At 69.3% G+C, this 57,492-nt stretch carries 53 protein-coding genes and 4 tRNA genes (1 of these 57 cut by a window edge); 32 read left to right on the top strand and 25 right to left on the bottom strand.

The genetic code is table 11. From position 1 onward, the window contains the following. Window positions 1-408, bottom strand: the beginning of a protein-coding gene (gene tig, locus G528_RS0110325) for a trigger factor (protein ID WP_026918897.1). 948 nt of this gene lie to the left of the window's left edge; 408 of the gene's 1,356 nt are visible here — the first part of the coding sequence; its start codon is at window positions 406-408; its stop codon lies beyond the left edge, outside the window. 41 nt (window positions 409-449) lie between these two features. Continuing rightward, window positions 450-523, bottom strand: a tRNA-Pro gene (locus tag G528_RS0110320). Between the two features lie 130 nt (window positions 524-653). On the opposite strand from G528_RS0110320, the gene G528_RS0110315 reads away from it, so the two are divergent. Both G528_RS0110315 and G528_RS0110310 read left to right on the top strand, forming a co-directional pair. After that, window positions 654-724 (top strand) — tRNA-Gly (locus G528_RS0110315). 229 nt (window positions 725-953) lie between these two features. Then, complete coding sequence (locus tag G528_RS0110310) at window positions 954-1,652, top strand: L,D-transpeptidase (protein WP_026918896.1); 699 nt, start codon at window positions 954-956, stop codon at window positions 1,650-1,652. Between the two features lie 92 nt (window positions 1,653-1,744). On the opposite strand, the gene G528_RS0110305 is transcribed toward G528_RS0110310, so the two are convergent. The 3 genes from G528_RS0110305 to G528_RS0110295 form a co-directional block, all read right to left on the bottom strand. Next, on the bottom strand, window positions 1,745-2,656 hold the full coding sequence (locus tag G528_RS0110305) for a PE-PPE domain-containing protein (RefSeq protein WP_051198655.1): 912 nt from the start codon (window positions 2,654-2,656) through the stop codon (window positions 1,745-1,747). Between the two features lie 96 nt (window positions 2,657-2,752). Next, window positions 2,753-3,586, bottom strand: coding sequence for an Fpg/Nei family DNA glycosylase (locus tag G528_RS0110300; protein ID WP_026918894.1), 834 nt, complete (start codon window positions 3,584-3,586; stop codon window positions 2,753-2,755). 9 nt (window positions 3,587-3,595) lie between these two features. Continuing rightward, the gene (locus G528_RS0110295) at window positions 3,596-4,078 is read right to left on the bottom strand and encodes a ribose-5-phosphate isomerase (protein WP_026918893.1); all 483 of its coding nucleotides are present in this window, start codon (window positions 4,076-4,078) and stop codon (window positions 3,596-3,598) included. A gap of 37 nt (window positions 4,079-4,115) precedes the next feature. Between G528_RS0110295 and G528_RS0110290 the strand changes: the two genes are divergently transcribed. Beyond that, the gene (locus tag G528_RS0110290) at window positions 4,116-5,129 is read left to right on the top strand and encodes a M48 family metallopeptidase (protein ID WP_026918892.1); all 1,014 of its coding nucleotides are present in this window, start codon (window positions 4,116-4,118) and stop codon (window positions 5,127-5,129) included. 42 nt (window positions 5,130-5,171) lie between these two features. On the opposite strand, the gene G528_RS0110285 is transcribed toward G528_RS0110290, so the two are convergent. Further along, the gene (locus G528_RS0110285; protein WP_026918891.1) at window positions 5,172-5,798 is read right to left on the bottom strand and encodes a mycothiol-dependent nitroreductase Rv2466c family protein; all 627 of its coding nucleotides are present in this window, start codon (window positions 5,796-5,798) and stop codon (window positions 5,172-5,174) included. A 51-nt stretch (window positions 5,799-5,849) separates the two neighbouring features. Between G528_RS0110285 and pepN the strand changes: the two genes are divergently transcribed. Continuing rightward, on the top strand, window positions 5,850-8,432 hold the full coding sequence (gene pepN / locus G528_RS0110280) for an aminopeptidase N (RefSeq protein WP_026918890.1): 2,583 nt from the start codon (window positions 5,850-5,852) through the stop codon (window positions 8,430-8,432). Window positions 8,433-8,454: 22 nt separating this feature from the next. Beyond that, window positions 8,455-10,047 carry a fatty-acid--CoA ligase FadD1 gene (fadD1, locus tag G528_RS17155; RefSeq protein ID WP_035719664.1) on the top strand — a complete coding sequence of 531 codons (1,593 nt, stop codon included), beginning with the start codon at window positions 8,455-8,457 and terminating at the stop codon, window positions 10,045-10,047. Window positions 10,048-10,163: 116 nt separating this feature from the next. On the opposite strand, the gene G528_RS0110270 is transcribed toward fadD1, so the two are convergent. Beyond that, window positions 10,164-10,652: a DUF5130 domain-containing protein gene (locus tag G528_RS0110270; RefSeq protein WP_026918889.1), complete on the bottom strand. Its 489-nt coding sequence runs from the start codon at window positions 10,650-10,652 to the stop codon at window positions 10,164-10,166. Next, window positions 10,639-10,887, bottom strand: coding sequence for an aa3-type cytochrome oxidase subunit CtaJ (gene ctaJ / locus G528_RS0110265; RefSeq protein WP_026918888.1), 249 nt, complete (start codon window positions 10,885-10,887; stop codon window positions 10,639-10,641). Before ctaJ ends, G528_RS0110270 begins: the two co-directional genes overlap by 14 nt. Before the next feature lie 249 nt (window positions 10,888-11,136). On the opposite strand from ctaJ, the gene G528_RS0110260 reads away from it, so the two are divergent. Both G528_RS0110260 and G528_RS0110255 read left to right on the top strand, forming a co-directional pair. Further along, window positions 11,137-11,529, top strand: coding sequence for a globin (locus tag G528_RS0110260; RefSeq protein ID WP_026918887.1), 393 nt, complete (start codon window positions 11,137-11,139; stop codon window positions 11,527-11,529). Between the two features lie 44 nt (window positions 11,530-11,573). Continuing rightward, the gene (locus tag G528_RS0110255; RefSeq protein ID WP_026918886.1) at window positions 11,574-13,163 is read left to right on the top strand and encodes a glycoside hydrolase family 13 protein; all 1,590 of its coding nucleotides are present in this window, start codon (window positions 11,574-11,576) and stop codon (window positions 13,161-13,163) included. 116 nt (window positions 13,164-13,279) lie between these two features. Here G528_RS0110255 and G528_RS0110250 read toward each other — a convergent pair whose 3' ends face one another. The 4 genes from G528_RS0110250 to ettA all read right to left on the bottom strand — a co-directional run bounded on the left by G528_RS0110250 (window position 13,280) and on the right by ettA (window position 20,932). Then, window positions 13,280-13,981, bottom strand: a complete 702-nt coding sequence (locus G528_RS0110250) for a DUF8185 domain-containing protein (RefSeq protein ID WP_051198653.1) — start codon at window positions 13,979-13,981, stop codon at window positions 13,280-13,282. Continuing rightward, window positions 13,978-14,421, bottom strand: a complete 444-nt coding sequence (locus tag G528_RS0110245; protein WP_026918884.1) for an acyl-CoA thioesterase — start codon at window positions 14,419-14,421, stop codon at window positions 13,978-13,980. Before G528_RS0110245 ends, G528_RS0110250 begins: the two co-directional genes overlap by 4 nt. Window positions 14,422-14,530: 109 nt before the next feature. Continuing rightward, the gene (locus G528_RS0110240; RefSeq protein WP_245569741.1) at window positions 14,531-19,192 is read right to left on the bottom strand and encodes an NAD-glutamate dehydrogenase; all 4,662 of its coding nucleotides are present in this window, start codon (window positions 19,190-19,192) and stop codon (window positions 14,531-14,533) included. A gap of 63 nt (window positions 19,193-19,255) precedes the next feature. After that, entirely contained in the window at window positions 19,256-20,932 is a 1,677-nt protein-coding gene (gene ettA / locus G528_RS0110235) for an energy-dependent translational throttle protein EttA (RefSeq protein WP_026918882.1), read from the bottom strand. A gap of 236 nt (window positions 20,933-21,168) precedes the next feature. Between ettA and G528_RS17150 the strand changes: the two genes are divergently transcribed. Together G528_RS17150 and G528_RS0110225 are read left to right on the top strand one after the other, a co-directional pair. Further along, window positions 21,169-22,101, top strand: coding sequence for a hypothetical protein (locus G528_RS17150; protein WP_156890417.1), 933 nt, complete (start codon window positions 21,169-21,171; stop codon window positions 22,099-22,101). 128 nt (window positions 22,102-22,229) lie between these two features. Further along, window positions 22,230-22,631 carry a PGPGW domain-containing protein gene (locus G528_RS0110225; RefSeq protein ID WP_026918881.1) on the top strand — a complete coding sequence of 134 codons (402 nt, stop codon included), beginning with the start codon at window positions 22,230-22,232 and terminating at the stop codon, window positions 22,629-22,631. 19 nt (window positions 22,632-22,650) lie between these two features. Here G528_RS0110225 and G528_RS0110220 read toward each other — a convergent pair whose 3' ends face one another. Together G528_RS0110220 and G528_RS17145 are read right to left on the bottom strand one after the other, a co-directional pair. Continuing rightward, window positions 22,651-24,327, bottom strand: a complete 1,677-nt coding sequence (locus G528_RS0110220; protein ID WP_084638145.1) for an amidohydrolase — start codon at window positions 24,325-24,327, stop codon at window positions 22,651-22,653. Window positions 24,328-24,473: 146 nt separating this feature from the next. Next, entirely contained in the window at window positions 24,474-26,543 is a 2,070-nt protein-coding gene (locus tag G528_RS17145; protein ID WP_035719679.1) for a bifunctional copper resistance protein CopD/cytochrome c oxidase assembly protein, read from the bottom strand. 59 nt (window positions 26,544-26,602) lie between these two features. Here G528_RS17145 and G528_RS0110210 point away from each other — a divergent pair. After that, a tRNA-Arg gene (locus tag G528_RS0110210) sits at window positions 26,603-26,676 on the top strand. Between the two features lie 86 nt (window positions 26,677-26,762). Here the strand turns inward: G528_RS0110210 and G528_RS0110205 are convergent. The 3 genes from G528_RS0110205 to G528_RS0110195 form a co-directional block, all read right to left on the bottom strand. Further along, complete coding sequence (locus tag G528_RS0110205) at window positions 26,763-27,947, bottom strand: FAD-dependent oxidoreductase (protein WP_026918879.1); 1,185 nt, start codon at window positions 27,945-27,947, stop codon at window positions 26,763-26,765. A gap of 92 nt (window positions 27,948-28,039) precedes the next feature. Further along, window positions 28,040-29,173: a thiolase family protein gene (locus G528_RS0110200; RefSeq protein ID WP_026918878.1), complete on the bottom strand. Its 1,134-nt coding sequence runs from the start codon at window positions 29,171-29,173 to the stop codon at window positions 28,040-28,042. Window positions 29,174-29,251: 78 nt separating this feature from the next. Further along, the gene (locus G528_RS0110195; RefSeq protein ID WP_026918877.1) at window positions 29,252-30,175 is read right to left on the bottom strand and encodes an SMP-30/gluconolactonase/LRE family protein; all 924 of its coding nucleotides are present in this window, start codon (window positions 30,173-30,175) and stop codon (window positions 29,252-29,254) included. Between the two features lie 125 nt (window positions 30,176-30,300). On the opposite strand from G528_RS0110195, the gene G528_RS0110190 reads away from it, so the two are divergent. The 6 genes from G528_RS0110190 to G528_RS17140 all read left to right on the top strand — a co-directional run bounded on the left by G528_RS0110190 (window position 30,301) and on the right by G528_RS17140 (window position 35,421). Next, window positions 30,301-30,888 carry a PadR family transcriptional regulator gene (locus G528_RS0110190; protein WP_026918876.1) on the top strand — a complete coding sequence of 196 codons (588 nt, stop codon included), beginning with the start codon at window positions 30,301-30,303 and terminating at the stop codon, window positions 30,886-30,888. A gap of 23 nt (window positions 30,889-30,911) precedes the next feature. Continuing rightward, a complete protein-coding gene (locus G528_RS0110185; protein WP_026918875.1) occupies window positions 30,912-32,972 on the top strand; it encodes an NADPH-dependent 2,4-dienoyl-CoA reductase in 2,061 nt (686 codons plus the stop codon). Between the two features lie 25 nt (window positions 32,973-32,997). Further along, window positions 32,998-33,807 (top strand): mycolate reductase, encoded by an 810-nt coding sequence (gene cmrA, locus G528_RS0110180; protein WP_026918874.1) that lies wholly within the window; start codon window positions 32,998-33,000, stop codon window positions 33,805-33,807. A 58-nt stretch (window positions 33,808-33,865) separates the two neighbouring features. Beyond that, window positions 33,866-34,465 (top strand): oligoribonuclease, encoded by a 600-nt coding sequence (gene orn / locus G528_RS0110175; protein WP_026918873.1) that lies wholly within the window; start codon window positions 33,866-33,868, stop codon window positions 34,463-34,465. A gap of 103 nt (window positions 34,466-34,568) precedes the next feature. Next, window positions 34,569-34,641 (top strand) — tRNA-His (locus tag G528_RS0110170). 111 nt (window positions 34,642-34,752) lie between these two features. Next, window positions 34,753-35,421: a histone deacetylase gene (locus tag G528_RS17140; protein ID WP_211220623.1), complete on the top strand. Its 669-nt coding sequence runs from the start codon at window positions 34,753-34,755 to the stop codon at window positions 35,419-35,421. Here the strand turns inward: G528_RS17140 and G528_RS0110160 are convergent. From G528_RS0110160 to G528_RS0110145, 4 genes are read right to left on the bottom strand one after another with little or no spacing between them, the layout of a single operon-like run. Continuing rightward, window positions 35,383-35,976, bottom strand: coding sequence for a DNA-3-methyladenine glycosylase I (locus G528_RS0110160; RefSeq protein WP_026918872.1), 594 nt, complete (start codon window positions 35,974-35,976; stop codon window positions 35,383-35,385). The two genes, G528_RS17140 and G528_RS0110160, sit on opposite strands and share 39 nt — an antisense overlap. A gap of 13 nt (window positions 35,977-35,989) precedes the next feature. Next, window positions 35,990-36,571 carry a methylated-DNA--[protein]-cysteine S-methyltransferase gene (locus G528_RS0110155; RefSeq protein WP_026918871.1) on the bottom strand — a complete coding sequence of 194 codons (582 nt, stop codon included), beginning with the start codon at window positions 36,569-36,571 and terminating at the stop codon, window positions 35,990-35,992. After that, complete coding sequence (locus G528_RS0110150; RefSeq protein WP_035719662.1) at window positions 36,568-37,062, bottom strand: RNA polymerase sigma factor; 495 nt, start codon at window positions 37,060-37,062, stop codon at window positions 36,568-36,570. Before G528_RS0110150 ends, G528_RS0110155 begins: the two co-directional genes overlap by 4 nt. 2 nt (window positions 37,063-37,064) lie before the next feature. Continuing rightward, a complete protein-coding gene (locus G528_RS0110145) occupies window positions 37,065-37,574 on the bottom strand; it encodes a methylated-DNA--[protein]-cysteine S-methyltransferase (RefSeq protein ID WP_026918869.1) in 510 nt (169 codons plus the stop codon). 154 nt (window positions 37,575-37,728) lie between these two features. On the opposite strand from G528_RS0110145, the gene G528_RS17135 reads away from it, so the two are divergent. The 16 genes from G528_RS17135 (at window position 37,729) to nuoN (ending at window position 55,079) form a co-directional block, all read left to right on the top strand. Then, window positions 37,729-38,727: a bifunctional hydroxymethylpyrimidine kinase/phosphomethylpyrimidine kinase gene (locus tag G528_RS17135; RefSeq protein WP_051198648.1), complete on the top strand. Its 999-nt coding sequence runs from the start codon at window positions 37,729-37,731 to the stop codon at window positions 38,725-38,727. A gap of 19 nt (window positions 38,728-38,746) precedes the next feature. After that, a complete protein-coding gene (locus G528_RS0110135; RefSeq protein ID WP_245569740.1) occupies window positions 38,747-39,184 on the top strand; it encodes a DNA-binding transcriptional response regulator in 438 nt (145 codons plus the stop codon). A gap of 147 nt (window positions 39,185-39,331) precedes the next feature. Further along, window positions 39,332-39,694: an NADH-quinone oxidoreductase subunit A gene (locus G528_RS0110130; protein WP_026918867.1), complete on the top strand. Its 363-nt coding sequence runs from the start codon at window positions 39,332-39,334 to the stop codon at window positions 39,692-39,694. 89 nt (window positions 39,695-39,783) lie between these two features. Next, window positions 39,784-40,338 (top strand): NuoB/complex I 20 kDa subunit family protein, encoded by a 555-nt coding sequence (locus G528_RS0110125; protein ID WP_026918866.1) that lies wholly within the window; start codon window positions 39,784-39,786, stop codon window positions 40,336-40,338. After that, the gene (locus G528_RS0110120; RefSeq protein WP_051198646.1) at window positions 40,335-41,030 is read left to right on the top strand and encodes an NADH-quinone oxidoreductase subunit C; all 696 of its coding nucleotides are present in this window, start codon (window positions 40,335-40,337) and stop codon (window positions 41,028-41,030) included. Before G528_RS0110125 ends, G528_RS0110120 begins: the two co-directional genes overlap by 4 nt. Further along, window positions 41,030-42,337: an NADH dehydrogenase (quinone) subunit D gene (nuoD, locus tag G528_RS0110115; protein WP_026918864.1), complete on the top strand. Its 1,308-nt coding sequence runs from the start codon at window positions 41,030-41,032 to the stop codon at window positions 42,335-42,337. The genes G528_RS0110120 and nuoD overlap by 1 nt, the downstream gene beginning before the upstream one ends. After that, window positions 42,334-43,068, top strand: a complete 735-nt coding sequence (gene nuoE / locus G528_RS0110110) for an NADH-quinone oxidoreductase subunit NuoE (protein ID WP_026918863.1) — start codon at window positions 42,334-42,336, stop codon at window positions 43,066-43,068. The genes nuoD and nuoE overlap by 4 nt, the downstream gene beginning before the upstream one ends. Then, the gene (gene nuoF, locus G528_RS0110105; protein ID WP_051198644.1) at window positions 43,065-44,435 is read left to right on the top strand and encodes an NADH-quinone oxidoreductase subunit NuoF; all 1,371 of its coding nucleotides are present in this window, start codon (window positions 43,065-43,067) and stop codon (window positions 44,433-44,435) included. The genes nuoE and nuoF overlap by 4 nt, the downstream gene beginning before the upstream one ends. Then, a complete protein-coding gene (locus tag G528_RS0110100) occupies window positions 44,432-46,849 on the top strand; it encodes an NADH-quinone oxidoreductase subunit G (RefSeq protein WP_026918861.1) in 2,418 nt (805 codons plus the stop codon). The genes nuoF and G528_RS0110100 overlap by 4 nt, the downstream gene beginning before the upstream one ends. Beyond that, window positions 46,846-48,240, top strand: a complete 1,395-nt coding sequence (gene nuoH, locus G528_RS17130; protein ID WP_084638143.1) for an NADH-quinone oxidoreductase subunit NuoH — start codon at window positions 46,846-46,848, stop codon at window positions 48,238-48,240. Before G528_RS0110100 ends, nuoH begins: the two co-directional genes overlap by 4 nt. Before the next feature lie 2 nt (window positions 48,241-48,242). Beyond that, on the top strand, window positions 48,243-48,812 hold the full coding sequence (gene nuoI / locus G528_RS0110090; protein WP_035719651.1) for an NADH-quinone oxidoreductase subunit NuoI: 570 nt from the start codon (window positions 48,243-48,245) through the stop codon (window positions 48,810-48,812). Then, window positions 48,809-49,594: an NADH-quinone oxidoreductase subunit J gene (locus G528_RS0110085; protein ID WP_026918859.1), complete on the top strand. Its 786-nt coding sequence runs from the start codon at window positions 48,809-48,811 to the stop codon at window positions 49,592-49,594. The genes nuoI and G528_RS0110085 overlap by 4 nt, the downstream gene beginning before the upstream one ends. Beyond that, entirely contained in the window at window positions 49,591-49,890 is a 300-nt protein-coding gene (nuoK, locus tag G528_RS0110080; RefSeq protein WP_026918858.1) for an NADH-quinone oxidoreductase subunit NuoK, read from the top strand. Before G528_RS0110085 ends, nuoK begins: the two co-directional genes overlap by 4 nt. Window positions 49,891-49,894: 4 nt before the next feature. Continuing rightward, the gene (gene nuoL / locus G528_RS0110075; protein ID WP_026918857.1) at window positions 49,895-51,796 is read left to right on the top strand and encodes an NADH-quinone oxidoreductase subunit L; all 1,902 of its coding nucleotides are present in this window, start codon (window positions 49,895-49,897) and stop codon (window positions 51,794-51,796) included. Next, window positions 51,793-53,445 carry an NADH-quinone oxidoreductase subunit M gene (locus G528_RS0110070; protein ID WP_026918856.1) on the top strand — a complete coding sequence of 551 codons (1,653 nt, stop codon included), beginning with the start codon at window positions 51,793-51,795 and terminating at the stop codon, window positions 53,443-53,445. Before nuoL ends, G528_RS0110070 begins: the two co-directional genes overlap by 4 nt. Then, window positions 53,442-55,079 carry an NADH-quinone oxidoreductase subunit NuoN gene (gene nuoN / locus G528_RS0110065; protein WP_026918855.1) on the top strand — a complete coding sequence of 546 codons (1,638 nt, stop codon included), beginning with the start codon at window positions 53,442-53,444 and terminating at the stop codon, window positions 55,077-55,079. Before G528_RS0110070 ends, nuoN begins: the two co-directional genes overlap by 4 nt. A gap of 3 nt (window positions 55,080-55,082) precedes the next feature. Here the strand turns inward: nuoN and G528_RS0110060 are convergent, their stop codons facing one another. From G528_RS0110060 to G528_RS0110045, 4 genes are all read right to left on the bottom strand, one after another. Next, entirely contained in the window at window positions 55,083-55,553 is a 471-nt protein-coding gene (locus G528_RS0110060) for an NUDIX domain-containing protein (RefSeq protein ID WP_026918854.1), read from the bottom strand. Next, window positions 55,553-55,879: a 4a-hydroxytetrahydrobiopterin dehydratase gene (locus G528_RS0110055; protein ID WP_026918853.1), complete on the bottom strand. Its 327-nt coding sequence runs from the start codon at window positions 55,877-55,879 to the stop codon at window positions 55,553-55,555. Before G528_RS0110055 ends, G528_RS0110060 begins: the two co-directional genes overlap by 1 nt. A 70-nt stretch (window positions 55,880-55,949) precedes the next feature. Further along, entirely contained in the window at window positions 55,950-56,927 is a 978-nt protein-coding gene (locus tag G528_RS0110050; protein WP_051198642.1) for an esterase/lipase family protein, read from the bottom strand. A gap of 4 nt (window positions 56,928-56,931) precedes the next feature. Beyond that, window positions 56,932-57,450, bottom strand: a complete 519-nt coding sequence (locus G528_RS0110045; protein WP_026918851.1) for a GNAT family N-acetyltransferase — start codon at window positions 57,448-57,450, stop codon at window positions 56,932-56,934. Between the last annotated feature and the right edge of the window lie 42 nt (window positions 57,451-57,492).

The raw sequence follows: 57,492 nt of genomic DNA, 5'->3' as shown, positions 1-57,492 counted from the left end.
GGCGTCGGCAACCTCGATCGGGTCGACCTCCACCGCGATCGTGGAGTATTCGGGGAGGGTGATCTCCGGGCGGACGTCGACCTCCGCCGTGAACCGGACGGGCTCGCCGTACACCAGTTCGGCGACGTCCAGCTCGGGCTGGCTGATGGACTTGATGTCGGCCTCGGCGACGGCCTCCGAGTACTTGTTCGGCAGCGCGTCGTTGACGACCTGCTCCAGGATGGCCTGGCGTCCGACGCGGGCTTCGATCAGCTTGGCCGGCGCCTTGCCGGGACGGAATCCGGGGATGCGGATCTGCTGCGCCAGAGACTGGTAGGCCCGGTCGAAGTCACCGGAGAGTTCCTCGAACGGAACCTCGACATTCAGCTTGACTCGGGTCGGGCTCAGCTGCTCGACGGTGCTCTTCACGGCGTTGGTGCTCCTTAGTTCGTACAGACGTCTCGTGATCGTCGGGATGACAGGATTTGAACCTGCGACCCTCCGCTCCCAAAGCGGATGCGCTACCAAGCTGCGCCACATCCCGGTGGCCGTCGCCCGTGGACGCGGGCCAAACGCACATAGTACGGGTGGGAACCGCTTCGGCACGAACCCGGCACCGGTTTTGATGATCCGCACGGCGCTGCGGTAGAGTTCCGGGCGCACTGCTGGTGCACGCGGGTGTAGCTCAATGGTAGAGCCCTAGTCTTCCAAACTAGCTACGCGGGTTCGATTCCCGTCACCCGCTCCCCACCGGGCCGGAATCTCGCATGAGCGGGGTTCCGGCCCGCGGTGCATCCGACGAGTGACCGACGGCGCATGTGAGCAACGACACGCCTCCCACCAGGCAATTCGGACGCTCGATGCGCGGGTCGGCGGCGATTCGGGCTGGCGTCGATACAACGGTTGTGTAACGATACGTGAGTGCGTCCACGGGGGTGGCGCCATCTTGACCACGAAACGAAGGTAGAGACCACGTGTTTTCGATGAAGTCTTCGGGCCGCCGGCGCAGCCGTGCCGCCCGAGTCATCGCAGTAGCCGTCGGCGCCTCGGCACTGGCCATGGGGGTTCCGGCCGTCGCCACCGCAGCGCCGGTGACCGTCATTCCGGGCCTGCCCCCCGTCGACGTCCCCGAGCTGCCGAACATCCCGGGCGTTCCCGACGCACCGGCACCGAAGTCGACGCCCAAGAAGTCCTCGCCGAAGAGCACGACTCCCTCGAAGCCCAGCATCCCCGCTGAGCCGAAGGTGAAGTCGTCGACCGGCTGGGTCGCACTCGCAGTCGACGGCGACCACCAGATCTACTGGTGGAAGGACCACAAGTTCGTCAAGCAGATGCCGATCTCGATGGGCACCGACAAGCACCCCACTCCGAACGGTGTGTACCACACCAAGGAGAAGTACCGTGACATGTACATGGACAGCTCCACGTACGGTGTGCCGATCGACTCGCCCGAGGGCTACCGCACCTACGTCGAGTACGCCACGCGCATGTCGTGGGACGGCATCTTCATTCACGCCGCTCCCTGGTCGGTCGCCCAGCAGGGCAAGGAGAACGCCAGCCACGGCTGCATCAACCTGAGCACCGAGAACGGCAAGTGGGTGTACGACAACATCGGTCGTGACACGCCGATCGTCGTCCGCGGCACCGTCGGCGGCCAGTTCGCCGGCGACTAGTCCGCCCGGACGCCTCAGACCCCGAGAACCCCGTCGAGCAACACGCTCGACGGGGTTCTCGTCCGTCCGGCCCCTCCGCAGGAGACTCCTGCTCAGTGCAGGATCCGCATCGTCGCCTGGAGTTGCATCCAGTGGGCGAGGGTCTCGCATCCGGTCGTCGTCGGATCGGTGAGCGGCGCATACCGGTACGGTTCCGACGCATACGAGTCGTGCCGTCCGCCGGTCCGGTTGCGGATGACCCGCGTGCCCAGCAGGATCTCGGCCGGCAGATATCCGCGGACCTCGCGGGCCGCGGTCCGCAGCCGAGTGACGTCCCGGCGCCACTGGCGTGGTGAGAATCTCGTCACCTCGGCGTTCTGCATCCGCCTGCTCATCACCTTCGCGGCCGCGTCGGTGGCCCAGCGGCGGAGTCGACGAAGCGACAACGTGTCGGTGAGGTCGGCGACGTCGCGGATCAGCGAGTCGTCACTGGCATTGCAGATCACGTCGCCGGGAGCGCCGATCCAATACACCGGCAGACCGTCGGGGATCGCCGCCCCCGGTCCGGCCACTCCCCAACCGTCGCATCCGGCGATGACGCCGGGCGGCTGATGCGGGTCGGCGACCAGCCCGACCGCCGCGATCCGGTCGACGAGCGCCGAGAACACCGGGTGCGCCAAGAACGTCCGGATCACGGCCGCCCCCTGGGAGTAGCCGACGAGCATCACCGGACCGTGCACCGCGCGGACCGCACGATGCAGCGCGACGACACCGGTCGACACACTGTCGGTGTAACTCATCCCCCCTCGTTCGGCGGCCGGCCCGTATGCGGCCGGATACGGCACCCAGCGCGCGTCGAACCTCTCGTCGAGCCGGTCGGTGACCGCTCGCAGGAGTCCCGACACCTCGGTCCGGGTGTCGGTCGTCGACGATTCCCCGGTCCCGCCGACGGCGAGCACGGTGATGTGCCGCGAGGGTCGCCGGGCGGCGCCGGGGCCACGAACATCTGATCCGGTGGTGGTCATGGTTTCGAGTGTGCCGACCGAACCTGGGCGGCCGGGCATGACGATCCGAAGAGGATCCTGAAAAACACCGACTCTTGAGATGACCGCGTAAAGCCGTCAGTCCGGCTGGCAGGACGGGCACCAGAACAGGTTCCGCCCCTCCATCACCTCACCGACCACCGGGGTGGCGCACAGGCGGCAGGGCTCACCCGCACGGCGGTACACGTACGTGCGGGGCCTGTCCGGCGCATACGCGGGCGCCCCGTGGTCGTCCTCGGGTCGAACCACGTGGATGTGTCCCCGGCGGACGCCGATCGGCATCAACACGAGAAGGTCGGCCCACATCTGGTCGAACTCCCCGCGCGCGACCGCCGTGCCGGCCCGGTGAGGGTTGACCCCGGCCCGGAACAGGATCTCGGCGCGATAGATGTTGCCGATCCCGGCGATGACCCGCTGGTCCATCAGCAGGGACCCGATGGGGCGCCGCGACCGGCGGATCGCGTCCCATGCGTCCTCCGGGTCGGCGTCGTCGCGCAGCGGGTCGGGCCCGAGTCGGGCGAGCAGCGCATCGAAGTCCTCGGGCGTGTAGATCTCGCAGGCGTTCGGACCACGCAGGTCGATTCCGACGTCCTCACCGATCAACCGCAGGCGAACCTGACCGGTCGGTTCCGGCATCGGGAGCGGTTCCTCGCGGAAGGCCCCGTAGATGCCGAGATGGATGTGCACCAGGCGCGCGGTCGCCGCGGCCGCGCGAGTGCCGCCGCGGGGTGCATCGTCGTAGCGGTGGATCAGGTGTTTGCCCCATGCCTCGGCTCGACGAAACACCAGCCCGTCGAGGAGGGCGGCCTCCCGGGCGAAACGTCCCTGTGGACTGGACACCCGTACGCGCCGCCCTCCGAGCAGTCGCTGGTGGCGGCGGGCGAGGCGGTGAAGGGCGTGGCCCTCGGGCACGGCCGTCCGCTAGCCGCGTGGCTGCTCGGGCAGCGCCGGGGCCTCGCCGGTCGTCTCGTAGTCGGCGAGGATGTCGATCCGCCGCTGGTGGCGCGCCTCGTCCGACCACGCGGTCGTCACGAAGGCGTCGACGATCGCCAACGCCTCCTCGACCGAGTGCATCCGGCCCCCGATGCCGATGAGCTGGGCGTTGTTGTGCTGGCGTGCGAGCTGGGCGGTCTCGACGCTCCACGCGAGCGCACACCGCGCACCACGCACCTTGTTCGCGGCGATCTGCTCACCGTTCCCGCTGCCGCCCAGCACGATGCCGAGGGAGCCGGGATCGGCGACGGTCCGCTCCGCCGCTGCGATGCAGAACGCAGGGTAGTCGTCGAGCGCATCGTATTCGTGTGCTCCGCAGTCGACCACGTCGTGGCCGCCGGCCTCGAGATGGTCCGCGATCTGGTTCTTGAGTTCGAAACCGGCATGGTCGGCGCCGAGATAAATCCGCATGGGCAGATTGTAGAGGCTTGCCGTTACATTGAAGGACGTGGATACCCACGGACCGATCCCCTCAGTACCCGGCGTCGACGATCCGCTGATCGCCGCCCCGGCTCCGGACGAGCCCGGCCCCGACGCGGTGTGGCGGCCGCCTGCGCTCTACGCCGGTGCGCCGCGACGGCACCCGTGGGAGATACCCGTCCTCGTGTTCGGGATTCTGCTGGCCTTCGGCGTGTACGCCGTCGTCATCACCCTGGTGGCCCTCCAAGTCGTCACCGACTGGCTGCTGCTGCCGCTCATGGCGCCGCTGATCGTCTTCGTCGCGCGAGGCGTGATGTACGCCGCGAGCCGCGTCAACAGCGTCCAGATCACCCCGACCCAGTTTCCAGACGCCCACCGGATGCTGGTGGACGCCGCGGCGCGGTACGGGATGGAGTTCGTCCCCCACGGATACGTCCAGAACGGCAACGGCGCCGTCAACGCGTTCGCCTCCGGTCACGGGTTCCGGCGGTACGTGGTCCTGTACTCCGACCTGTTCGAGGTCGGCGGGCGCGCCCGCAGTCCCGAGGCGCTGGAGTTCATCATCGGCCACGAGGTGGGGCATATCGCGGCCGGTCACGTGTCGTACTGGCGGCAGTTGGCCAGCAGCATCATCATGCAGGTCCCGTTCCTCGGGGCGCTCCTCTCGCGGTCGCAGGAGTACACCGCCGACAACTACGGCTATTACACGCGGCCCGACGGCGCGCATTCGGCGATGGGCCTGCTGGCCAGCGGCAAGTATCTGCTCGGTGCCGTCGACTTCGATCAGCTCGCCGACCGCGCCACCCACGAGAAGGGGTTCTTCGTGACCCTCGTGAACGCGTTGTCGTCGCACCCGGTGCTGACCTGGCGGAGCGCCGCGGTCCGCGACCGGACGCGCGCCGGTTCGATCCTCCTGCGGCCGCGGACCTTCGTCCGCGGCATCGGCAGCGGACACGTCGCGCCCATTCCACCGCCGCCGGACCCGGGAGCGACCGCGCCCGAGAACCTCCCGAACGGGATCGAGCAGACCGGCACGTACTGACGCCCGGACGCCGTCGGCCGTCTCAGCCGGCGTCTGCGGAGCTCAGTCGAAGACCGGGTCCTCGTCCCGCGTCCGCTTGAGTTCGAAGAAGTGGGGGTACGACGAGAGGGCCAGCGCACCGTCCCACACCCGACCGGCGTCCTCGCCGCGAGGGATCCGCGAGAGCACCGGACCGAAGAAGGCCGTGCCGTTCACGTGGATCGTCGGCGTGCCCACATCGTCGCCGACGGGATCCATGCCCGCATGGTGACTGCGCCGGATCTCCTCGTCGAACTCCGTCGAGTCGACGGCGTCGGCGAGGTCGGCCTCGAGGCCGGCGGCCGCGAGGGCCTCCGGGATCATCGTTGCGAAATCCTGCTCGCCGCGATTGTGGATCCGCGTCCCGAACTCCTCGTAGAGGCGCGGCAGGACCTCCTCGCCGTGGCGAGCCGATGCGGCCGCGAGAACCCGCACGGGGGCCCACGCGGTCGCGAGCATCTCACGGTAGCCCTCGTCGACGTCCTCGCCTTCGTTGAGCACCGCCAGGCTCATGATGTGGAACCGCACGTCGATCTCGCGGACGCGGGCCGCCTCGAGGATCCAGCGCGAGGTGATCCAGCACCAGGGACACAGGGAGTCGAACCAGAAGTCGACGCGATCACGAGTGGAACCGGAAGTCTGCTCAGCCATGCCCCCATTCAATCATCGAGAGGTCCGTCGGCGGTGACTACAGTGGGGCCGGTGAGCGCACCGAACCTGACACGTGACCAGGCTCGCCGCCGGGCAGCACTCCTGTCCGTCGACGAGTACCGCATCGACCTCGACCTCACCGACGGCGCGGGCGGCCCGGGCCGCGAGCGTTTCGGATCGACCACCCTGGTGACCTTCGCCGCCACCGCGGGCGAGTCGACGGTGATCGATCTCGTGGCACCGCGGCTGGTGTCGGCGACACTGAACGGGACCGCACTCGACGTCAGCGGCTTCGACGAGTCCGTCGGGCTCGAACTGCCGGACCTCGCCGACCAGAACACCCTCGAAGTGGTGGCCGAATGCGCCTACTCCAACACCGGCGAGGGCCTGCACCGCTTCGTCGACCCCGCCGACGGCGCCGTCTACCTGTACTCCCAGTTCGAGACCGCCGACGCGAAACGAATGTTCGCGTGCTTCGATCAGCCCGACCTGAAGGCCCGATACACCGTCACCGCGGTCGCCCCGGTCGACTGGCGGGTGGTCTCCAACGGCGCTCCCGTCGGCGACCCCGAGCCCGCCGCCGGGGGCGGTGTGGTGCATCGCTTCGCCACCACCGAACCCCTGAGCACGTATCTCATCGCGATGATCGCCGGACCGTACGCCGTGTGGTCCGACGAGTACGTCGACGAGCACGGGACCATCCCGCTGGGCCTGTACTGCCGGGCGTCGCTCGCCGAGTTCATGGACGCCGACCGGCTGTTCACCGAGACCAAACAGGGCTTCGGCTTCTACCACCGGACCTTCGGGGTCCCCTACGCCTTCGGCAAGTACGACCAGTTGTTCGTTCCCGAGTTCAACGCCGGCGCCATGGAGAACGCCGGCGCCGTCACCTTCCTCGAGGACTACGTGTTCCGTTCGCGGGTCACCCGCTACCTGTACGAGCGTCGAGCCGAGACGATCCTTCACGAGATGGCCCACATGTGGTTCGGCGATCTGGTGACGATGCGGTGGTGGGACGACCTGTGGCTCAACGAGTCGTTCGCCACCTTCGCCTCGGTGCTCTCGCAGGTGGAGGCCACCGAGTACACGAATGCGTGGACCACCTTCGCGAACGTCGAGAAGTCGTGGGCGTACCGGCAGGACCAGCTGCCCTCGACACACCCCATCGCCGCCGACATCCCCGACATCGCCGCCGTGGAGGTCAACTTCGACGGGATCACCTACGCCAAGGGCGCGTCGGTGCTCAAACAGCTCGTCGCCTACGTGGGTCTCGACCCGTTCCTGGCCGGCCTCCGCGAATACTTCGCCGCGCACCGGTTCGGCAACGCCACGTTCGACGACCTGCTCGGCTCGCTGGAACGCTCCTCGGGCCGCGACCTGTCGACGTGGGGCAGGCAATGGCTCACGACCACGGGCATCAACGTCCTGCGCCCCGAGTTCGACGTGGACGCCGACGGCCGTTTCACATCGTTCGCCGTCCTGCAGGACGGTGCCGCACCGGGCGCCGGTGAGACACGTGTGCACCGGATGCGGGTCGGCGTGTACGCCGACCGCGACGGTTCCCTGGTCCGCTCGCACGTCGTCGAACTCGACATCGACGGCGAACGCACCGAGGTACCCGATCTGGTCGGCGTTCCCCGCGGCGAGCTCGTGCTGCTCAACGACGACGATCTGACCTACGCGTCGGTGCGACTCGATCAGCGATCCCTGTCCACGGCGACCTTGCGGATCGCCGACTTCGCCGACCCCATGCCCCGCACCCTCGTGTGGTCTGCCGCGTGGGAGATGACTCGGCAGGCCGAGATGCCCGCCCGCGATTTCCTGGCGCTCGTGCAGTCGGGGATCGGCGCCGAGACCGAGGTCGGCGTGGTGCAGCGCGTCCTGTTGCAGGCGCTGACCGCCCTGGAGTCGTACGCCGACCCGGACTGGGCGGCCCGCACCGGACGGGATGCTCTGGCCGGTTCGCTCCTCGAGCACGCACGGGCCGCCGCGGCCGGCTCCGACCACCAGTTGGCGTTCGTCAACGCAGCGCTGGCCGGCGTGATCCGCGACGATCAACGCGGCATGCTCCGCAGCCTCCTCGACGGCGTCGATCCCGCCGAGCACGGTCTGGCCGGATTGACCGTGGACGCCGAACTCCGCTGGCGTCTGATCAAGGCCCTCGCCGCGGTCGGCGACCTCGACGTGGACGTCATCGACCGCGAGGCCGCGGCCGACAACACGGCCGCCGGTGCCCGTCACGCCGAAGCCGCCCGCGCGGCTCGACCGACGTCGGCCGCCAAACGGGAGGCGTGGACGCGGGCGTTCACCGATGACGCCATCCCGAATGTGACGGTCCGCTCGATCGTGGAGGGCATCACCCGTCCCGGCTCGGGCACCCTCCTCTCGGGCTACACCGGCGAGTACTTCGACCAGGTCGCCGACCTGTGGTCTCGTCGGACCAGCGAGGTCGCCCAGACCGTCGTGATCGGGCTGTACCCGTCGTGGGATGTGAGCGACGAGGCGCTCGCGGCCGCCGACGCGTTCCTCGCCGGCGATGTGCCCCCGGCACTCGCCCGGCTTGTCCTCGAGGGCCGGGACTCTGTCGCCCGAGCCCTGCGCGCCCGCGCCTTCGATACCGCCTCGGCACGCTGACCGCTGTGCGACGATTCGTCGCATGGAGACGCTGCAGTCGCTGATCACGTCCCGAGCCGACGCCCCCGGGGTCGCGGTACGCTTCCGCTCCCCGGGAGGCGGACTCGCCGAATGGAGTTGGCCCGATTACGTCGACCGTGCGCGCGACCATGCGCGGACGGTCGTCGACGCCCTCGACGGCGGCCGCCCGCCGCATGTCGGGATCCTCAGCGACAACTCGCCGGACATGCTGGTGGCTCTGGCCGGAGCGGCCCTCGGCGGTTACGTCCTCGTCGGACTCAACACCACCCGTCGGGGTGCGGGACTGGCCCACGACGCGGTCCGCTCCGATGTGCAGATGATCCTGGTCGACGACGCCAATCGATCGCTCCTGCGCGGCGTCGACCTTCCGGGCGTCACCATGCGTCCGCTGAGCGAGACGATCACCGAGGATCCCGGTCCGGCCGTGAGCCGCGACCTCGTGCCGGTGCGGACCGTCACCCTCGACGACCCGTTCATGATGATCTTCACGTCAGGGACCAGCGGCGACCCGAAGGCCGTTCTCGTCTCGCACCTCAACGTCGCGAATGCGGGCGACAACCTGGCGCGCCGTTTCGGTCTCACCGCCGACGACGTCTTCTACCTGTCGATGCCGATGTTCCACTCCAACTCGGTGGTCGCCGGGTTCTCCCCCGCCCTCCATGCCGGCGGCACGATGGCGCCGGCCCGGTTCTCGGCCTCCCGCTTCGTCGACGACCTCCGGACGCTCGGGATCACCTACCTGAACTACGTCGGCAAGCCGCTCGCCTACGTCCTCGCGACCCCGGAGGGTCCCGACGACGCCGACACTCCCCTGCGGATCACGTTCGGGAACGAGGCCTCCGACCGCGACATCGCCGAGTTCGGCCGCCGATTCGGCACCTATGTGCTCGACGCCTTCGGCTCGACGGAGAACGGCGTCATCATCGAGCGGACCCCGGAGACACCGGCCGGGTCGATCGGGCGCGGACTGCCGGGCGTCGCCGTCTACCACGCAGAGTCGCGCACCGAGTGCGCGGTCGCCCGATTCGACGAGACCGGGGCGCTGGTCAACGCCGACGACGCGGTCGGTGAGCTCGTCAACACCAGCGGACCCGGATTCTTCTCCGGCTACTACAACGACCCGGCCGCCGACGCCGAACGGATGCGAGGAGGGATGTTCTGGTCGGGAGACCTCGCCTACGTGGACGCCGACGGCTGGATCTACCTCGCGGGCCGAACATCCGACTGGATGCGCGTCGACGGCGAGAATCTCGCCGCGGCCCCCGTCGAACGGATCCTCACCCGCCTCGAAGCGGTGAGCCAGGTGGCCGTCTACGGGGTCCCGGACCGCGACGGCGTCGGCGATCAGGCGATGGCCGCCCTCGTCCTCCGTGACGGAGCGACCCTCACCCCCGGCGAGTTCTCCGCATTCCTGGCCGCGCAGGACGACCTGTCGCCGAAGGCGTGGCCGCGATACGTCCGACTGGCCGGACGCCTGCCGACGACCGCGACGAACAAGATCCTCAAACGCACGCTGGTCGCCCAGGCGCTGCAGGCCGACGGCGACGTCCTGTGGCACCGCCCCGACCGCCGCCGCGAGTACACCGTGTGGTGACCCGGCGACGCCTGCGACCTCCCCGACGCCTGCGATCTCCCCGACGCCTGCGATCCGGAAACGGCTGCGGCCTCGGACCGATCGGTCCGAGGCCGCAGCCGTGTTCACGAGTCGAGTCAGGGGCGATCGACGGCGGTCGCCATCACGCGGAGCGCCGAGATCAGCCCGTCGATGAGCTGATTCTGCTTGAACGCGGACAGCGCCGCGGACACTCCCAGCTCGGCGACGCGGTCGTTCACGCGACCCGCCACATCCGAGCCCGAGACGACGGCCACGTCGTGCGCGTTCGGCGACACCGCGATGAGCGCCGCGTGAGCGGGCTCCGGTGCCTGTGCCAGGATCTCCCGCGCACCGGCCACCGCGTCGGCGCCGAGGTCGCCGATGTACACCGAGAAACGGACGTGCGCCACCTCGCTCGCCTGGCTGAGGGCGTCGTCGAGGGCGATCAGCTCGTCGCGGGTGAACGGAGGGGTGCCGAAGCCGTCACCCGGGAACAGGGCCGCCGAGATGCGGCCGCTGGACGTCACCACGGTGCCCAGCGGCAGCGAACCCTGCTGCTGCGGGGCGACGGACGTGTCGTTCTGAGTCAGGTCACCACTTGCCACTTGCCGAACCTCCCTCGACGTCAGCCGGCTCGAACGGCCGACTCAGTGCCATCGGCGAGATCTCCGTGGCGCTGAAGAGCGTGGGACCGTGATCCCAGCTCTGGTCCAGCGTGTACTCGGGATTCTTCGGCCGCTTCATTCCGAATGCGAACGCCATCGAGATGACACAGAGAGCTACCGCGATGATGCACAGCACCACCACTGTCATTCCGACGGGGACAACCAGCTGGTCCACACGCCACCCTTTCGACTCGCGCTCTTTCAGCCAAGCGCAGACCTGCCGTGTGCAAGTCACTGCAACCAATTTAACGCACCACCCCCACCCGTGTCGCCGGTGGGCCTACACAGTGTCGTAGATGCCTCCCGGCGGGGGTCGTAGATGCCTCCCGGCGGGGGTCGCAGCCGCCTCCCGGCGGGCCACGGCGCCGGTCGTCGGCACGCCGCAGCAGCCGGGAGACGGCCCTCCACCACGCGATCATGGACAATAGGGACCGTGAGCACGTTTTACGAGGAGGTCGGCGGACACGAGACGTTCCGCCGACTCACCGCGCGATTCTACGAGGAAGTCGCTCGCGATGAGATCCTGAAGCCGATGTACCCCGAAGAAGACCTCGGACCCGCCGAGCGTCGTCTGCGGATGTTCCTCGAACAGTACTGGGGCGGCCCCCACACCTACAGCGAGGAACGCGGTCACCCCCGATTGCGAATGCGTCACGTCCCGTACACGATCGGCCCGATCGAGCGGGACGCCTGGTTACGGTGCATGCACATCGCGATCGCGTCCATCGAGCCCGCCGTGCTCGACGACGACCATCGCGAAGCGCTGACGAACTACATGAACATGGCTGCCGAGACGCTGGTCAACAGCCCCTACTGATGCAGACGAGGACGGTGCAGAGCCGCATGGACACAGAGCAGAGCATGAGCGCGCCGACCGGAAGCGACGCCGACGCCTGGTGGCGATCAGCAGTCGTCTACCAGATCTACCCGCGGTCGTTCTCCGATCTGTCCGGCGACGGCGTCGGCGATCTCGCCGGGATCATCGACAAGCTCGGCTACCTCGAACTCCTGGGCGTCGACGCCGTCTGGCTCTCCCCGATCATGCGCTCCCCGATGGCCGACCACGGATACGACGTCTCCGACCCGCGCGACATCGACCCGCTGTTCGGCGACCTCGCGACGTTCGACGAACTGGTCCGCAGCGCCCACGACCGCGACATCCGCGTGACGATGGACCTCGTCCCCAACCACACCAGCGACCAGCACCCGTGGTTCACGGACGCCCTGCGCTCCGGCCCCGGCAGCGCGGCACGCGCCCGATACATCTTCGCGGACGGCCGCGGCCCCGACGGCTCCACGCCGCCGAACAACTGGACCAGCGTGTTCGGCGGTTCGGCGTGGTCGCGGATCCGCGAGTCCGACGGGACTCCCGGGCAGTGGTACCTGCACCTGTTCGCACCCGAGCAACCCGACCTCAACTGGGAGAACCCCGAGGTTCTCGCCGACCTGCAGGCCACCATGAGGTTCTGGCTCGACCGCGGCGTCGACGGATTCCGCATCGACGTGGCGCACGGCATGGCGAAACCCGAGGGTCTGCCCGACATGGCCGAATCCGTGGAGATTCTGCGGCACACCGACGACGATCCCCGGTTCAACAACGAGGGCGTCCACGACATCCACCGCAGCATCCGCTCTGTGATGGACGAGTACCCCGGCACCTTCAACGTCGGCGAAGTCTGGGTCTCGTCGCCCGAGGAGTTCGCCAAATACGTCCGCTCCGACGAACTGCACCTGGGATTCAACTTCGCCTTGGCGACCGTCGACTTCGACGCCGCCCAGATCCGCGAGGCTGTCGACACGTCCCTGGCCGCCACCGCATCCGTCGGCGCCGTCCCCACCTGGACGCTCTCGAACCACGACGTCCCGCGTGAGGTCAGCCGCTACGCACCCGACGGCGATCTCGCCACCGGCATCTCCCGGGCACGCGCCATGATCATGTTCGAGCTGGCGCTGCCCGGCACCGCGTTCATCTACAACGGCGCCGAACTCGGTCTACCGGACGTCGACCTGCCCGACGACGCACTCGTCGACCCCGTATGGGAGAACTCCGGCTACACCGACCGCGGTCGCGACGGCTGTCGCGTCCCGCTCCCCTGGGAGGGCGACGAACCGCCCTTCGGGTTCAGCAGCACCGGCGACACGTGGCTGCCGATGCCCGCCGCCTGGCGCCCCCTGACCGTCGAAGCGCAACTCGAGGACATCTATTCGACCCTCTCGCTCTACCGGCAGGCGATCGAACTGCGGTACGCGCGCCTGGAGTTCTCCGGCGACACCGTCCAGTGGTACGGCGCCCCCGACGGCTGCCTCGCCTTCCGTCGACCCGGCGGCCTGATCTGCGCCCTCAACGCCTCCGACCAGCCGGTCCCCCTGCCCCCCGGGCAGATCCTGCTGGTCAGCACGCCCCTGGAGAAGGGGCTGCTGGCTCCGAACGCCGCGGCCTGGCTCGTCTGACGACCGGCGCGAGCCGGTGAGGACTGCAGCCCCACAGGGCTGGCCCCTTCACAACACTGGCCCCTTCACAACACTGGCCCCTTCACAACACTGGCCCCTTCACAACACTGGTCCATTCACAACACTGCGACGCTGAGCACGGACTGCCGCTGATACACCGAACCGAAGCGCGCATCGACCCGGACCCACGCGGGCGACGAGCGCACCCGGATCGGCTCGGCCGGATCGATCGCATCGAGCGGCGACTCGTCGGTGATCTCCTGTCCGCTCGCATCGCGAACGAAACCCATCGAGGTCAGTGCGAACACGGCCCGCATCGTGACGCGCGCCGGGCCCGCATCGACGTCGTCTGATCCGGTCACCGTCAGCACGTCCTGGTCGAGCAGAGAGGATGCGGGGCCCAGAGCACCCGACTCGTCCCGAGCCACCACCGCACCGCGACGCGCCAGATCCACCACATCGCGCGCGGGGACGTCGTCGAGGTGGACGAATCCGTTCTCACCCGGCAGCGCGCCCTGCCACGCGCCCGGCAGGGCGAAACCGATGCCGACCGGGTCGTCACCGGCGGCCAGCGACGCCGCCAGCGCCCCGACGTCGCAGATCGCGTCGGACGGTTCCACCTCCCCGAGGATCGACCGAGTCGCCAGGACGTCGAAACCCGTGCGAACCCACAGACCGATCCGACCGTCCGAGCGAACCGCCGCCCTCATGACCCCCGAGTCGTCGACGCGACGCGCGCGTTGCACGAACGCGTTCAAGTCGGTGCGGTCCGAATCCCGGTGCGGGACGATCCCCCGCGGCGGCAGCGACGGTGTCATGACCGCACGAATCCGGTCAGGTACGCCTTCTCCTCCGGCGTCATGCGCCGCGGTCGCTGCGTATCGATGTCGAACGACACCAGCTGCGTGCTGGCCACGACCGCCGGCGGGGAGTCCGGAGCCGCACCGTGGGGCCGCACCTCGTACCCGACCGTGAAGTCGACGGCCCGCACCCGTTCGACGAACATCGTCACCGAGATCGGCGACTCGTCATGACGGATCTGCCCCCGGTACTTCACGTGCAGATCGGCCACCAGGCATCCCTTCCGCATGAGCGCCGTCGGTTTGTCGTCGTAGAACAGCCACGGGATCCGTGCCTCCTCCAGAAGCGTCACCATTCGAGCGTGGTTGATGTGCGCGAAGACGTCCATGTCCGACCATCGGACCGGCACACGCACCACGTAGCCGAGTTCGGTGGCGTGGCCCTGATCGTCGAACAGCCGCCGGTCCGGATCGCCCCCGCCCGTGTCCCGACCGTCCGCATCCAGATTCTCTTCAGTCACATCGACCTCCTCGCTCCCAGCCTACGCAGCGCCCGGAGCGATCCGATCAGCCGATGATGCTCCGCAGGGCGCGGACCCCCACCGACAGCGTCGCGATGTCCAGCGATCCCGCGGCCGAGAGCTCGTCGAGCGTGGTCGTCGCACGCTGCAGCATCGACACGCGCGCCGACGACCACTCGGCGATCTTCTCCTCGGAACTCTCCTCCGGCTCCGACATCGCCACGATCGACGCCGTCAGCGCGCGCAGCACCGCCACCAGATCATCGTGCAACGCCACACGGGCGAGCAGGGTCCACCGATCCGGGCTCGCGAGGTCGTCGGCCGCCGCGATCAAACGGTCGATGCCGAAATGGTCGAGGACCGCGAACAGCAGATCGCCGACCTCGTCGGGGTCCCGGTCGCTGATCTCGGCGAGATCGTGGACGTCGAAGAGGTGGACGCGGAACGGGCTCTCGGCGACCGTCTGCGCCAGTTCCGGCCGCAGGCCGGCGCTCTCGAAGGCGGCACGCGCAGCGGCGACCGCCTCCGAGCTGCGCGGACGCAGCCACCCGGCCAACTGTCTCGAGAGTGCGGCCACATCCCGGTACCGAGTGGTCTCGGCGGCGATGGCCAACGGCTGCGGTCGATGCGCGAGCAGCCACCGCGACGATGTCGCCGCGAGTCGCCGCAGTCGGCGCGTCGCAGCATCGCCGACGGCGGCGGGCACCCGAGTCCCGGTGCCCACCGCGGACGTCGCCGCACGACGCACCTCCCCGACCGCCTCGTCGAGACCGAAGACGCCCGCGGCCACCACGTACGCGCGAGCCGCCTCCTGGGTGTCGGCACCCGTGGACTCCTCCACGGTGAAGACGTGATCGACGCCCCCGTCGCCGACGATTCGGTTCACCAACGCCGTGGTGACGATCTCCCGACGCAGCCGGTGACCGGTGATCCCCTCGACGAACCGCTCCCGAAGCACCTCGGGGAAGTACTCGGCGGCCAACCGATCGAACAACACGTTGTCGGGCAGCCCCGAAGCCAGCAGCCGATCCTTCGTGAGCAGCTTCACGTGAGCCATGAGCGTCGCCAATTCGGGACTGGTGAGTCCGCGACCGACGTCCCCGGACCGGCGTCGCAGAAGACGCTCCGGGGTCGGGAGGGCCTCGAGTTCCAGATCGACGCCCGCGTCCGCGAGCGCCGCCAGCATCCTGGCGTGCAGATCCACGTCGTCGTCGGCGGTGCTCCGCGCCAACCCCAGCTCCGCGTTCTGAGTCACGTTGTCCGCGAGGACGAGCCGGGCGACGTCGTCGGTCATCGCCTCCAGCACGCCATCGCGTTCGGCCGGATCGAGAGCCCCCGACGCGACCTGGGAGTCGAGAAGAATCTTGATGTTGACCTCGTGATCCGAGCAGTCCACCCCCGCCGAGTTGTCGAGCGCATCGCTGTTGATCCTGACCCCCGACAGGTCGGCCTCGATCCGGCCGCGTTCGGTGACACCGAGGTTGCCGCCCTCGCCGACGACCTTGACCCGCAGGTCGGCACCATCGACTCGGATCGGATCGTTCGCCTTGTCACCGACCTGGGCATCTGACTCGTCCGACGCCTTCACATAGGTCCCGATACCCCCGTTGAACAGGAGGTCGACGGGTGCCAGCAACACGGCTCTGATGAGGGCGGGCGGTTCCAGTTCGACGACCTCGTCGGACAAGCCGAGGGCGCGGCGCATCTGCGGACTGACGGGCACCGACTTCACGTCGCGGGACCACACGCCGCCGCCCGTCGAGATCAACGAATCGTCGTAGTCGGCCCACGATGAGCGTGGCAATCCGAACAGGCGCAGGCGCTCCGCATGCGATCGCTCGGCGTCCGGGTCGGGATCGACGAACACGTGACGGTGGTCGAATGCCGCGATCAGTCTCGTGTGCGTCGACAGCAGCATGCCGTTGCCGAAGACGTCGCCGCTCATGTCGCCGATCCCCACCGCGGTGAAGTCCTGACTCTGAACGTCGACCCCCATCTCCCAGAAGTGACGCTTCACCGACTCCCACGCGCCACGCGCGGTGATGCCCATCGCCTTGTGGTCGTAGCCGACCGATCCGCCCGAGGCGAACGCGTCGCCGAGCCAGAAGTCGTGGTGGGCCGAGACGTCGTTGGCGATGTCGGAGAACGCGGCCGTGCCCTTGTCGGCGGCGACGACGAGGTACGGGTCGTCGGCGTCCCGGCGCACCACCCGATCGGGATGCCGGATCGTTCCGGTCGCGGTGTCGAGATCGTCGGTGACCTGGAGCAGCGACGCGATGAACGCCCGATAGCAGGCGACGCCCTCCGCGCGGGTCGCCTCGCGGTCCGCGCCGACCTCACCGGTCGCCGCCGGCGGGCGTCGGACGACGAAGCCGCCCTTCGCCCCGACGGGAACGATCACCGCGTTCTTCACGGCCTGCGCCTTGACGAGGCCGAGGATCTCGGTGCGGAAGTCCTCGAGCCGGTCCGACCACCGCAGGCCGCCGCGCGCAACGTCACCGAACCGCAGGTGGACGCCCTCGACGAGGGGAGAATGGACGAACACCTCGTAGGCGGGCCTCGGCTGTGGCGCCTGCGGGAGCTCACCGGTGCGGAGCTTCACCGCGATCGTCGGTCGAGTGACGCCGTCCGGCTTCACGTAGAAGGTGGTCCGCAGCGTCGCCCGCACGGCTGCGGCCAGCGCCGAGATCACCCGGTCCGCGTCGAGACCGAGGATCGACGCGATGTGCCCGTCGAGCACGTCGGACGCCGCCGCCCGTCGCCCGGCATCGGCCGTCTCGGGGTCGAAGGAGGCCTCGAACAGCTCGACGAGGGCCCGCGTCGCGTCACGGTGGTCGCCGAGGACGCCGGCGATGTGCCCGAGCGTGTACCCGAACCCACACTGCCCCAGGTAGCGGACATAGGTGCGGATCATCGCCACCCACCGCGATGTGAGCCCCGCGCGCAGCACCAGTTCGGCGAGCCGGTCGACGTCGGCGTCCTGCTGCCACATGTCGACGAACGCGTCGGCGACCCGATCGCGCAGTCCATCGGTCGCGTCGACGCTGACGCCCGGCGCCGGCGACGCGGTGAACTCGTAGACCCCGACGACGGCCCCGTCCGGTCGGGGCAGAGTGAACGGGTGCTCGTCGAGGACCGTGAGGCCGAGGCTCTGCAGCACCGGCAGAACATCGGTGAGCGCGGCCTGGCGGTCGCACAGATAGAGCGTGAACGTCCACGCCGCGGACTCCGGTGTGTGCACCTCGACGTGGAGGTCGCCGGGTCGCAATCGGGTCGCGATCACCAGATCGGCGGCCGCCCCGCTCGGATCACGCTGGTCGCGATAGTCCTCGCCGACGGTCCCGAGCAGCCGCAGCGCCTCCGGTCCGGCGTCGAGCAGTTCGCGGACCCGCTGATCCCAGGTGCGGACGACCTCGGCGAGACGTGCCCGACAGGCGTCGCGGACCGCCGCGGTCGGTGACGTTCCGTCGGGCACGTGCATCACGATCTGCAGGTGCGCCGTCGGTGACTGCGCCAACCTGGTGGTGAACTCGTACTCGGCGCCCTCCCAGGCCGCACGGATCACGTCGATGACCCGTTGCCGCACGTCGCTCGAATACGCCTCACGGGAGATGAACACCAGCACCGAGACCGTGTGCCCGTCGGCCCCGGTTCGGACGAAGAAGGTCGGCGACTGGCCCGAGCCCGCGGCCAGCAGCCGCCGGATCCGGGCCGCCGACTCGTCGGCCGGCGTCGCGAACAGTTCGACGAGCGGGAACGTCTGCAACAGTTCGACCGCCGCCGAGCCGCCGTACGAGTCCTCGGAGTACCCCAGCTCGTCGAGGACGCGCGCCGCGATGCGCCGCACCACCGGGATCTCGCGGACCGACTGATACAGGCCCATCGAGGTGATGGTTCCGAGGAACTGGTGCTCGACACCGGCCACCGGTACGCGCACGATGATCGGGAACCTGCCGCGCAGCACCCCCGTCGGCAGCCAGGTCCGGTCGATCGACACCGCGGTCCCCGACGGGGCGGGGCGCGCGGTGCGCGCATCGCGCCACACTCCCAGCGCGTCGTCATCGCCGCCGCCGGACCGCGCCGCGCGGTACCCCACCCCGACGAAGTTGTCGCGCGCCGCGATCCACTCCAGCAGCGCGATCTCCTCGGCGTCCGCGGACACCGCCTCGAGGTCGCCGACGATCCGCGCCATCCGGTCGCGCATCGCCTCCGTGTCGTCGCGCACGGAGGTCGCCAGCGCCAGCGCCTCCCGGACCGACGACACGAGCGTGTCCAGGTCGATGTCGGGTGATTCCGCCGCCGAGACGGTGATCCACGATTCCTCGACGCCCGCGGCGTCATCGGCGTCGGCGAGCGCGGTGAGCCGTCCGTCGACGGTTCTGCGCACACGGAGCACCGGATGATCGACCCGCAGGACCGTCAGTCCCGCCCGGTCGACGGCCGTGAGGACCGACTCCACCAGCAGCGGCGCATCATCGGCCACCGCCTGCACCTCGATCTGCGCCGCCCCCAGGTCGGCCGAGTCGAGGCGGACGGCCGCCACATGAGACCGGCCCGGCATCCGGACGATTCCCATCGTCAGATGCCGGGCCAGTCGGTCGCGGTGCGAGGTGTGAAAGCCGTCGTCGGCCTCCGCGAAATAGCGTGGTGCCAGAACGGACTCCAGTCCGTCGGCGAACGCTGCCGGGGTGTCGCCCACTGCTCTCACGTCCTCTCCATCGGCTCTAATGGAGAGACTACGGTCGCGCGGCGTGCCGCGGGGAGACTCTGCTCAGTCGCGCGTCAGACGGCGGTGCGTCACGCTGTGCGGCCGCGACGCATCGGGTCCGAGCCGCTCCACCTTGTTCTGCTCGTAGGCCTCGAAGTTGCCCTCGAACCAGAACCACTGGCCCTCGGCGACGTTGCCCTCCCACGCGAGGATGTGGGTACAGGTCCGGTCGAGGAACCAGCGGTCATGCGAGATCACGACGGCACAGCCCGGGAACTGCTCGAGCGCGTTCTCCAGGGAGCTCAGGGTCTCGACGTCGAGGTCGTTGGTCGGCTCGTCGAGGAGGATCAGGTTGCCGCCCTCCTTGAGGGTGAGCGCCAGGTTCAACCGGTTGCGTTCACCGCCCGAGAGCACCTCCGCCGGCTTCTGCTGGTCGGCGCCCTTGAACCCGAAGGCGCTCACGTAGGCGCGCGACGGCATCTCGTTCTGGCCGACCTCGATGAAGTCCAGACCGTCGGACACGACCTCGAAGACCGTCTTCTTGGGGTCGATGTTGGCGCGGTTCTGGTCGACATAGCTGAGTTTGACGGTGTCGCCGACCTTGACCGTCCCCGAATCGGGCTCCTCCAGGCCGACGATCGTCTTGAACAGCGTCGTCTTGCCGACACCGTTCGGACCGATCACGCCGACGATGCCGTTGCGCGGCAGCGTGAACGACAGATCCTTGATGAGGACCCGGCCGTCGAACCCCTTGTCGAGGTTGTTGACGTCGACGACCACGTTGCCCAGCCGCGGCGGCGTCGGGATCTGGATCTCCTCGAAATCGAGTTTGCGATGCTTCTCGGCCTCGGCCGCCATCTCCTCGTAGCGGGCCAGGCGGGCCTTGTTCTTGGTCTGCCGCGCCTTGGCGCCCGAACGGACCCACGCGAGCTCCTCCTTGAGGCGCTTCTGCAGCTTCTGGTCCTTCTTGCCCTGCACCTCGAGACGCTCGGCCTTCTTCTCCAGGTACGTGGAGTAGTTGCCCTCGTACGGATGCAGCTTGCCGCGGTCGACCTCGCAGATCCACTGTGCGACGTGGTCGAGGAAGTACCGGTCGTGCGTCACGGCCAGGACGGCGCCGGGGTAGCTCGCCAGGAACTGCTCGAGCCACAGCACGCTCTCGGCGTCCAGGTGGTTGGTCGGTTCGTCGAGCAGCAGCAGGTCGGGCTTGCTGAGCAGCAGTTTGCACAGTGCCACGCGGCGACGCTCGCCACCGGAGAGGTTGGTGACCGGGGAGTCGCCGGGCGGGCAGCGCAGCGCGTCCATCGCCTGCTCGAGCTGTGAATCCAGGTCCCAGGCGTCGGCGTTGTCGAGTTCCTCCTGGAGTTTGCCCATCTCCTCCATGAGCTCGTCGGAGTAGTCCGTGGCGAGGAGTTCGGCGATCTCGTTGAAGCGATCGAGCTTCACCTTGATGTCGCCCATCCCCTCCTCGACGTTCTCCTTGACCGTCTTCTCCTCGTTGAGGGGCGGCTCCTGCAGGAGGATGCCGACGGTCGCCTCGGGGTCGAGGAAGGCCTCGCCGTTGCTCGGCTGGTCGAGTCCGGCCATGATCTTGAGGATCGACGACTTGCCGGCGCCGTTGGGGCCGACGACGCCAATCTTGGCGCCCGGATAGAAGCTCATGGTGACGTCGTCGAGGATCACCTTGTCGCCGTGCGCCTTACGCACCTTCTTCATGGTGTAGATGAATTCACCGGCCACCGGTTACAGCTCCTGCCTGCAGCTCTCGCTGCGACGCGATTGTCGTGCTCTGATGTGTTCGATTTCCCGCGGGCACGGTCCCGCCGGCCCGCCGACCGCGCTGCGCTCCCGCGGAGTCCGCGTCGGCGCGGTCGTGTTCGGCGACCATCCTATCGGTCCGCGCTCCCGACTGTTCGCCGCCACCGCCCGTCGGCGATACTGGGCGGGCGTGCGGACCAGGCGCGCAGAACTCGGGGGTGAGTCTCATGGTCGACGTGCATCCGGTGGACCCTGCGGTCGGGGCATGGCTCGTGGAGTCCGGCGCCGACGCCTTTGGCCCGGATCTGCGGGCCCTGGCCCCGGCCGGTTACGCGGCGTCCGCGCGGATCCTGCATCCGGGTCAGGTCCGCCACCTGCCGGATCGCGCGATGCCCGCCGTGGACGAGTGGCCCGCCATCGGGTCTGCGGAGTTCGACCGGATCGTGGCCGACATCGTCAACGAACCGATTCGGTGGGATGCGGCGGCCCGAGCCCTGGGCACCGCGCGGACGCCGCTGTCGACGTGGTCGGAGATCGTCGACGATCCCGAGGCGACATACGGTGCCGTGATCGGCGCGGACGGTCGCGAGTATTCGCCGGGCGACGAGGGCTCGATGGCACCCGAACTGCTCGCACTCGTCGCTCGACATCTCGTCGAGCACACGAGCACGCCCGACGCGGGTGTCGCGGCACTGTGGGAGGGATGGGGCGGTCTGGTCGGGGCCGCGGGCGGAGTCGGCTCCGCCGTGTTCACGTCTGCTCGTCCGCCCGGTCGTCTCCGGTCGTGGCTCTCGCTGCGGTTCTCGCCGCCGTTCCTGCCCCGGCGGCGGCGGTGGCACGACGGCATCCTGTCTCGCGAGGTCTCCGAGGGGCCGCGGCTGCGCCTTCCGGGCCGCGACTACATCACCTTCGCCGCTCCGCCGCGGATCTTCACCGACCCGACCTGGACGCACGACGTCCCGTGGCGCGATCCGGCCCTCGAGGGCCGCGGATGGACTCCAGCGGTGCACCCGTCTCTGGTGTGGCCGCACGACCGGTCCTGGGTGCTGGTCAGTGAGATCGATCTGGATTCGACCGTCGTGGCCGGCTCCCGAGCGCTCGTCGACGAGCTGTGCGCCGATCCCGACATCGAGGCCCTGGACATCTCGTGAAGTGAACCGCGACACGGATCGACTCCGCCCCTGCCATCAGGCAGTGCGGTGTGTCACACTGGGAACCGCCGGTCGGGCCCGCTCGTTACCGGTGAGTACGGCGCACTGACGAGAGGACCCCTGCGACGATGCGACTGCGGATCAAGGTCTGGCACAGGCAGCGGCGTTACGCCATCCGCCAACGCCCGGTGCTCAATCGCCTCTACCGCGTCGGCGTCGGCATCATCGGGACCCTCCTGGTACTCGCCGGCATGGCGATGATTCCCCTGCCGATCCCCGGCCCGGGCTGGGTGACCTTCTTCCTCGGCCTCGCCGCCCTGTCGACCGAGTTCGCGTGGGCGCACAGCGTCACGTCCTTCATGCACCGTCAACTGCGTCGCGCCGGCGCCCTCACGGCAGCCGCCGTCCACCAGTGGCGCACGTGGAGCCGCGGATACCTCGACCGCCACTCCGGAATCGCCTACCTGCAGAGCTGGCTCGATCACCAGCGCAGCTACCAGTTCTCCTACGCGTTCGCCCTGGCTCACTGAACCGACGTGGCGCGACCCGTCACGGGCGGTCTACGCGCGCTCCTTCGAAGTAGGTCGCAGCCACCTTCACTTCGCCGATGTCCGTCGGCGGAAGGTCGAAGAGGTTCTTTTCCAAGACGGTCAGGTCCGCGTACTTGCCGACTGCGATCGATCCGCGCTCTCTTTCGGTGAACATGAGTTTCGCACCGTTGATCGTGTACGACGCCAACAACTGCTCGAGTGTCCCCCGCTCCGGCGGGTTCATCGGCGTCTCGCCGGGACGGCCCCTCTCCGGGTCGACCCGGGTGACTCCGACTTCGAGCCCGGTCGGCACATACATGCTCCGCTCGACGAATTCCGCCGATGGAAAATCACTGGAACCGACCACGCTCAAGCCCCCATCCACGAGAGATCGATACCGCATCGAGTTCGCGAACTCCGGACTCGCCACGTACTTGTCGTACCAGCCCATCGCAAACCACGGAGGCTGCGGAACCATGAAGACTCCCAGTCGCCGAGCGCGTTGGACATCCGCAGCAGTCAGCCAATCGGCGTGGGTGATCGCATGCCGCTTCGTCGCGAACCGTGGGTCCGTCCTCGACGCGAACTCGTATGCGTCGAGGATCGCGGAAGTCGGATAGAATCCGGCATCACCGATGGCGTGGGTGAAGATCCGAAAACCCCGTTTGTCGAGTGCTGCGACCGTCTCCTCGAGCTTCGCCTGCTTCCAGACGAGCTTGTGCTCACCGACGCCGTCGGCGAAGACCTTGACCGAGTCGAGAGCAAAATGACGTCCTCTGTACCGGTCTCGCATCTTTACCAGGCGCTCGATTTGCGAAATGCCCTTTGTCTCGTCCACCCATTGCGCGAGATCGAACCGGGCGGTGAGCTGCCCGGCGCTGTCAAGAGCCGCGAACGCCTTGAGCAGTGTCTCGGTCGGGTAATGGATCGGAACCAGAACCGAGGTGATACCGTCCTTCGCCGCCGTCTGCTGCCATTCACGAATCGCCTTGATGTATTCATCGACAGAGAAGTCTGGTTGCGGAAGTTCGGCGATGACGAGATTCTGCGCCCCGAACTCCTGAAGGATTCCGTTCGGAGCGCCTCGCCCGTCATGCACCACAGTGCCGCCCTCGGGCTGTGGGCTCGTCGCTTCCAGTCCGGCCAGACGCAGTGCCGCCGTATTCACAAACAGTGAATGATGAGTGCTGCTGATTATGGCGACCGGAACGTCGGGAATCGCCCCGTCGATCAGCTGCCGCGGGGTGCTGCCCGCAGCCTTCGCGTCTTCGGCGATCGTGTCCCACCCGACCCCGCGTATCTGCTCGGCATCCGAATGCTCCGCGCGAAACTCACGCAGTCGCGCCTGCTTCGCCTCAACACTGCCCTGCGTCACATTCACCCAGAAGAGCCGCTCTGCCATCGAATAGGCGTGATTGTGCCCGTCGACGAAGCCCGGGGTGACCATCTGACCGTTCAGTTGGACAACCTGTGCGCCGGCTGCGTACCGCCTCGCCCCCGCATCGTCCCCCACATACAGGATCTTCCCGTCCCGAACGGCGATCGCCTGCGCCCACTGCCGACCCGGTTCGGCCGTGTACACCGCACCGCCGAGCATCACCAGATCCGCGGCGTCGGCCGCGCGAGGAGACGAGCAGGACCCGGCAACCAATCCGAGAGCCACGGCCCCTGCAACGAGCTTCCAACGAATCCTCATGCGCACTCCTGAGAGCTCCGGGAAAGATGATTCGTTTGACTTTATGGACCGTCGTCACCGGTGTACATAGCTCGACGAGATGGGTATATCGGCGGCAGGAAAGCGCAATTCCCCATCGAAGATCGCCGGTGACGTCGGGAGAGGATCTACTGGTCCGCGGCACCCTCGTCGCGCCGCGCCGGGGCGTTCATCTTCTGCAGCATCGCGTTGTACCCGGCGAGCTCCGCGTCGTGATCGCGCGCCTCGCGGCGGTCGAAGCGTCGCGCCTCCCGGTCGTCCTGCCGATGCCACTGCACGAGTAGAGCGATCATCACCAGCACCAACGGGAACTCGCCGGTGGCCCATGCGATCCCGCCCCCGACACGTTGATCCGCGGCGAGGTCGAGCGCCCACGGATGCATCAGGCTCCGATACCAGTCGCCGGCGATGATGCTCGACGTCATCATCAACGCCACGCCGAAGAAGGCGTGGAACGGCAATGCACCCAACACGATCCCCAGCTTGGCGATCGGACGCAGCGGACGCGGCGACGGATCGATCCCGATCGTCAGCCAGTAGAACAGGTAGCCGCTCACCAGGAAGTGCAGGTTCATCAGCAGATGGGCCGAATGGTTCTTCACCACCATGTCGAACACCCCGCCCAGGTACAGGACGTAGAAGCTGCCGACGAACAGGACGATCACGATCAACGGATGCGTCGCGAACCGCGAATACTTGCTGTGGATCGCACCGTTGATCCACTCGCGCGGCCCCGGAGGATTCCCACGCCCCGCCGGCGGCAGCGCCCGCAACGCGAGCGTCACCGGACCGCCGAGCACCAGCAGCACCGGGACCAGCATCGACAGCATCATGTGGCCCATCATGTGGACGCTGAACATCGCCGGCGAATACCGTCCCATCCCCGAGGACGTCGCGACGAGCAGGAACACGCACCCCAGGAGCCAGGCGATCGTGCGTCCGACCGGCCAGTGGTCCCCGCGTTTGCGAAGCCGATACACGCCGCGGAGGTAGACGATCGCGGCGATGATCGCGGCGGTCCCGAAGATGAGGTCGAAACGCCAGTCGAACAGGATTCGCGTCAGCGTCGGCGGACCCGCGAGATCGTAACCGATCTTCAACTCCATGGGACTGACGTTCGCGGTCCCCAGCACGGGCGGCGGGGTCCGCGACAGACCGGCGCCGAGCCCGAACGCCACCGCGAACACGACCAGCTCGATCGCGGCGAAACGAACGAACAGCGACGTCCGCGGATCGTCGGTGGCCTCCAGTTCGCGGATCGTGAACCGACGGTGCAGCCCGCCGATCACCCCGGCGAGCACCAGGGTGGCGACCTTGGCGACCGCGACCAGCCCGTAAGTCGTGGTGAACAGATCATCGAACGACATGCGGACCAGCGCGTTGACGACGCCGCTCACCCCGACCACGAACAGGCACCAGAAGGCGACCCGGGAGTACCGCCGGATCGCCAAGGTCCGCCAGCGCCCGTTGCCGAACGCATAGGCCAGCACCACGAGCAGTCCACCCATCCAGAGGGCGGCCCCCACGATGTGCAGGATCAGGCTGTTGGTCGCCAGGTCGTGCGCACCACCGGACGACGAGTGTCCGGCGAGCGCCGACGGCATCAACGACAGGAACCCCAGACCGATGACGACGAGCGTCCACCCCCACCGGAGCGCGACACGCGCGACGGCGGCGGCCAGGATCGCGAAGATCGCGGTCCACAGCCAATAGCGGCCGTCGGCGACCACCCCGTAGGCGTTCACGACGTTGGTCGGGATCAGCGAATCCGCCAGCGGCTGACCGCTCACGTTCGAGATCGACAGCGGGATCATCAGGACACCGCAGACCGCCCAGACGAACATCGCCGACGCCGCCCACCGCATGGCCCGATAGCCGCCGACGTCGAGCGCACCGCCCGGCTGCGCCGGGACGAAGAAGCCCGCGAACACCGCGCAGCCGAATCCGATCGCCGCGCTGAGCTGACCGACGACGGTGACCACCGGCAGCCCGTAGGTGGTGACCCATCCGGGGTCCGGGACGCCGGTCAGCCGCAGCGCCGTCGCCGCCGACGCGGCGGTGACGAGGACGCCGGCCACTGCGCCGACGACGACCAGCAGGGAGATCAGCAGCGCCCGGATCCGCGACGGGTCGCGCAGCGAGTCCCGGCGCGATTCGTCGGTCGTGTCCGCGGAGGTCCCGGAAGGGGTGACGGTCATGGCCTCCACTCTAGGACGCGATATAGTGGGCCTTCGCCGTCGCCCGGTCGACGGCCCCGGCCTCCATAGCTCAGCTGGATAGAGCAAGAGCCTTCTAATCTCTAGGTCGCAGGTTCGAGTCCTGCTGGGGGCGCCCTGAACTGCACAGACACCGAGATCGCCGACCGGTGGTCGCCGGCGTTCACCGGCGAGACGACCGCCGCGTCTGTGGCCAAGACCTCACGAGCGGGCGCCACGTCCCGCGATGCCCGCCAGATGCCGGAGCGCCACGCCGTCGGGCACGAGCAGCGAGGCGCGCATCGCGGTCTCGGCCGCCCGGGCCGGTCGAGCGCCGATGAACCGGCCGATCATTCTGGATTCGCGGACCACCGCGGTCACGCGACGCCGACGCACCCGCTCGTACTCGCGTGCCGCGCGCTCCGGGTCCCGCACGTCTCGTAGGGCCCGCGCCAGGACGACGGCGTCCTCGATCGCCTGGCATCCGCCCTGACCGAGATGCGGTCGCATGGGGTGGGCGGCGTCGCCGATCACGACCAGGGCGCCGTCCGACCAACGTCGTGCGATCGCCCTGTCGTACAGGTCGGTACGGATCAGGGTGCCCGGCGTCGTGGCGGCGACCGCGTCGCCGATCGGTCGGGGCCAGTGCTCGACGAGGTCGGCGACGTGCGCGAGGTCGTCGCCGACGTCGGTCGCCTCCGGCAGACGCTGCGTCGCGAACCAGTAGGTTCGGCCGCCGGGCAGCGGCACGACACCGACCTGCCTGCGGTCGCCGATGATCTCTCCGGCGAGGCCCGGATCGATCTCGAGGTCGGCGATCGCCCGCCACGCGGTGTACCCGGAGTATCGGTCGGTGAGGCCGGGGTCGAGTCGGCGGGCGAGCGTCGAGTGCGTCCCGTCGGCGGCGATCACCAGGTCGGCATCCGCCTCCGCGCCGTCGTCGGTGTGCACGACGGCGCGTCGACGGTCCGCGGTCACAGCATTCACGGCGGCCACAGATTTCACAGCGGACACGGAGGCCGTAGGGGTCACCGAGGTCACCCGTGTCCGGTACCGGACGGTCCCGCGGGGCAGCATTCCGGTGAGCACGTCGCGCAACAGCGCGCGCTCGACCACCACGAGGGGTTCGCCGAGAGCAGCGATCAGCGCATCGGCGGGAGGGCGCCGCAGGCGGGTGCCGTCGCGCAAGCGGAGCAGGCCGCCGTCGACGCGCCCGCCGCACGCGCGGACGGCATCGCCCGCACCGATCTCGTCGAGCGCGGCGAGCGCATTGGGCCACAGGCTGATCGCCGCCCCCGCCGCCGTGTCGTCCCGGGCCTCCAGGACTCGGACCTCGTGGCCGGTCCGGGTCAGTGCGACGGCGGCGGTGAGTCCGGCGATGCCCGCACCGCACACGATGACCCTCATACGGCCACTCTGCCATGCGACGATCGATCACCGCGGGCGTCCGTTCCGCCCGGTGGCCGCTCAACCCGGCGGTCGTTCGGCGACGTCCGGGATCAGAGGAGTTCGAGAATCGTGGCGTTCGCCATCCCGCCGGCCTCGCACATGGTCTGCAGGCCGTAGCGGATCCGATTGTCCCGCATGTGATGGACGAGTCGCGTCATGAGGATGGCGCCCGATCCGCCGAGCGGATGGCCCACCGAGATGGCGCCGCCGACCGGGTTGAGGACGTCGTCGGATGCGCCGATCTCCGCCTGCCAGGCGAGCGGGACGGGCGCGAACGCCTCATTGACCTCGAAGGCGCCGATGTCGTCGACCGCCAGTCCCGACCGGTCGAGCGCCTTGCGGGTCGCCTCGATAGGCGCCGACAGCATGATGACCGGATCGTCGCCCGCGAGGGCCGCCGTGTGGATGCGCGCGATCGGGGTCCAGCCGTTGCGCTCGGCGACCTCACTCGAGGTCACCAGGAGCGCACCCGCGCCGTCGGAGATCTGCGACGCGTTGCCCGCGGTGATGACCCCGTCGGCGGCGAAGGGCGTCGACAGGCCGGCGAGCTTCTCGACCGTGGTCCCCCGGCGGAGGCCCTCGTCGTGAGCCAGGCCGCCGACGATCGGCGCGATCTGCGCGTCGAAGGCTCCGGCGTCGACGGCCGCCGCGGTCCGCTCGTGCGACCGCGCCGAGTACTCGTCGAGCCGGCCGCGATCCAGCCCCCACCGCTCGGCCATCATCTCGGCGCCCAGACCCTGGTTGAAGCCCTCGACGCCGTAACGGTCCAGGACCGACGGCGGGTACGGCGCACCGTCGCCGCGTGCGGAGCCCATCGGGACTCGCGACATCGATTCCGCACCGCCCGCGATCGCGATGTCGTAGTGGCCGGCGATCACTCCGGCCGCAGCGAAGTGCACCGACTGCTGACTGGATCCGCAGCGGCGGTCGACGACGGTCGCGGGCACCGATTCGGGCCAGCCGGCCGCGAGGACGCCGACCCGGCCGACGCTTCCGGCCTGGTCGCCGACCTGGCTCACGCAGCCCCAGATCACATCGTCGACCGTCGCGGGATCGAATCCCACTCGGTCGGCCAGCGCCGTGAGGACGTGGGCGGTCAGGTCGCCGGGATGGATGTCGGCCAGACCACCGCCGCGCTTCCCGATCGGGGTCCGAACCGCATCGACTATCACCGCATCTCGCATGGACCATTCATACTCCACCAAGCGTTTGCTTGGCAGTTGAACGGACGCCTTCGCGCGATTCCCGATCGGGGCGAGACGTCAGGCGCCGTCGAGTTCCAGGACGCCCAGCGCGTTGCCCGTCAGCGTCCCCAGGTACAGGACACCGTCGCGCTCGACGACCGACGTGACGAAGCCGTAGTCGAGATCGTCGTCGCGGACGTCGTGGACGAGGCGGCCGTCGAAGTCGAACGCCTGCACCCAGACGATCTCCTCGGGCGCGGGCCCCACGCTCTGCGGCGCACGCGCCAGGACCTTCCGCGCCCGAGTGGGCAGCTTGAAGATCCCTTCCAGAATCGAGTTGCGCGGTGACGCCAACGCCACCCACAGCAGGCCGTCGCTGCCGACGGACATGTTGTCCGGATAGCCGCCGAGGCCGTCGATGAAGACGTCCGAGGTCCCCGCGGACTCCCCACGAAGCCAGTACCGGGAGATGCGCGACCCGCCGGTCTCGGCCACCAGCAGACAGTCCTCGTCGGGGCCGAGCACCAGTCCGTTGGCGAACTGCAGATCGTCGCGCAGCACCTGAACGGCACCGTCCGGCGTCAATGCGATGAGGCGACCGGTGCCGACGTGCTCGATCAGGTCCGAGCGCCACCTGTCGATTGTGAAATTCTGCGATGACGACGTGAAGTACACCGTCCCGTCGGTCGCGACGACCACGTTGCTCGCGAACCGCAGCGGACGCCCGTCGACGGTGTCGACCAGCACCGTCGCCCGCGCCTGTCCGGGGTCGAGGCGGAGCACGCCGCGGTCGTGGTCGCAGATGTAGACCGTGCCGTCCGCGCGCGCCTCGAGGCCGAGGAGCCGTCCCGCGGTGTCGGCGAGCACGAGCTGGTCGCCGTCGACCGGGTCGATCGACAGCAGTCGGCCGTCGGCGAGCCCGGTTGCGATCCGCCCGTCGGGGAGGCTCACGACGTCCTCGGGCGACGAACCGGGCAACGGGATGCGGCGAAAGGAGGTCACGGCCCTTTCATAGCAGCTATCCGCGTCCGGCGCTCCCCGCCGACGCCCCCGCGGTCGATGGATATGAACAAAGGTTCATATCAAACTTGTTGCACAGCAACTGCGCGCACTGCTACGTTCGAAGCATGGCACTGGAGCACGCGATCATGGTGTCGCTCTCCGAGCGACCCGGAACCGGATACGAGATCGGCCGCCAATTCGAACGCTCGATCGGCTACTTCTGGTCGGCCACCCACCAGCAGATCTATCGAACCCTCAAGAAGCTCCACGACGACGGCCTCGTCAGCTTCGAGTCGGTCGCGCAGGACGGCCGGCCGGACAAGAAGGTGTACACCCTCTCGCCGACCGGATACGAGATGCTCGCCGACTGGGTCAACAGCCCGACCCCGGTGTCCCCCCTGCGCAGCGACCTCGGCGTGAAGCTCCGCGCCGCCGACCTCGGCGACCTCCCGACGGTGATCTCCGAGCTCGCCGAACATCGCGACGAGGCCGCCGCCCTGCTGACCGTCTACCGCGGATTCGAGCGCGACTACTACCCCGATCCGCAGACACTGACCGGCCGCCGCCTGCACCAGTACCTGGTTCTGCGCGGCGGTGTTCGGATGAGCGAGTCCACCGTCCAGTGGTGCGACGAGGTCCTCGCCGGCCTCCGCCGCGAACTCGCCGCATCCGCATCCCACCCCCAGACGACCTCCTCGGCGCCCACGCCGTGAGACCGACAAGAAAGGCCGCGTCGATGACAGCCCAGCAGACGCCCAACGCCCATTACCCGAAGCTCTTCGAGCCGCTGGAGATCGGGGGCATGACCCTCGACAACCGCGTCGTGATGGGGTCGATGCACACCGGCCTCGAGGACCGCCTCTGGGACACCCCGAAGCTCGCCGCGTACTACGCCGAGCGCGCCCGCGGCGGCGTCGGCCTCATCATCACCGGCGGCTTCGCCCCGTCGCGGACCGGCCAGCTCCTGCCGTTCGCCGGCAAGATGACCAACCGCGCCGACGTCCTGCGGCATCGGGAGTTCACCAAGGCCGTCCACGCCGAAGGCGGCAAGATCGCCCTGCAGATCATCCACGCCGGACGCTACGGCTACACGCCGCTCAAGGTCGCCGCGGGCAGCGAGCCGTCGCCGATCCACCCCTTCAAGCACCTGAAGATGACCGAACAGATCATCCGGCACGTGATCCGGTCGTTCGGCAGCGCCGCGAAACTCGCTCGCGCCGCGGGATACGACGCCGTGGAGCTCATGGGCGGCGAGGGCTACCTCATCAACCAGTTCCTGTGCCCGCACACCAACGACCGGACCGATCAGTGGGGCGGCAGCACCGACAATCGTCAGCGATTCCTGTTGGAGATCGTCAAGGACGTACGCAACAAGGTGCCTCGCGACTACCCGGTCATTCTGCGGCAGAGCGTCGCGGACTTCGTGAAGAACGGCCAGACGTTCGACGAGATCGCCCTGCTGGCCCAGCGGTGCGAGGAACTCGGCGTCGATGCGATCAACACCGACATCGGCTGGCATGAGGCGCAGGTCCCGACCATCGTGACGTCGGTCCCGCGCGGCGCGTTCGTGAAGTTCACCGAACGGCTGCGCGACGTCGTCGACATCCCGCTCATCGCGTCCAACCGGATCAACACCCCCGAGTTCGCCGAGGAGATCCTCGGGCGGGGGCGGGTCGACGCCGTGTCGATGGCGCGGCCGCTGCTCGCCGACCCCGATTTCGTCAACAAGGCCCGCGACGGCCGGTCGGACGAGATCAACACGTGCATCGGCTGCAATCAGGCCTGCCTGGATCACGCATTCGTCGGCAAGAAGGTCTCGTGCCTGCTCAACCCGCGTGCGGGCCGCGAGACCGTGCTCACCCTGGGAGCCACGCGGACCGCGAAGCGCGTCGCGGTCGTCGGCGCCGGTCCCGCCGGACTCTCGGCGGCCGTCTCGGCCGCCCAGCGTGGACACCGGGTCGACCTGTTCGAGTCCGGCGACACGATCGGCGGCCAGTTCTCCATCGCCGCCCGCATCCCGGGCAAGGAGGAGTTCAACGAGACCATCCGGTACTACACCCGCCAACTCGAGATCAACCATGTCTCGGTGCGTCTCGGCACCCGGGCGAGCGCCCAGGACCTCATCGACGGCGGCTACGACCAGGTGGTCATCGCGACCGGGGTGGTCCCCCGCGTCCCCGACATCGACGGCATCGATCATCCGATGGTGATGTCGTACGCCGATGCGGTCCTCGGGCACCGGGAGATCGGCAAGCGGGTCGCCGTGATCGGCGCCGGCGGCATCGGTTTCGACGTCACCGAGTTCTTGACCGTCGACGAGTCGCCCACCCTCAATCTGAAGGAGTGGGAGCAGGAGTGGGGCGTCACCGACGACCTGGACACGCCCGGCTTCCTCACCAAGCCCCGTCCGCTGCCCGCGACGCGTGAGGTGTACCTCGTGCAACGCAAGACCGGCCGGCAGGGCAAGTCGTTGGGGAAGACCACCGGGTGGGTCCACCGCGCGACCGTCAAGATGAAGGGCGTCGAGCAGATCTCCGGGGCCACCTACGACAAGATCGACGACGCGGGTCTGCACATCACCCTCCACGACAAGGAGGGCGCCGCGGTCGGCACACGCACCCTGGAGGTCGACAACGTGGTCGTCTGCGCCGGCCAGGAGTCGGTCCGCGACCTCGTGGATCCGCTCACCGAGGCCGGTGTGGTGACCCATGTGATCGGCGGCGCCGATCTGGCGTCGGAACTCGACGCCAAGCGCGCCATCCGGCAGGGCACGGAGGTCGCCGCGGGCCTCCCGTGACCGCGGCGACCGTAGGATGACCGACATGGCTGTCCCGCATCCCTCGTCCACGTTCCGCGCCGTCGTCACGGGTGCGTCGTCCGGCATCGGCATGGAGTTGGCCCGCGTCCTGGCCCGCCGCGGCCACTCGGTGATCCTGGTGGCCCGGCGCGGCGACGTGCTCGAGGGGCTCGCCGACGAGCTGCGGGGCGACTTCTCGGTGGAAGTGGAGGTCCGTGCGATGGATCTGTCGGATCCGTCGGCGGTCGCGACGTTGTGCGACGAACTCGCGGAGCGCGAGATCTCCGTCCTCGCCAACAACGCCGGGGTCGCGACCTTCGGGCCGATCGCCGAACTCGACGCCGCCGGTGAGCGCGCGCAGTTGCGGCTCAACGCGAATGCCGTCCACGATTTGACGCTGGCGGTCCTCCCGCAGATGGTCGCTCGCGGTTCGGGCGGCATCCTGATGGTCGGCTCGGCCGCCGGGAACATGCCGATCCCGAACAATGCGACATATGCGGCGTCGAAGGCGTTCGTCAACACGTTCAGCGAATCGCTGCGCGGTGAGCTGAAGGGCACCGGCGTCCACGTGACGCTGCTCGCCCCCGGCCCCGTGCGGACCGGCGTCCCGTCGGCCGACGACGCGTCGACCGTCGACGACCTGGTCCCGGACTTCCTCTGGCACGATTCGTCGCGGGTGGCCGAGATGAGTCTGGACGCGCTGGCGCGGAACAAGATGCGGGTCGTGCCGGGAACGCTGTCGAAGGCGATGTCGGTGGCCGGCGGGTACTCCCCTCGCGCCGTGGTCGCGCCGATCGTCGGACGGTTCTACGGGAAGCTCGGCGACGGCGCCTGACGCCGGCCGCACCGATCCGCCGCCGCACGCGGGGGTCGGGCCGATTACAGTTGACCGCGTGCAGGACAAACTCGTGTGGATCGACTGTGAGATGACCGGCCTCGACGTGGGCTCCGACAAACTCATCGAGATCGCGGCGCTCGTCACCGACAGCGACCTCAACATTCTCGGGGAGGGCGTCGATCTGGTGATCCACGCCGACGACGAGGCGCTGGCGAACATGCCCGACGTGGTCACCAAGATGCACGCCGACTCGGGTCTCACCGACGAGGTGCGGGCGTCGACGGTGACCCTCGCCGACGCGGAGAAGGCGGTGCTCGACTATCTGCGTGAGCACATCACGTCGCCCGGCGCCGTCCCGCTGGCGGGCAACTCGATCGCGACCGATCGCGGCTTCATCGCTCGCGACATGGCGGAGCTCAACGCCTTCCTCCACTATCGGATGATCGACGTCAGCTCCATCAAGGAGCTGTGTCGCCGCTGGTACCCGCCGATCTACTACGGCCAGCCGCCGAAGGGGTTGGCACACCGTGCGCTCGCGGACATCCGCGAGTCGATCCGCGAGCTCCGCTACTACCGTGAGGCGGCGTTCGTGCCGGCCCCCGGCCCCGACGCCGACCGACTCACGACGATCGTCGAGAACCTCGGCCCCGCCTGAGAACACGCTGGTCGGATACCGATTGGAGTTTCCCGTCGATGTCCGGCTAGAGTGGGGTCCTGGCTCGGACGAGGTCGGATGAGAATCCGGCCGCGAGCCGATGGTGAGTGTAGTTCAGTTGGTAGAGCACCAGGTTGTGATCCTGGCTGTCGCGGGTTCGAGTCCCGTCACTCACCCCCCGAGAAGTGCCCGGCCCGCCACGGCGGACCGGGCACTTCTGCATTCACCGCGTGCATTCACCGCACCGATCGCATCCCTCCCCACGCGCCGGGTAACCTCGTCAGACGATGACAGGCTCCACCCCGACCGCATCCGATCTCGTCTGGTACGCCAGCTACGGATCGAACCTCTCGACGGACAGGCTGCTGTGCTACCTGCGCGGCGGTCGCCCCGAGGGGGCGGCCCGCACCTACTCCGGTTCCCGAGACGGTGCTCCCCCGCGCGCGTCGGTCCCGTTGACGCTTCCCGGCCGCATCTACTTCGCCGGCCGATCCACGGCGTGGGGCGGGGGCATGGCGTTCTACGATCCCCTCGCCCCGGGCCCGACACCGTCGCGCGCGCATCTGGTGACCATCGAGCAGTTCGCCGACATCGCCGCGCAGGAGCGGGACGAGGAGCCCCGTCCCGACGGTCCCGTCGAGGACGCACTCCGCGACCCCGGTCTGCTCGCCGCGGACGGCGCAGACCACCTCTGCGGCGACGGCCTGTACGCACGGCTGCTGCGCGTGGCGACCATCGACGGACTGCCGGTCCTGACGTTCACCGCGACGCACGCGATCGACGACGTCCCGCACGTCGCGCCCACCGAACCGTATCTCGCGATGATCTCGCGCGGGTTGGCCGAATCGCACGGCTGGTCGACCGACGAGGCGCGCGGATACCTCGACACGCGCGTCGGCCACCGCGACGACGGGTGCTCAGTCACTCCACACGCCGGACGCGCCGCGCCGATGTGACCCGATCAGATTCGTGTCGACGATGCCAACGGCCTCCATCAGCGCGAACATCGTCGTCGGGCCGACGAAGGTGAAGCCCGCCCCACGCAGGGCCTTCGCGAGAGCCGCCGACTCCGGCGACGACGTCGGCACCTCGGCGGCCGTCCGCGGCGTCGGCGTCCGGTCCGGCCGGAACGACCACACCAACTCCGCCAACCCCACCGACTCCCGCAGCGCCACCGTGGCACGAGCGTTCGTCACGGTCGCGACGATCTTCGCCCGATTGCGGACGATGCCCGCATCGCCCATCAGTCGCGCGACATCGTCCTCTGCGAACGCGGCGACCCGATCCGGGTCGAACCCGACGAACGCGTCGCGGAACGCGGGACGCTTGCGCAGGATCGTCGCCCACGAGAGTCCCGACTGGAACGCCTCGAGGCTGATCCGTTCGAAGAGTCCCTGCTCGTCACGGACGGGCATCCCCCACTCGGTGTCGTAATAGTCGCGCAGCAGCGGGTCGACGGCCGCCCACGCCGGCCGGGCCCTCCCGTCATCGCCGATCACCAGATCCGTCATCTGTGCACCCTCCTCATCGGTTCGCCACGCCCGTCGCCTCCAGCGCCAACAGCATCACCTTGGCCTCCTCACCGCCCGCATAGCGACCGGGGCTGCCGTCGGCGCGCGTCACCCGGTGACACGGCACCACCAGCGGCAGCGGATTGGTGGCACACGCCGTACCGACGGCCCGCACCGCTCCCGGGTTGCCGACCGCCTGCGCCACCTCTCGATACGAGCGCGTCCGCCCGTAGCCGATCGTCGTCAGACTCCGCTGAACGTCCAGCCGGAAACCGGTCGACAGCGCGAAGTCGAGCGGCACGTCGAACCCCGTGCGCCGACCGGCGAAGAACTCGTCGATCTCGCGGGCGGCCGCATCCAGTCGTCCGGGCGCCTCCAAGACGCGCGGACCGAGGGCGTCGGCGAGCCGGTCGAGCGTCGCATCGAACCCCTGACGTTCGAACGCGACCCGAACCAGCCCCCGGTCGGTCGCGGCCAACAGCACCCGCCCGACCGGTGTGTCGATCGTCCGGTAGGCGACCTCCAGCAGACCCGCCGCCTCCGCCCGCACCGCCAGACGCGCACGCAGCTCGCCGACATCGTCACGAATGGTCATCGCCGTCCCTCCTCGTCGAGATCGTGCCCGTACTCGGCTCGCAGCCGACGAATGCCGTCCGCCGCCGCGCGCCGCACCGACGCCGCACTGCCGCCGATCAACTCCGCCGTCTCCACATGCGTCAAACGCCCCAGATAGTGGTAGGCGATCGCCAACCGCTGCCGCTCGGGCAGTCGCGCCACCGCATCCCACACCTCCGCGTCGTCGCGAGCGGGGATCCCCCGGTCCGAGGGCCGGTCCGGCAGCGCGGCGACCGGCACCGCGCGGCGCCCACGAGCACGGGTCACATCGATGGCTTTGCGATGAGCCACGCGGACGAGCCAGGCCTCCACATTGGTGGTCGGAGGCAGCTCCGGCCACGCCCGCAGTGCCGCGAGGAACGTCTCCGACCAGGCGTCCTCGGCATCGGCGCCGCCGCCGAGGACGGCACGACACACCTTCAGCACCGTGACGCCGTGCGCGGTCACGGCCCGCTCGAACGGCTCGATCATCGTCAGAACAGCCGAGTCACAGCGGTCTCCGCCGGTTCCTCCAACTCCAGAAGCCGACGCTTCCGGTCGAGACCTCCGGCGTATCCGGTCAACGACCCGTCGGCACCGACCACGCGGTGGCACGGAATGAGGACGCTGACCGGATTGCGGCCGACGCACTGGCCCACCCGCTGCGCCAGCCGCGGGTTCCCCAGCCGCCGTGCCAACGCGCCGTAGGTCGTCGTGGCACCGTACGGAATCCCCCGCAGCAGGGCCCACACGCGCTCGGAGAAGTCGTCACCGTCGGTGACGACCTCCACATCGAAGTCCCGACGCCGACCGGCGAGATATTCGGTGAGCTCCCGTGCCGTCTGCGCGAACACCGCGTCATCGGCGGGGACCGCGACCCCGAACTCCGCTGCGGCCGGCAGGTGCCAGTGGCCGGGGAAGTACAACCCCGTCAACGCCGGCCCGTCCGCGACCATCGTCAGGTCGCCGAGCCCGGTCGGCACCGTCGCATGACGTCTGGTCATCGAACACCTCCCACTCAGGTCTTCTCGTGCCGGTGGAACCGGCTCGGTCTGCCCGCTCACCGTGAAGACGCCGACCGACCACGGAGTGTGAGGTCGGGCTCGTCGGGCACCCGCGTACAGTATTCACGCCCGCCCCTCGACGAACGAGAGCGCCATGACAGCCGCCGGAGTCGGTACCGCGAACGGACCATCCGAGATCTACACGACCGCGCACGCGAGTCGTTTCGAACTCGACCCGCGGCCCGCCGATGTCCTCGCCGTCGGATCACAGCTGGCGTACGGATCGGTGGGGCTCAACGCCGCGCTGCCGGTCTACGCGGACGCGGGACTGCGGTGCGCCGCCGTCCCCTCGATCGTCCTGAGCAATCTGCCGCACTACCGGTCGGTGCAGTCCATCGACGTCGCCCCCGAATGGATCACGCGGACGCTGCGCGACCTCGATGCGACGGGAGCGCTGCGCAGGCTCCGCGCCGTGGCCGTCGGCTACCTGGCCTCCGGCGCGCAGGCCCACGCGATCGCCGACTGGTACCGCGGACTCGACCCGGCCACCCGACCGCCACTGATCCTCGACCCGACGTTCGGGGACGCCGACGTCGGCTTCTACACGGACCCCCGCGTGGCTCCCGCCCTGCGCGCGGCCCTGCTTCCACTGGCATCGATCGTCACACCGAACACCTTCGAGCTCACCCATCTCACCGCGGCCCCCGACGGCACCGTCGATCCGCTCCCGACGTTCTCGTCGGCGCCGGCGGCCGTCACCGGCCGGGCCCGCGAACTGCTGCGCGGCCCGGACATGACGATCGTGGTGACCGGGCTCGACTCGACCGACAGCGCCTCGACGGACAGCGACACGACGGACAGCGACACGACGGACAGCGACACGACGGACAGCGACACGACCGGGACCGACGACACCGGACGGGACCGGCCGCTGATCGGCAATGCGATCGTGACCGCCGACGACATCCGGACGATCGTCGGCGACGAGATCGCCACCTCCGCCAAGGGGCTCGGCGACACGTTCGCCGCCGCATTGACCGCCGCCCTGCTCACCGGCCATGCGACGGCCGACGCCGTCGAGTACGCCGCCGACCGCGTCCGCTCGGCCATCGGCCGGGGCGTGCCGTCCGAAATCCCCCGGACCGCGACGTGACGGCCTAGTGTCGAGAGGTGTGAGCGGCCCGCGCAGTCCTGACACCTCGATCCGTCCCGGCGCCACCGGTGGTACCGACCAGGTGACGCTTCGGGTCCTCGTGTACGCCACCGATCCGGGGATCCGGCGGCAGGTCCTGTCGGCCCTCGGCGACCGCCTCGACCCCGATCTGCCGCGACTCGAGTATCTCGAAGTCGCCACCGCGGCCACCGTGCTCTCCCACCTCGAGGACGGCGGCATCGACCTCGCGATCCTCGACGGCGAAGCCGCTCCCGTCGGCGGCATGGGCCTGGCGAAGCAGATCCGCGACGAGTTCGCCCCCTGCCCGCCGCTGCTGATCCTCATCGCGCGCGCCGACGATCGCTGGCTCGCGGACTGGTCGCGCGCCGACGCCACCGCCGCCCGTCCGGTCGACCCCCTGCAGCTTCCGCAGACCGTCGTCGACCTGCTCCGGTAGATCACGGACGGCCCGGCCGGGCTGACGTGCGATTTCAGCGAGATGGCCCACCCCGCACGGCTTTACGTGAGTAAGGTGTGCAGTGAGTCACACACCTGGGGTGATGTGAGAACCGTCTCGACCGCGTGCGCGAAGTGGAGGTGGACCATGAACGCCTACGGGCCGATCCTGATCCTGGGAGCCATCGCCCTGGCCTTCGCCGTGTTCTCCGTCGCCGTCGCGTCGCTCGTCGGCCCCCGCCGCCACAACCGGGCGAAGCTCGAAGCCTACGAATGCGGAATCGAACCGCTGCCCGCATCGGCGGGCATGGTCCAGCGATTCCCCGTGAAGTACTACCTCACCGCGATGCTGTTCATCATCTTCGACATCGAGATCGTCTTCCTCTACCCGTGGGCGGTGGCCGCCGACGCGCTCGGCTGGTTCGGTCTCGCCGCCGTCGGACTGTTCGTCGTCAACGTCTCGGTGGCCTACGCCTACGAATGGCGACGCGGAGGCCTGCGGTGGGACTGACGCCCGGGATGGACCCGAACCGACCGTCCGGCGTCACCGACACCCCACCCACCGACTGAACACGACGAGAGCACGAAGGAGGCTGGCACATGGGTCTCGAAGAACAGCTGCCGGGGGGATTCCTGCTGAGCACGGTCGAGAACCTCGCCGGCTACATGCGCAAGGGGTCGCTGTGGCCCGCGACCTTCGGCCTCGCATGCTGCGCGATCGAGATGATGGCGACCACCGCCAGCCGCTACGACCTCGCGCGGTTCGGGATGGAGGCGTTCCGGGCGTCACCGCGCCAGGCCGACCTGATGATCGTCGCCGGACGGGTCAGCCAGAAGATGGCACCGGTCCTGCGCCAGATCTACGACCAGATGGCCGAACCGAAGTGGGTCCTCGCGATGGGCGTCTGCGCATCGTCCGGCGGCATGTTCAACAACTACGCGGTGGTTCAGGGCGTCGACCACGTGGTGCCGGTCGACATCTACCTCCCGGGCTGTCCGCCCCGCCCCGAGATGCTGCTCAACGCCCTGCTGGCCTTGCACGAGCAGATTCAGCAGATGCCGTTGGGCGTCCACCGGGAGGACGCCGTCCGAGCGGCCGAACAGGCGGCACTGGCCTCCCCGGCCACCATCGAGCTCAAGGGGCTGCTCCGGTGAGCGGCGATCTGACCCCGGCCGACCGGCACGCCGAAGACGTCATCGGGGAACGCCGCGGACTGTTCGGGGTCTCCGGCACCGGCGACACCTCGGGCTACGGGCGGATGGTCGCCCCGATCGCGTTCCCCGGCGAGGGTTCCCGACCCTACGGCGGATACTTCGACGACGTCGCCGACGACCTCGCCGCAGGTCTGCGCCGACGCGGAGTCGACTACGCCGACGCCGTGGAGAAGGTGGTGATCGAGCGCGGCGACATGACGGTGCACGTGGCGCGCGACCATCTCGCCGACGTGGCGTCCACCCTCCGCGACGAGCCGTCGCTGCGATTCGAGCTGTGTCTCGGCGTGAGCGGCGTCCACTACCCCGACCAGACCGGCCGCGAACTGCACGCCGTGTACCCGCTGCGATCGATCACCCACAACCGTCGCATCCGGCTGGAGGTCGCGGTCCCCGACGCCGACCCCCACATCACGACGCTCACGCCCGTCTACCCGACCAACGACTGGCATGAACGCGAGACCTACGACTTCTTCGGGATCGTCTTCGACGGTCATCCGTCGCTGACCCGCATCGAGATGCCGGACGACTGGGAGGGCCATCCGCAGCGGAAGGACTATCCGCTCGGCGGTGTGCCCGTCCAGTACAAGGGCGCCAACATCGCGCCTCCCGACCGGCGCAGGAGGTACAGCTGATGCCCGCCCCGAGCACGTTCACCGTCGCCGGACGCGACTGGCAGGACGTCGTCGACGCCGTCCGCGAACGCACGTCGACCTCGGCGTCCGACGAACGGATCGTCGTCAACATGGGTCCCCAGCACCCGTCCACCCACGGCGTGCTCCGGCTGATCCTCGAGATCGAGGGCGAGACGGTCACCGAGGCCCGCTGCGGTATCGGCTACCTGCACACCGGGATCGAGAAGAACCTCGAGTACCGCACGTGGACGCAGGGCGTCACCTTCGTGACCCGCATGGACTACCTGTCGCCGTTCTTCAACGAGACCGCCTACTGCCTGGCGGTGGAGAAGCTGCTGGGCATCACCGACGACATCCCGGCGCGGGCGAGCGTGGTCCGCGTGCTGCTCATGGAGCTCAACCGGGTCGCGTCCCATCTCATCGCACTGGCCACCGGTGGCATGGAGCTCGGCGCGGTGACGCCGATGTTCCTCGGATTCACCGCCCGCGAGACCATCCTCGATCTGTTCGAGGACATCACCGGCCTGCGGATGAACCACGCCTTCATCCGGCCCGGCGGGTTGGCCCAGGACCTCCCCGAGGACGCGCCGGAGAAGATCCGCGCCGCACTGCGGACCCTGCCCGGCCAGATCCGCGAAGTGGAGGACCTGCTCACCGAGAACTACATCTGGAAGGCCCGCACCCGCGGCATCGGCTTCCTCGACCTGACCGGGTGCATGGCCCTCGGCGTGACCGGACCGGTCCTGCGGTCGACGGGCCTGCCGCACGACCTGCGCAAGACCGATCCCTACTGCGGATACGAGAACTACGACTTCGACGTGATCACCGACACCGCCTGCGACTCCTACGGCCGCTACCTCATCCGGGTCGAGGAGATGAAGCAGTCGCTGCGCATCGTCGAGCAGTGCCTCGACGCCCTGGAGCCCGGACCGGTGATGGTCGCCGACCGCAAGCTCGCGTGGCCGGCCGACCTCGCCGTCGGCCCCGACGGGCTCGGCAACTCCCCCGAGCACATCGCCGAGATCATGGGCATGTCGATGGAGTCGCTCATCCACCATTTCAAACTCGTGACCGAGGGGATGAGGGTCCCCGCCGGTCAGTGCTACGTGGCCGTCGAGTCGCCGCGCGGCGAGCTCGGCGTCCACATGGTGTCCGACGGCGGCACCCGACCGTACCGGGTGCATTTCCGCGACCCGTCGTTCACCAATCTGCAGGCGGTCGCCGCCATGTGCGAGGGGGGTCTGGTCGCCGACGTCATCACCGCGGTGGCCAGCATCGACCCGGTGATGGGAGGTGTGGACCGATGAACGAACCGGTCTTCGTGGAGTTCTCGACGACGTCGCCCGTCGACGCCTCACCGCCGAATGCGCGCTTCACCACGTCCATCCCGCATTCGCCGGTGACGTTCGACGGACCCGAGCGCTACTCCGACGACGAGGTCGCGGCGTTGTCCGCCGACGCGAAGCAGATCATCGCCCGCTATCCGCAGGCGCGGTCGGCGCTGCTGCCACTGCTGCATCTGGTCCAGAGCCACGACTCGTACCTCACTCGGGCCGGCGTCCAGTTCTGCGCAGAACACCTCGGCCTGACCCCGGCGCAGGTGGCGTCCGTCGCCACCTTCTACTCCATGTACCGGCGCGCCCCGACCGGCGACTACCTGGTCGGCGTGTGCACGAACGCGCTGTGCGCGGTGATGGGCGGCGACGCGATCCTCGCCCAGATCACCGACGAGTTGGGGCTGTCCCCCGGCGACACCACCGACGACGGCCGGGTGACCGTCGACCGCATCGAATGCAATGCGGCCTGCGACAAGGCGCCCGTGGTCATGGTGAACTGGGAGTTCTTCGACGACCAGACCCCCGAGTCGACGCGACGGCTGGTCGCCGACCTCCGCGCCGGCGTCCCGCGGTCCCCCAGCCGCGGCGCCGACTCGCTGTGCACCTTCCGCCAGGCCGGACGACTGCTGGCCGGCGTCGCCGACGATCCGGGCGCCGGGCCCGACGCGACCGACTCCGACGACGGACAGGACGCGCGATGATCGCGGTCGGACTGCCCTCGTCGACACCCGAGCCCGCGGAGATCCCCGTCCTGAGCAGGCATTGGGACGACCCGGAGTCGTGGACCCTGCCGAACTATGTGCGGCAACACGGCTACCGCGGCCTCAAGGCCGCCCTGCGGATGCCTCCCGACGAAGTCACCGATGTCGTGAAGGCGTCCGGACTCCGAGGTCGCGGGGGCGCCGGCTTCCCCGTCGGCACCAAGTGGTCGTTCATCCCCCAGGGCGACGTGCCCGGCGGCGACGACACACCCCACTACCTCGTCGTCAACGCCGACGAGTCGGAACCGGGAACGTGTAAGGACATGCCGCTGATGCTGGCCAGTCCGCACATGCTCATCGAGGGCGTCGTCATCGCGGCGTACGCGATCCGCGCGCATCGCGCATTCATCTACGTGCGCGGCGAGGTCGCGTCGGTGGTGCGGCGCCTGCGAACCGCGGTCGACGAGGCCTACGACGCCGGGCTGCTCGGCGACGACGTCCTCGGTTCCGGATTCGCGCTCGACGTCGTCGTCCACGCCGGCGCGGGCGCCTACATCTGCGGGGAGGAGACGGCGCTGCTGGACTCCCTGGAGGGCCGTCGTGGTCAACCGCGCCTGCGTCCCCCGTTTCCCGCCGTCGCCGGCCTGTACGCGAGTCCCACGGTGGTCAACAACGTCGAGTCGATCGCGAGCGTGCCCTCGATCCTGCGCAACGGTGCCGACTGGTTCCGCAGTTTCGGCACCGAGAAGTCGCCGGGTTTCACGATGTACTCGCTGTCGGGTCACATCGCCCGTCCCGGACAGTACGAGGCGCCCCTGGGTGTCACGCTGCGCGAACTCATCGACCGCGCCGGCGGCATGCGGCCCGGGCACACCCTGAAGTTCTGGACGCCGGGCGGCTCGTCGACGCCGATCTTCACCGCCGACCACCTCGACGTGCCGCTCGACTACGAGGGCGTCGGCGAAGCGGGATCGATGTTGGGCACCAAGGCGCTCCAGATCTTCGATGACACGACCTGCGTCGTGCGCACCGTGCTGCGCTGGAGTGAGTTCTACGCGCACGAGTCGTGCGGGAAGTGCACGCCGTGTCGTGAGGGGACGTACTGGATGAAGCAGATGATGCGTCGGCTCGAGGCCGGCGACGGCACCGAGGACGATCTGGTGACGCTCACCGACATCACCGACAGCGTCGTCGGCAAGTCGTTCTGCGCGCTCGGCGACGCATCCGGTGCGCCGATCACCAGTTCGCTGGCGCACTTCCGTGACGAGTACCTGGCCCACTTCCCCCACGACGGGCATCCCGGCGGATGTCCGTTCGACCCGGATGCGGCCACGGTGTTCGCCGACGTGCAGGGAGGTGCGCGATGAGCACGGCCGACGACCTGGTCACCCTGACCATCGACGACGTCGAGGTCTCGGTGCCGAAGGGCACGCTGGTGATCCGCGCCGCGGAGTCGATCGGCGTCGAGATCCCCCGATTCTGCGATCACCCGCTGCTGGCCCCCGTCGGGGCGTGCCGCCAGTGCCTCGTCGACGTGGAGGGGCAGCGCAAGCCGATGGCGTCGTGCACCATCGTCGCCACCGACGGGATGGTCGTCCGCACCCAGCACACCTCCGACTCGGCCCGGCGGGCCCAGGAGGGTGTCATGGAACTGCTGCTCATCAACCACCCCCTCGACTGCCCCACCTGCGACAAGGGCGGCGAGTGTCCGCTGCAGAATCAGGCGATGTCGGCGGGCCGACCGGTGTCCCGGTACGCCGGGGAGAAACGGACGTTCACCAAGCCGGTCCCGCTGTCCAGCGCGGTGCTCCTCGACCGCGAACGCTGCGTGCTGTGCGCCCGCTGCACCCGGTTCTCCACCGAGATCGCCGGCGATCCCCTCATCGAGCTGGCCGAACGCGGCGCCCTGCAGCAGGTCAGCGCCTACGCCGACGAGCCCTTCGAGTCGTACTTCTCGGGGAACACGGTCCAGATCTGTCCGGTCGGAGCCCTCACCGGCACCGCGTATCGGTTCCGGGCTCGGCCCTTCGACCTCGTCTCCTCGCCCAGCGTCTGCGAGCACTGCTCGGCCGGCTGCGCACAACGGACCGACCACCGCAGGGGCACCGTCCTGCGGCGCCTCGCCGGCGACGATCCCGAGGTCAACGAGGAGTGGAACTGCGATAAGGGCCGCTGGGCGTTCACCTATGCGACCCGGCCCGACCGTCTGAGGTCCCCGCTGGTCCGCGGTGACGACGGCGCCCTCCACGAAGCGCCGTGGTCATACGCGCTCGCCACCGCCGCCCGCGGGCTCTCCGCCGCGAAGGGACGGGTCGGCGTCGTGTCGGGGGGCCGCGTCACCGTGGAGGACGCCTACGCGTACGGGAAGTTCGCGCGGGTCGCGTTGGCGACCAACGACGTCGACTTCCGGGTGCGTGCCCACTCCGCCGAGGAGTCCGACTTCCTGGCCGCACACGTGGCGGGCACGGGCATCGGCCCCACCTACGGCGAGGTGGAGCGGGCACCGGTCGTCGTGCTCGCCGGACTCGAACCCGAGGAGGAGTGCCCGATCCTGTTCCTGCGGCTCCGGAAGGCCGCGCGGACCCGAGGGCAGCGCGTCCTGTCCCTGGCGCCGTGGGCGGGACCGACACTCACCAAGACCGGTGGAACGCTGGTGCGGTGCGTCCCCGGCGACGAAGCCGCCGTGCTCCGCGATCCCCGCCTCGCCGAGGCGTTGGCCGAGCCGGGGGCGATCCTGCTGACCGGCGAACGGCTCGCCGCCGCCCCGGGAGCGCTGTCGGCGGCGGCCGCCGTCGCCGCCGACACCGGTGCCCGGCTGGGCTGGGTCCCCCGACGTGCCGGTGAGCGCGGGGCCCTCGACGTGGGGGCCGCTCCCCACCTCCTGCCCGCCGGTCGGCCCCTGTCGTCGGAGACCGCCCGCCGCGACATCGCCGCGGTGTGGGGGACGCTGCCGTCCGCCGATCCGGGACGGGACACCGCCGCGATCCTCGCGGCGCTCACGGCCGGGGAGCTGACCGCCCTGGTGACCGGCGGCGTCGAGATCGACGATCTCCCCGACCCCGACGCCGCCGACGCCGCGTTGGCGGCCGCCGGCTTCATCGTGAGCCTCGAACAGCGCAGTACCGCGATCACGGCGGTCGCCGACGTCGTCCTCCCGGTCGCCGCGGTCGCCGAGAAGCCGGGGACGTTCGTCGACTGGGAGGGTCGGCCGCGCTCGTTCGACACGGCGCTCGACCCCGCCGAGGGCGACGCGTCGGTCCCCCTCGCCGACCATCGCGTCCTGCATGCCCTCGCCGCACACATGGGCGCCGACCTGGGCTGCGATACTCCGGCGACGATCCATGCGGAGTTCGCGGAGATCGGCGCGTGGCGCGGCGAGCGGCATCCGATGGGCGACGCCCCGACCGCCGGCCGACCGGAACCCGACCGCGGTGAGGCCGTGTTGGCCACCTGGCGGATGTTGCTGGACTTCGGCCGCCTCCAGGACGGCGAGCCGCACCTGGCGGCGACGGCGCGGACCCCGGTCGCCCGGCTGGCCCGCGAGACGGCCGCGGAGATCGGAGTCGACGACGGCGAGACCGTCACTGTGTCGACCGCACACGGTGCCATCACCCTCCCGTTGACCGTCACCGAGATGCCGCCCCGGGTGGTGTGGGTGCCGATGAACTCGCCGGGATCGCGGGTCAACCCGATGCTGAGGGCCGGGGCGGGCGAGATCGTGTCCATCGCCCGCTCGCCGCGCGGCCGACCGATCACCGACGACGGCGGAGGCCCGCGATGACGGCCGCCGCCGGCCCGTTCCCGGCCCTGAGCGACTTCGGTCTCGACCCGTGGTGGTTGTCGCTCGCCAAGGCGGTCGCGATCTTCGGGTTCCTCGTCGTGACCGTGCTCGTGGCGATCCTCGGCGAACGGAAGATCATGGCGCGGATGCAGTACCGGATCGGCCCCAACCGGGTCGGCTGGCACGGCGCGCTGCAGAGCCTCGCCGACGGCGTCAAGCTCGCCCTCAAGGAGGGGATCACACCGTTCGGTGTCGACAAGGTCCTGTATCTGCTGGCACCGATCATCGCGGTGGTTCCCGCGATCATGGCGTTCGCGGTGATTCCGCTGGGACCCGAGGTGTCGGTGTTCGGCCACCGCACCCCGCTGCAACTGACCGACCTGCCCGTCGGCGTCCTGTACATCCTGGCGATGGCGTCCATCGGCGTCTACGGCATCGTCCTGGCCGGCTGGTCGTCGGGATCGACGTATCCGCTGCTGGGCGGGCTGCGGTCGACCGCCCAGGTGATCTCCTACGAAATTGCCATGGGCCTGACGTTCGCGGCGGTGTTCCTCCTGTCGACGACCATGTCGACCGCCGAGACCGTCGCCGCACAACGCGACCACTGGTACATACTGCTGCTCCTGCCGTCGTTCGTGATCTATGCGATCTCCATGGTCGGCGAGACCAACCGGGCACCGTTCGACCTCCCCGAAGCCGAGGGCGAACTCGTCGGCGGCTTCCACACGGAGTACTCGTCGCTCAAGTTCGCGATGTTCATGCTCGCCGAATACATCAACATGGCCACCGTGTCGGCGCTGGCCACCACCCTGTTCCTCGGCGGCTGGCAGGCACCGTGGCCGCTCAGCCTGTGGGACGGCGCGAATTCCGGATGGTGGCCGCTGCTGTGGTTCACCGCGAAGATGTGGGCCTTCCTGTTCGTCTTCTTCTGGCTGCGCACCACGCTGCCCCGGCTGCGTTACGACCAGTTCATGGGTTTGGGCTGGAAGGTCCTCATCCCGTTCGCCCTCGGGTGGGCGATGGTCGTCGCGGCGATCCGCGAGGCCACCCGATCGCTGCCCGCGTGGGCGGCGGGTCTGACGCTCGCCGCGGCAGGCGTGGCGGTGACCGCGGCGCTCGTCGTCGCCATCGGCCGGGTGATCGGCAGCCATCCGACCGCCACCGATCCGTCCGCGGCGCCCCCACCCGACGACGGCGCGCCGTTCGACCCGATGGCCGGCGGCTTCCCGGTCCCGCCCCTGCCCGGCCAGGTGCTTCCCCGGGATCCGTCCCGCACCGAGCCGGCGCGCATCGCCCCGGCGGGCGGTGATCCGGCGGGCGGGTCGGGCGGGCCGGGCGGCCGACACCGCCCCGACAGACAGTTCCACCCCGGCAGAGAAGGAGGCGGGTAGCAATGCCTGACGATTCCCGACCCGAGAACCCGCGGTCGCTGATCCCGGAGCCGCTCGCGGGATTCGGCGTCACGTTCTCCACGATGTTCCGCCGCCCCGTGACCGAGGGGTATCCGGAGCGCAGGGAACCGCCGTCTCGCCGCTACCACGGCAGGCACCAGCTCAACCGATACGAGGACGGACTCGAGAAGTGCATCGGCTGCGAGCTGTGCGCCTGGGCGTGCCCCGCCGACGCGATCTACGTCGAGGGCGACGACAACACCGACGAGGAGCGGTACTCGCCCGGCGAACGCTACGGCCGGGTGTACCAGATCAACTATCTGCGGTGCATCGGATGCGGCCTGTGCATCGAGGCGTGCCCGACGCGTGCGCTCACGATGACCGACGACTACGAGATGACCGGTCCGAGTCGGTCCGGGATGATCCTGGAGAAGCAGGACCTGCTGGCCCCGATGGAGCCGGGAATGACGCCGCCGCCGCACGACATGGCGGCCGGCTCGCGTCCCGAGGACTACTACCGCGGCGACGTCGGCCCCGACGGGTTGCGCACCGGAACGGCACGTGAGCGATGACGACGCTCCTGGCTGACGAACTGATCCGCACCTCGACGACCGAGACCGTCACGTTCTGGGTGCTCGGAGCCATCGTGATCGTCGGGGCGCTCGGTGTGGTCCTTAGTCCGCGCGCCGTCTACTCGGCGGTGTTCTTGGCGACCACCATGATCGTCCTCGCCGTCTTCTACGTGATGCAGGGCGCCCTGTTCCTCGGCGTGGTGCAGGTGGTCGTCTACACCGGCGCGGTGATGATGCTGTTCCTGTTCGTCCTCATGCTGATCGGCGTCGACTCGTCGGAGTCGTTGCACGAGACGATCCGCGGGCAACGGTGGATCGCCGCCGGTCTCGGCGTCGGATTCGCGATCCTGCTCATCGCCGCGCTCGGCACCGCATCGCTGGCGGCCTTCGCCGGCGCCCCCGACCACAGCGCCGGGGTCGCCGGCGGCGGCAACAGCAACATCCGCGCTCTGGCCGAGGTGATCTTCGGACGCTACCTGTGGGCGTTCGAGTTGACCGGCGCCCTGCTGATCGCGGCCACCCTCGGGGCGATGGTTCTCGCCCACCGCCAGCGGTACGGTCCGCGACGCGGCCAACGCGAACTGTCCATCGAACGGTTCGCCCGCGGCGGTCACGTGACACCGCTGCCGACGCCGGGCGTCTACGCCCGCCACAACGCCGTCGACCTGCCGGCGCGCGAGCCGGACGGGTCGCCGTCGGCACTGTCGGTGAACGCGATGATCACGGCCCGCGAACTCGAATCGGGGTACGACCCGTCCCACGAGGTGGAGGACGGCCGATGAACCCCGCCAACTATCTCTTCCTAGCCGCGGCCCTGTTCGCGATCGGAGCCGCGGGCGTCCTGCTGCGACGCAACGCGATCGTCGTCTTCATGTGCGTCGAGTTGATGCTCAACGCCGCGAACCTGTCGTTCGTCACGTTCGCGCGCATGCACGGCAGCTTCGACGGGCAGGTCGTCGCCTTCTTCACGATGGTCGTGGCGGCGGCCGAGGTGGTCGTCGGACTGGCCATCATCATGACGATCTTCCGCACCCGACGATCCGCCTCCGTCGACGACGCCAACCTGCTCAGGAGGTGACCCGGTGAGCAGCGAACTGACCAGCGCCCTCCTGTGGCTCGTCCCCGGCCTCCCCGCGTTCGGCGCCCTCCTCCTCCTGGTGGTCGGCCACCGCGCCGATCGGTGGGCCGCCCACCTCGCGACCGCGCTGGTGTCGGCGTCGGCCCTCATCGGCGTCGTCATGTGCGCCGGAATGGTGAGCCGCGACGAATCGGCGCGCACGGTGTTCAGCGGGCGGTACCGCTGGATCGACGTGGGCGGCCTCCACGTCGACGCCGCACTGCGCCTCGATCAGCTGTCGATGTGCTTCGTCCTGCTGATCACCGTCGTCGGATCCGCGATTCACGTGTACTCGATCGGCTACATGTCGACCGACCCTGGCCGTCGCCGGTTCTTCGCATACCTGAACCTCTTCGTCGCCGCCATGCTGATCCTGGTGCTCTCCGACGGTTTCCTCGGTCTCTACCTGGGCTGGGAGGGGGTCGGCGTCGCCTCCTACCTCCTCATCGGATTCTGGCAGCATCGCCCCGCCGCCGCGACGGCCGCGAAGAAGGCGTTCGTGATGAACCGCGTGGGCGATGTCGGCATGGTCATCGCACTGGCCGTCATGGTCGCCACCTTCGGTTCGGTCGACTTCGGCCCGGTGTTCGGTGCCGCCGACGAGGCGAGCGAAGCCGCGCTCACCGGGATCTGCTTCATGCTCCTGCTCGGTGCGTGCGCCAAATCGGCGCAGGTCCCCCTGCAGGCATGGCTCGGCGACGCGATGGAGGGTCCGACGCCGGTCTCGGCGCTCATTCACGCCGCCACCATGGTGACCGCGGGCGTCTACCTCATCACGCGGTCGGCACCGCTGTTCGACCTGGCCCCGCACGCGCAGACCGGGGTGGTCGTCGTCGGCGCGGTGACCCTGCTGTTCGGCGCGATCATCGGGTGCGCCAAGGACGACATCAAGAAGGCGCTCGCCGCGTCGACGATGAGCCAGATCGGCTACATGGTGCTGGCCGCCGGTCTCGGACCGGCCGGCTACGCCGTGGCGATCATGCACCTGCTCACCCACGGGTTCTTCAAGGCCGGACTGTTCCTCGGCTCGGGATCCGTGATGCACGCGCTGAACGACGAGACCGACATGCGGCGCATGGGCGGCCTGCGCGCCGTCATGCCGATCACCTTCGTGACCTTCGGCCTCGGCTATCTGGCGATCATCGGCATCCCGCCGCTGGCCGGGTTCTACTCGAAGGACCACATCATCGAGGCCGCGCTCGGGACGGGCGGCGCCCGCGGCTGGCTGTTGGCGGGCGCCGCCGTCCTGGGGGCCGGGATCACCGCGTTCTACATGACGCGGGTCATGGTGATGACCTTCCTCGGCGATCGCCGCTGGGAGCCCGACCGGAGACCCCACGAGTCCCCGCCGTCGATGACCTGGCCGATGATCGCGCTGGCGGTGGGCTCCGTCTTCTCCGGAGCACTGCTGTCGGTCGGCGGCCGCCTCACCGGGTTCCTCTCGCCGGTCGTCGGGACCGCGCCGGATCACGATGCTCCCCTGCCGTCCTGGGCGGTGACGGTGATCGTGCTCGCGGTGGTGCTCCTCGGCGTCGCCGTCGCCTGGGACTCCTACGGTCGCCGTGCGGTTCCCGAGACGGCTCCCACCGACGTCTCGGGTCTCACCCTCGCCGCCCGTGCCGACCTCTACGGCGATGCGGTCAACGAACGTCTGCTCGCCGCGCCGGGCCTCGCCGCGACGACCGTCGTCGCCCGCCTCGAGGACCGCGGGATCGGCCGCATCCCGGCGACCGTCGGCGCGTCGGTGGGCGCTCTGTCGGGGTGGAGCCGGCGCGCCCAGAACGGTTTCGTCCGTTCGTACGCCCTGTCGATCCTCGCGGGCACCGTGGTGGTGGCCGCCCTGACCCTGGTGGTGAGTGCGCTGTGACCGTCCCCTGGCTCACCCTGCTGTGGTTGATCCCGGCCGTCGCGTCGGCGACGGTGCTGTTGGCTCCCGTCGCGCGGGCCGCCGCCGTCGCACGGATCGGTCTGGGAGCAGCGCTGTTCACCGCGCTGTGGGCGGTCGTGTTGATCACCCGCTTCGACAGCGGCGGCGGCCGCTTCCAACTCACCGAGGACGTCAGCTGGATCCCCGCGTTCGGCGTCCGCTATTCGCTGGCGCTCGACGGCGTCGGGCTGGCCTTGATCCTCCTCACCGCCGTCCTGACACCGATCCTGCTCCTGGCCGGGTGGCACGACCCGCGGGGACCGCGCGGGCGGGAGGAGTCCGAAGCCCCCGTGGCGTCCGACGCGGCCGCCACGCTACGGCGGACCCGCTACTACGTCGCCCTGATGCTCGCGGTGGAGGCGATGGTCCTCATGAGCTTCGTGGCGACCGACGTCCTGCTGTTCTACATCGTCTTCGAGGCGATGCTGGTCCCGATGTACTTCCTCATCGGCGGATTCGGGCGGGCACCGGATCGGGAGCGGTCCCGCGCCGCCGTGACGTTCCTGCTCTACAACCTGCTCGGCGGCCTCGTGATGCTGGCCGCCGTCATCGGCGTCTACGTGGTCGGTGCGCGGTCCGGCCTCGGCGAGGACGGTCGAGGCACCTTCGACCTCCCGACGCTCGCCCACGCCGCATCGACCGGCGGCCTCGACGCCTCACCGACCGTCCTGAACCTCCTGTTCTGCGGCTTCCTGTTCGCCTTCGCGGTCAAGGCCCCGCTGTGGCCGCTGCACAGTTGGCTGCCCGACGCCGCCGTCGGGACCACGCCCGCGGCCGCCGTGATGATGATGGCCGTCATGGACAAGGTCGGCACCTTCGCGATGCTGCGCTTCTGCATCGGCCTGTTCCCCGACGCGTCGGCGACCTTTGCTCCGGTGGTCTCGGCGTTGGCCGTGGTGAGCATCGTGTACGGCGCCGTGTGTGCGATCGGTCAGAGCGATCTCATGCGTCTGATCGCGTACACGTCGATCTCCCACTTCGGGTTCATCGTGCTCGGCGTCTTCGCCCTCACCAGTCAGGGCCAGTCGGGTTCGGCCCTCTACATGGTGAACCACGGACTCTCCACGGCCGCGCTGTTCCTCATCGCGGGCTTCCTGGTGAGCCAACGCGGTTCCGCCGTGATCGCCGACTACGGCGGGGTGCAGAAGGCGGCGCCCGTCTTGGCCGGAACGTTTCTCGTCGCCGGGCTCGCGACCCTGTCACTCCCCGGTCTGGCTCCGTTCATCAGTGAGTTCCTCGTCATCGTCGGCACCTTCACCCGGTACCCGGTCGCGGCGATCATCGGATCCACGGCGCTGGTCCTCTCGGCGCTGTACATCCTGTGGACCTATCAGCGGATGATGGGCGGGCCCGAGCGTAGGCCCGCCACGGTCGACGCCGACCCGCCCCCGGAGATCCGTGACCTGACCGTGCGGCAGAAGGTGGTCGTCGCGCCCCTCATCGTCGCGCTGTTGGCGCTCGGATTCTTCCCTCGGCTCGTCCTGGACTACATCGATCCGGCGGTCGCCGCGGGCATCGAGCAGTCCGGTCACGCCGATCCGTCACCGACGGTCTCGGCGCCCGCCGTCGATCAGGAGGAGTACCGATGACGCTGGCTTTCGCGGCACCCGACATCGATTACGCGCGCCTGTCGCCGATGCTCATCGTCCTGGGGGCGGCCGTCATCGCCGTCCTGGTGGAGGCGTTCGCGCCGGCCGCCCACCGTTACCGCATTCAGCTCTCCCTCGCTCTGACCGGTCTGACGGCGGCGCTGATCGCCCTCGGAGTCCTGGCCGGGACGTACACGTCGGACGGTGCGACGACCACGATGTCCGGCGCGGTGGTGGTCGACGGGCCGGCCGTCTTCACGCAGGGGGTGATCGTGCTGGTCTCCATCGGGGCGGTCGCCGTGATGGGCGAACGTCGCCTGGACCGGGTGTGGGCGCCGGTGGAAGTGCAGACCGCGGCCGGTGAGCGGATCAGCGCCGGCGGCGGCGGTCCGGTCGATGACGCCGACCTGCCCGCCGATGCCTTCGCACCGTCGGGGGCGACGGTCCCCGGCTCGCCCGACGAGTTGATCGCCGGCCGTGCGGGCGCGATCACCACCGAGGTGTATCCGCTCGGTCTGCTCGCGGTCGGCGGCATGGTGCTCTTCGGCGCGTCGGGCGATCTGCTGACGATGTTCATCGCCCTCGAAGTCCTGTCGCTGCCGCTGTACCTGCTCTGCGGTCTGGCCCGTCGACGGCGCCTGCTCTCCCAGGAGGCGTCGCTCAAGTACTTTCTGCTCGGAGCGTTCGCGTCCGCGTTCTTCCTGTTCGGCTCCTCGTTCGCCTACGGCGCCACCGGGTCGCTCGACCTGACGAGCATCGGGGCGGATCTCGCCGGCGACGGCGACCGAACGCTCGCGCTGCTGGCCCTCGCCCTGATCGTCGTCGGCCTGCTGTTCAAAGTGGGTGCCGTACCGTTCGGGTCTTGGGTTCCCGACGTGTATCAGGGCGCTCCGACGCCGGTGACCGCGTTGATGGCCTCGGCGACCAAGGTCGCCGCGTTCGGTGCGCTTCTGCGGGTGCTGCATGTCGGCTTCCCGGCGTTGGAGGACACGTGGCGTCCCGCGCTGTGGACCGTCGCGATCGCGACGATGGTCGTCGCGACCCTCATGGCGGTGACGCAGACGGACATCAAACGGATGCTGGCCTATTCGTCGGTGAGCCACGTCGGTTTCGCTCTCGTCGGCGCCATCACCCTCACCGCGGAGGGCGTCGGGATGACCCTGTTCTATGTGGCCGCGTATGCGGCGTCCGCGTTCGGCGCCTTCGCACTGCTGTCCGTGGTGCGCGACGCCGCCGGCCGGGAGGCCACCGATCTCGCGGCGTGGGCGGGGTTGGGGCGACGGCGGCCGCTGGTGGGCGCCATGATGTCGCTCCTGTTGCTCTCGTTCGCCGGCATCCCGCTCACCGGCGGATTCGTCGCCAAGTTCGCGGTCTTCAGTGCGGCGGGAGGCGACGGCGCGTGGGCGCTGGTCGTCGTCGGCGTCCTCGCGAGCGCCGTCGCCGCCTACTTCTACATCCGGGTGATCGTCGCGATGTTCTTCGCCGATCCCCCGCACGACGCCCCGGTGATCGTGACGCCGAGCGCGTTGACATCGGTGCCGATCGCGCTGTCGGCGGCGGTCACGCTGGCGCTCGGGCTGTTCCCGCAGCCGCTCCTCGACCTCGCAGAGGGGGCGGCGTCGTTCCTCACCTGAGATCTAGCGGTGAAATACCGTGCGCGGCTCGTCGGTCGCCGCCACCGCGATCCGGGCTCGCAGGTCGTCGGATGCCACCTCGCCGAGATCGTCGAGGTGCCGCCACTGCACCTCGGTGAACTCGCCGTCTGCGGGGTAGATCTCGCCGTCGACCCATCGGCACCGGAACGTGAGGTCGAGGTAGTCCACCTGGTCGCCGTTCACATGCGTGCTGCGGGGCAGTTGCCGGACTCGCGCGAGGCGTTCCACCTCGATGTCGATCCCGGCCTCCTCGGCCGCCTCCCGGCGCGCGGCGACGGCGGGCTCCTCACCGGGATCGACGATGCCGGTGACCGGGGTGAGGTCACCGGTGTCGGCACGTCGTCCCAGGAGGACCAGATCGTCGCGGAGGATCACGGCAGTGACACCGATCAGCACCAGCGGGGCATGCCCGATGTGCTTGCGGAGACGCAAGACGTAGTCGGGGGTCGCCATCACTTCTCGCCTTCGGGTGCGGCGTCGACGTCGGTTGCGGCGGCCACCGCGTCGATCCGGTGCGCCAGGTCGACGTCGAGGTCGGTCAGACCGCCGGCACTGTGGGTCGTCACGGCCAGTTCGACGCGCGGATAGGTCAGGGTGACGTCGGGATGGTGGTTCATCTGCTCGGCTTCGGCGACGACTCGCGTCACGAAGTCCAGGCCGCGGACCATGTCGCCGGTGGTGAAGGTCGCCCGCAGAGCGTCGTCGACGACACTCCACCGCGGTGACGTCCGGGCTGCCGCCTCGTCCGAGGTCAGGGTTTGCGGTTGTTTCTCAGGCATCGGATGCTCCCGCCGTCGAGATGGTCCCCGTCGATGCGGCTCACTGCCGCGGGGTCCCCTCCAGCGTGCCTCATCCGCCGGTGATCGGGGCCACGTCGACGCAGGGAACGGGTCGGCGGTGGGCGGGGTCGAGGGCATTGCGCACCATCGCGGCGCTTCTCCGGTTCGAGGTGATCGACATGTGGTCGGAGTGATCGCGTCGGCACCCGTCCTGCACGACGATGTTCGTCACCGACGTCCCCGGCGGCCCGTCGAGCAGGCCGACGCTGTACGGGGTCACGATCTCATCGTCGCGCGTCACGATGTTGGTGTACCGCACACCGGGTAGGTAGGGCGTGGGCCGGCGGACGGCCGCGTTGAAGTCGGCGTCTCGCGGCGGCTCGACACATTCGGGGCAGGCCGGCCGGGTCGGCGCGGGAACGCCGAGGCGGCGGCGGAACTCCGCGATCGCCTCGCCGCGCGCATCGTCCTCGTCGGGCCCCTGCCGCCAGAACGGGGCCAGGGAGACGTAGTGCGCCACGTGTCCGCGGCCACCGAGGTACTTCATCCAGTAGGTGGGGATCTCCGTGCCGAGGGAGTGGCCGACCACGTCGACGCGGTCCGAACCGGTCGCCCGCATCACCGTGTCCATGAACTCCTTGATCTCCCAGGCGCTGTCGATCTTGGGGCCCATGCCGCCGATCGCCGACGCCGGCCAGCCCGGCAGAACGGTGCCGTAGGTGGGCGCGAAGACGCAGTATCCCTCGTTCACCAGGACGGCCGCGAGCGTGGCCCAATTGGTCTGCCGACCCCCACCGCTGCCGTGGACCAGGACCACGGGCCGCGGATGCTGCGGAGTCGGGCGGCACCGGAAGTCGTTGGTCCCCGGCAGCGACCCGCCCGGGTTCGACAGTTCGGCGCGGATTCCGGCGAGGAAGTTGTAGTCCACCGGGACGCGCTGCGGGGCGGCGTCGGCCGCTCCCGCCGACCCGAGACCCGCGACGAGCGCAGCGACGATGACGAGAATGCCCGCCGTCCTCGTCGCCTTCATCACAGGTCCTGCCGTCATGGGGTCACCGCTGCTCGTACTCGCTGCGCAGCACGCTCATCCGGGTGGCGTCGTGGTAGGTGCCATCGACGAAGAACTCTTCGCGCAGCACACCTTCGACGACGAAGCCCACCGTCTCGTAGACGTGGATGGCCGCCGCGTTCACGGTGTCGACCAGGAGGTACACCTTGTGCAGGTTGAGGGTGTCGAACGCATACCGCAGGGCCAGTTCGGTGGCTGCCCGGGCGTAACCGCGGCCTTGTTCCTGCGGCGCCACGATGATCTGGAACTCGCAGTTCCGGTGCACGGTGTCGATGTAGACCAACTCCATGAGTCCGACGCTGCGGCCGTCGACGTCGATGACGAACCGGCGCGCGGTGTCGGTGCGCAGCCGCTCGTCGAACGTCGACTCGAGCGTCGCGAGCGCCACGTGCGGTTGTTCGAACCAGTACCGCATCACGTCGGCGTCGTTGAACAGGCGGTGGAGGAAGCCGAGGTCCGTGCGTTCCAGCACCCGCAGCCGGGGTGCCGCTGTCTGCGTCATACATCGAGATTACAAGCCGGTGGGCGCCGGGCGAGCGAGTGG

This window comes from Gordonia shandongensis DSM 45094, from assembly GCF_000423025.1.
Lineage (GTDB): Bacteria > Actinomycetota > Actinomycetes > Mycobacteriales > Mycobacteriaceae > Gordonia > Gordonia shandongensis.
This window is presented reverse-complemented; position numbering and strand designations above follow the sequence as displayed.

Coding starts and splice junctions, on each gene's coding strand:
- G528_RS0110250 (WP_051198653.1), bottom strand. CDS start 13,981: ATGACACCGTCGCTGCCGCCGCGGGGGATCGTCCCGCACCGGGATTCG.
- G528_RS0110050 (WP_051198642.1), bottom strand. CDS start 56,927: ATGACGGCAGGACCTGTGATGAAGGCGACGAGGACGGCGGGCATTCTC.
- G528_RS17140 (WP_211220623.1), top strand. CDS start 34,753: ATGACAGGCTCCACCCCGACCGCATCCGATCTCGTCTGGTACGCCAGC.
- G528_RS0110125 (WP_026918866.1), top strand. CDS start 39,784: ATGGGTCTCGAAGAACAGCTGCCGGGGGGATTCCTGCTGAGCACGGTC.
- G528_RS0110205 (WP_026918879.1), bottom strand. CDS start 27,947: ATGAGGGTCATCGTGTGCGGTGCGGGCATCGCCGGACTCACCGCCGCC.
- G528_RS0110200 (WP_026918878.1), bottom strand. CDS start 29,173: ATGCGAGATGCGGTGATAGTCGATGCGGTTCGGACCCCGATCGGGAAG.
- nuoI (WP_035719651.1), top strand. CDS start 48,243: ATGCCTGACGATTCCCGACCCGAGAACCCGCGGTCGCTGATCCCGGAG.
- G528_RS0110225 (WP_026918881.1), top strand. CDS start 22,230: ATGCGACTGCGGATCAAGGTCTGGCACAGGCAGCGGCGTTACGCCATC.
- G528_RS0110055 (WP_026918853.1), bottom strand. CDS start 55,879: ATGCCTGAGAAACAACCGCAAACCCTGACCTCGGACGAGGCGGCAGCC.
- nuoF (WP_051198644.1), top strand. CDS start 43,065: ATGATCGCGGTCGGACTGCCCTCGTCGACACCCGAGCCCGCGGAGATC.
- G528_RS0110085 (WP_026918859.1), top strand. CDS start 48,809: ATGACGACGCTCCTGGCTGACGAACTGATCCGCACCTCGACGACCGAG.
- G528_RS0110145 (WP_026918869.1), bottom strand. CDS start 37,574: ATGACCAGACGTCATGCGACGGTGCCGACCGGGCTCGGCGACCTGACG.
- G528_RS0110130 (WP_026918867.1), top strand. CDS start 39,332: ATGAACGCCTACGGGCCGATCCTGATCCTGGGAGCCATCGCCCTGGCC.
- G528_RS17135 (WP_051198648.1), top strand. CDS start 37,729: ATGACAGCCGCCGGAGTCGGTACCGCGAACGGACCATCCGAGATCTAC.
- G528_RS0110285 (WP_026918891.1), bottom strand. CDS start 5,798: ATGGCTGAGCAGACTTCCGGTTCCACTCGTGATCGCGTCGACTTCTGG.
- G528_RS0110185 (WP_026918875.1), top strand. CDS start 30,912: ATGACAGCCCAGCAGACGCCCAACGCCCATTACCCGAAGCTCTTCGAG.
- G528_RS17145 (WP_035719679.1), bottom strand. CDS start 26,543: ATGACCGTCACCCCTTCCGGGACCTCCGCGGACACGACCGACGAATCG.
- G528_RS0110190 (WP_026918876.1), top strand. CDS start 30,301: ATGGCACTGGAGCACGCGATCATGGTGTCGCTCTCCGAGCGACCCGGA.
- G528_RS0110295 (WP_026918893.1), bottom strand. CDS start 4,078: ATGCGGATTTATCTCGGCGCCGACCATGCCGGTTTCGAACTCAAGAAC.
- G528_RS0110220 (WP_084638145.1), bottom strand. CDS start 24,327: ATGAGGATTCGTTGGAAGCTCGTTGCAGGGGCCGTGGCTCTCGGATTG.
- nuoH (WP_084638143.1), top strand. CDS start 46,846: ATGACGGCCGCCGCCGGCCCGTTCCCGGCCCTGAGCGACTTCGGTCTC.
- G528_RS0110060 (WP_026918854.1), bottom strand. CDS start 55,553: ATGGCGACCCCCGACTACGTCTTGCGTCTCCGCAAGCACATCGGGCAT.
- nuoE (WP_026918863.1), top strand. CDS start 42,334: ATGAACGAACCGGTCTTCGTGGAGTTCTCGACGACGTCGCCCGTCGAC.
- nuoD (WP_026918864.1), top strand. CDS start 41,030: ATGCCCGCCCCGAGCACGTTCACCGTCGCCGGACGCGACTGGCAGGAC.
- G528_RS0110045 (WP_026918851.1), bottom strand. CDS start 57,450: ATGACGCAGACAGCGGCACCCCGGCTGCGGGTGCTGGAACGCACGGAC.
- G528_RS0110100 (WP_026918861.1), top strand. CDS start 44,432: ATGAGCACGGCCGACGACCTGGTCACCCTGACCATCGACGACGTCGAG.
- nuoN (WP_026918855.1), top strand. CDS start 53,442: ATGACGCTGGCTTTCGCGGCACCCGACATCGATTACGCGCGCCTGTCG.
- nuoK (WP_026918858.1), top strand. CDS start 49,591: ATGAACCCCGCCAACTATCTCTTCCTAGCCGCGGCCCTGTTCGCGATC.
- G528_RS0110150 (WP_035719662.1), bottom strand. CDS start 37,062: ATGATCGAGCCGTTCGAGCGGGCCGTGACCGCGCACGGCGTCACGGTG.
- G528_RS0110255 (WP_026918886.1), top strand. CDS start 11,574: ATGAGCGCGCCGACCGGAAGCGACGCCGACGCCTGGTGGCGATCAGCA.
- fadD1 (WP_035719664.1), top strand. CDS start 8,455: ATGGAGACGCTGCAGTCGCTGATCACGTCCCGAGCCGACGCCCCCGGG.
- G528_RS0110155 (WP_026918871.1), bottom strand. CDS start 36,571: ATGACCATTCGTGACGATGTCGGCGAGCTGCGTGCGCGTCTGGCGGTG.
- cmrA (WP_026918874.1), top strand. CDS start 32,998: ATGGCTGTCCCGCATCCCTCGTCCACGTTCCGCGCCGTCGTCACGGGT.
- G528_RS0110305 (WP_051198655.1), bottom strand. CDS start 2,656: ATGACCACCACCGGATCAGATGTTCGTGGCCCCGGCGCCGCCCGGCGA.
- G528_RS0110160 (WP_026918872.1), bottom strand. CDS start 35,976: ATGACGGATCTGGTGATCGGCGATGACGGGAGGGCCCGGCCGGCGTGG.